Below are 55,176 nucleotides of genomic sequence, written 5' to 3'. Positions count from 1 at the left end.
GTGGTTCCTGGTGGCGGCGGCCGGTTATCTGATGCTGCTGCTCGCTGAGGGCCGGGACCGGCTCGCCCAGTGGGGCCGGGTGTTCGGCGGCCCGGCCCGGACGGGCGGTCCGGGCGGCGCGGCGGCTCCGGTGCGCACCGGGCGGCGGATCGGCGCGGTGGCGCTGGGCCTGGCCCTGGTGGTGCCGCTGGTGCTGCCCGCGATGTCCGGGGGGCTGCTGGACTCGGTGGGCCGTGGCGGGGTCGCGGCGAACCGGGACGGCGACGGGATCTCGGCGGTCAATCCGCTGGTGTCGCTGCGGGACAGTCTGAACGCGCAGACGGACCGTCAGGTGCTGTCGCTGCGGACCAGCGACGACGACCTGTCGGACCTGTATCTGCGGATCGTGTCGCTGGACGACTTCGACGGCACGACCTGGCAGCCGTCCGCGCAGAGCCGGGTGGACGTGCCGGACCGCTTCCCCGACCCGGTGGGCCTCGCCCCGGACGTCCGGCGGGTCACGGTCCGTACGAAGATCGCGGCGGCCCAGTGGTACGCCCAGGACTGGCTGCCGATGCCGTACCCGCCGAGCGGGGTGCGCGTGGACGGGAACTGGCGCTACCAGCCGGGCATCATGACGCTGATCGGCAACCGGGGCCAGACCACGCGGGGCATGTCGTACGAGGTCAGCAGCCTGGACGTGCGGCCGACGGCCCGGCAGCTCGCGGACGCGCCGCCCGCACCGGCGGCGCTGACCCGGGCGTTCACCAAGGTCCCGTCCCGGCTGCCCGCCGTGGTGGCGCGCACCGCCCGCGAGGTCACCGGCGGCGCGACGAACCACTACGAGCAGGCGGTGAAGCTCCAGGACTGGTTCGCGGTGTCGGGCGGCTTCCAGTACGACACCCAGGTGCGGGTCGGGCGCGGCCCGGACGCGATCGCCAACTTCCTCAAGGCGAAGCAGGGTTTCTGTGTCCACTTCGCGTTCTCGATGGCGGCGATGGCGCGGACGCTGGGCATTCCGGCGCGGGTCGCGGTGGGGTTCGCGCCGGGCACCCCGCAGAGCGACGGCACGGTGTCGGTGAGCCTGAAGGACGCGCACGCCTGGCCGGAGCTGTACTTCCAGGGCGTGGGCTGGACGCGGTTCGAGCCGACCCCGACGCGGGGCACCGTCCCGGCGTACACGGTCCCGGACGCGACCGGTTCCAGCCGACCCGACCCGGAGCTGCCGTCGCGGGGCGCGTCGTCGGCGCCGTCGGCGTCGGCCTCGGCGGGCCGGGAGTGCGTGGGGGCACACGACCCGGACGCGTGCGCGAGCACGGCGGCCGCAGTGCCCTCGGCGGGCGGCGGCGGGGGCACGGGTCCGTGGCCCTGGGTGGCGCTGGCGGCGCTCGCCGCGCTGGTCCTGCTGGCGCTGCCGCTGACGCCGATGCTGTGGCGGGCGCGGGCCCGCGGGGCGCGGCTCGGCGGGCACGGGCGGACCGAGGAGGGCATCGCCAGGCATGTGCTGGCGGCCTGGCGGGAGCTGACGGACAGTGCCTGGGACCTCGGTCTGCCGCCGGACGACGCGCTGACGCCGAGGGCGACGGCGGAGCGGCTGGTGGCGTGGGGCCGGCTGGACGCGGCGGCCGGTGCGTGCGTGCACCGGGTGGCGGACGCGGTGGAGCAGGTGCTGTACGCGCCCCGGCCGCGTCCGGCGCCGGGGGTGGCGGAGGACGTGCGCCGGGCGGTCGCGGCGCTGAGCGCCTCGGTGAGCGGCCGGACCCGGTTGCGGGCCCGGTTCCTCCCGCGCTCGGCCGTACGGCTGGTGTGGTCGCTGTCGGTGCGCCGGAGGGGGTTCCGCGAGCGCCTCGCGGCGCTGCGGCCGGTACCGCGCCGGGCGTCCGGCCAGCGGGGCTGAGCGGCGGCGGGCGCACGGGAAGGGGCGGTCACCTCGCGGTGACCGCCCCTTCCGGTGTGCTGCGGTTCGTGTCGCGTCCCGTGGCCCCGCTGGGGACGGGCTGCTGTCAGCGGCCCTGTTCGTCGCGGCGGCGCTGCCAGCGCTGTTCGATGCGGTCCATCATCGAGCGCTTCTGGCGGGGCTGGCGGCGTGCGGGGCCCGCCGCGGGCTGTTCGCCCGGCTTGGGTGCCCTGCGCCAGCCGGTGATGGCGAGAACGGCGCAGCCCAGCATGACGAGGAAGCCGACGACACTGATCCAGATCTGCTGCGCGACCATGCCGGCCATGAGGAGCGCGATACCCACGAGAAATCCCGCGACCGCCTGGTAGACCCGGCGCCGCGTGTACGTCCGCAGGCCGCTGCCCTCCAGCGCGGACGCGAACTTGGGATCTTCGGCGTAGAGCGCTCGCTCCATCTGCTCAAGCATGCGCTGCTCGTGCTCCGAGAGCGGCACGGAGTCCTCCTCATCGTGCAGTCGCCGGGGCGACCCTGGGGGGTCCCTTCAGGATAGGCAGGGAATCGCCCCCGTGAAACCCGCCCCTACGCCGATAGGCCAACCGGAACCCGTCATGACAGGTCCGGCTCGCTTGAGATCTCCATTCCCCTGCGGCTGGCCCGTCATGCCGGACGGTGTCCCTCGATCATACGGCGCAAACCGCCCGTTCGGGGGGCTTGTGGCGTACTCCATGTGCTGCCGTGTGCCTGATCCTTGGCGGCAGCCGGGGTGTGTCAGGCCCCTTCGGCCGCTCGCGCCTCACCCAGCACATGCAGCTGGGTGGCGACGGAGTGGAAGGCGGGCAGTTCGGCCGCCGCCGCCTCCAGCTTGAGAAGGGCGTCCAGCGCGCCGGGCTCGGTGTCCACCAAGACGCCGGGGACGAGGTCCGCGAAGACCCGTACGCCGTGCACGGCACCGACGGTGAGACCCGCGCGCTCGGCCAGCGCGGTGAGCTGCTCGGCGGTGAACCGGCGGGGCATCGGGTCGCCGGTGCCCCAGCGGCCCTCGGGGTCGCCGAGGGCCTGGCGGGCCTCGGTGAAGTGACCGGCGAGGGCGCGGGCGAGGACGGCGCCGCCGAGTCCGGCGGCGAGCAGGCTGAGCACCCCGCCGGGGCGGAGCGCGGCGACCGCGTTGCGGAGGCCCGCTCCGGGGTCGTCCACGTACTCCAGCACGCCGTGGCAGAGCACCGCGTCGTACCCGCCGCGCTCGGCCACGTCGAACAGCCCGAGGGCGTCGCCCTGCACACCCCGGACGCGGTCCGCGACGTCCGCCTCGGCGGCCCGGCGCTCCAGCGCGAACAACGCGTTGGGGCTGGGATCGACGACGGTGACCCGGTGGCCGAGCCGGGCGAGCGGGACGGCGAAGTTGCCGCTGCCGCCGCCGGTGTCGAGCACGTCGAGCGCGTCGCGTCCGGTGGCCTTGACCCGCCGCTCCAGGGCGTCGCTCAGAACGTCCCAGACCACGGCGGTACGCAGGGAGGCGCGGGGGCGCATCGGGTCCGACACGGCAGGTGACTCCTCGGCGGGACGGCAGACTTCCGGCGGGCCCCACCCTATGGCCTGCGCCCCGCCGCAGCTCACCGCGACCCCGCCCCGTCTCACGGCTCGGGACGCGGGCGCCGGACGGGCACGGGACGGGGCGGGGAACGGGCTTACGGCGCCCACCCGGAGGGGGGCGCGGGACGGAGCCACGGCGCACCGCACGGCTGCCGACTCCCGCCCCGCACCCCGATCCCGCACTCCCGTCCTCCTCACCCCGCGTCCGGCAGCCCCCGTCCCTCCCCCGCGCCGGAGTCCCCGCCCGGCCGTTCGCCCTCGCGCTTCTCCTGCCGGGGCGGCGGCAGGACCGGCTGGAGGACCAGCATCCGCTCGACGATGCGGAGGAACATCCCCACGTCGCGTATCAGGTCGTCGGCGTCCCGTCGGCCCGCCGCGCCCCGGATGCCCGCCTCTGCGCGGGCGCGGCGGGCGGCGCCGGAGGCGAACAGGGCGCTCCACTCGGTCAGTTCGGGCGCGATCTCGGGCAGCACTTCCCAGGCGCTGCGGATACGGGCCCGGCGGCGCGGGTTGCTCTCGGGCCGCCCGCGCGCGGCGAGCACGGCGGCGGCGGTGCGCAGCGCGGCCAGATGGGCCGTCGCGTAGCGCTCGTTGGGGGTTTCCAGGCGCTCGGTCTCCTCCAGCCCCGCACGGGCCTGGGCGAGCAGGTCGAGAGCGGCGGGCGGGGCCGTGGTCCTGCGGAGCACGGGGTGCACATCGCTCGCGGGGCCGTTCAGTGAGGGGGCAGGGCCGGTGGCACGGCGCCGGTGGGCGGCCGGGAACGAGTGGGCCATGACGAACCTCCTGTCGTCTGGGTGACGGCACGGGTGCCGTATGTGCTCATCGTGCGGTATGCCACTGACAATCCGATCCGACCTGCGGTTTTGCGTCGGCCGCATGGTCCGGGCATACTTTTGCACTGACCAGTCAGTTCAATACGTCGGTTCGCAACAGGGGGCGGTGTGGACGGTGTGCGCGTCACGGCCGGGGGACTCGGGCTCAAGGGGCCGAGGGGGTACGCGTTCCGGGGGGTGGACCTGGACGCGGAGGCCGGGGAGCTGATCGCGCTCACCGGGCCGTCGGGCTCGGGCCGGACCTCGCTGCTGCTCACGCTCACCGGGCGGATGCGGCCCACCGAGGGGGTCGCCGCGATCGACGGTCTGGAGCTTCCCCGGCGGATGCACCGGGTGCGCGGGCTGGCCTCGGTGGCGAACGTCGCCGGGGTCACCGACCTGGAACCGGCCCTCACCGTCGGCGAGCACCTGCGCGAACAGGCGCTGCTCCTGCGCCGGTTCACCGGGACCCCGCGCGCGCTGCCGCGGCCCCGCGCCGAGCGCGCGCGGGAGACGCGCGAGCGGGTGGACGCCGCGCTGGCCGCGGTCGGTCTGGACCCGGACGCGCTGCCCAAGGGCGCCCGCACGGCCGTACGGGATCTGGAACGGCCGCAGGAGCTGCGGCTGTCGCTCGCGCTGGCCCTGCTCACGCGACCCCGGCTGCTCGGCGTGGACGACGTCGATCTGAAGCTGTCGGCCGGGGAACGGGCCGACCTCTGGGCGCTGTTGGGCGCCCTGGCCCGCTCCGGCGTCACGGTCCTGGCCGTCTGCCGGGACGCTCCGGCGGACATCCGCGCCCTCTCCACGGCCCGCCCGGACACCACGACCCATCCGGACACCCCGGACCACCCGAAGGGAACCGCCCCCGATGCGCACGCCCAGCCTCGCCGCGCTTGAGCTACGGCGTTTCGCGCGGGGCAGGCTGCCGCGCGCCGCCCTCGTCGCGCTGCTGCTGCTCCCGCTGCTCTACGGCGCGCTGTATCTGTGGTCGTTCTGGGACCCGTACGGCCGCCTGGACCGCATCCCCGTGGCCCTGGTGAACGACGACAGGGGTGCCGAGGCGGGCGGACGAAGGCTGAACGCGGGCGACGATCTCGTCGCCGGGCTGCGCGACAGTCACACGTTCGAGTGGCACGAGGTTTCGGCGGCCGATGCCCGCAGAGGTGTCGAGAACGGCAGCTACTACCTCTCCCTCACGATGCCGTCGGACTTCAGCAGCCGTATCGCCTCCAGCGCGGGCGAGAACCCGGAGACCGGCGCGCTCCAGGTGCGGACGAACGACGCGAACAACTACATCGTCGGGCAGATCTCCCGCACGGTGTTCGCCGAGATCCGCTCGGCCGCGTCCACCAGGGCGTCCCGTACGTTCCTGGACCGGATCTACGTCTCCTTCGCCACACTGCACGACCGCACGCTGACGGCCGCCCAGGGCGCCGACCGGCTCCGCGGCGGCATCGGGAAGGCCGAGAACGGCTCGCGGGACCTGGCCGACGGCCTCAAGGACGCCGAGGACGGCAGCGGACGGCTCTCCAAGGGGCTGCGGAAACTCGACACCGGTTCCGGCGACCTGGCCGACGGTTCCCGCCGGGTCGCGGACGGTACCCAGGCGCTGGCGCGGACCGTGGACGGTGTGTACGCCACGGCGGGCCCGTTCCTCAAGGACAACCGGAAGACCATCGGGGACGCCGCACGTCTGGTCTCCGACTCCGCCGGGGCGGTCCGCCGCGACCTGGGCACCCTGGTCCGGCTGGCGCCCACCGCCAGGAAGACCGCGCACACCGCCCTGGACACGCTCAACGGTGTCTACGCGGCCCGCTGCACCGACGCCCCGCTGCCCGACCCGGCCTGCCCGGACCTCGACAAGGCCCGCCGGGCGGCGGCCGACACGGCGGCGGTCGCGGACGACCTCACCACACTGATCGCGGACCAGGGCGGCGACCTGGCCACCCTGCGCGAGAACCTCGGCACGCTCCAGAAGCGGGCCGACGCGCTCGCCGCCCGCGCACCCCGTCTGCACGAGGACGTGGCGGACGCGGTGAAGAAGATCGACGCGCTGAACACCGGCGCCCAGCGGGTCGCCGCCGGGGCGAAGCGGCTGCACACCGGACTGGGCACCGCCTCCGCCGGGGCGACCGCGCTGGACAAGGGCATCGGCACCGCCGCCACCGGCGCCACGACCCTGCACAGCGGGCTGTACAGACTGGCCGACGGCTCCGGGAAGCTCGCGGGCGGCCTGCACGACGGGGCCCGGAAGATCCCCGACTACGACCGTGCCCGGCGCGACGCCCGTACCGGTGTGATGGCCGACCCGGTCCGGCTCGCCTCCCGCGATCTGCACCCGGCGTCCAACTACGGCACCGGTTTCGCCCCGTACTTCATCCCGCTGTCGCTGTGGGTGGGCGCGATGGTGGCGTACATGCTGATCCAGCCGCTGAACCGGCGCGCCCTCGCGGCCGGTGCCCCGGCCCGGCGGATCGCGCTCGCCGGATGGCTGCCGGTGGCCGCCGTGGGCGTGCTCCAGACGGCCGCGCTGATGGCCGTGCTCCACTTCGCCATCGGCCTGGAGATGACGCGTACCGCCGGGACGCTCGGCTTCCTCTGCCTGGTGGCGGCCTGTTTCGCCGCCGTCGTGCAGTGGCTGAACGCCCGCTTCGGCGCGGCCGGGCGCATCCTGGTGCTCGCCCTGCTGATGCTCCAGCTGACCTCGGCGGGCGGCACGTACCCGGTGCGGACGAGCCCCGGCTTCTTCAACGTCCTGCATCCGCTGCTGCCGATGAGCTACGTCGTGGCGGCGCTGCGGCGGCTGATCACGGGCGGCGGGCTCGGCCCGGTGTGGCAGGCGTGCGCGGTGCTGGCGGCGTTCACGGCGGGCGCCCTCGCGCTCACCGCGCTGGCGGCCCGGCGCCGCCAGGTGTGGACCCTGGACCGGCTGCACCCGGAGCTGAGCCTGTGATTCCCGGCGACGCCACCGCGCCCGTACCCCCCGAGGCTCCCCGGCACCCGCGCGCACCTGTGAGAATCGGGGCCATGAAAACGAGCAGGGCCGCGTCCGGAGGCGGCACGCGCCGCGAGGCAACCCGGCAGAAGCTCTACGAGGCGGCGGTGACGCTCATCGCCGAACAGGGCTTCTCCGCCACGACGGTGGACGAGATCGCCGAGCGGGCCGGGGTGGCGAAGGGCACCGTCTACTACAACTTCGCCAGCAAGTCGGTGCTGTTCGAGGAGCTGCTGCGGCACGGCGTGGGTCTGCTCACCGCCTCGCTGCGGGAGGCGGCCGAGCGGACGGCGGCGGCGGGCGGCGGCAAGGTGGACGCGCTCGACGCGATGGTCCGCGCCGGACTGGTCTTCATCGACCGCTATCCGGCCTTCACCCAGCTCTACGTGGCGGAGCTGTGGCGCACCAACCGCGCCTGGCAGTCCACGCTGATGGTGGTGCGCCGTCAGGCCGTCGCCGTCGTGGAGGACGTGCTGCGCGAGGGCGTGGCGGCCGGGGAGTTCAGCGACGAGATCGACATCCCGCTGACGGCGGCGGCTCTGGTCGGCATGGTCCTGGTGGCCGCGCTGGACTGGCAGTCCTTCCAGCCGGAACGCTCCCTGGACGACGTGCACGCGGCGCTGTCCCGGCTGCTCCAGGGCCGGGTCAGCGGGGGCGCCTGACGGCCGTGCGGCCCGGTTCCGCCGCCCCGTGCCGGCGGTACCGGGCCGCACGCCCACTCTCCCGCCCGGGCGGCGGCCCGCCCATCCGTCCGGGTACTCGTTCCGCCCCCTGAGTACGGGTACTCACCGCCACGACGGGGCCCTCCGCCGCCGGGGTTGTCGGTGGTGCTCGGTAAAGTCGCGGTCATGGCACGGATTGCGGTGATCGGCGCGGGAATGGGCGCGATGGCGGCTGCCGCCCGGCTGGCCGTCGCGGGCCACCGGGTGACGGTGTACGAACGCGCGGAGACGTACGGCGGCGCGGTGCGCCGGTTCGAGCGGGACGGGTTCGCCTTCGACACCGGCCCCGGTCTGCTGACCCTGCCCGCCGTGTACCGGGACCTGTTCGTCAAGACCGGCAAGGAGGCGCTGGAGGACGTGGTCGGGCTGGCCCAGGTCGATCCGGCCGCCCGGCACCTGTTCGCGGACGGTACGGCGGTGTCGGTGCCGAACGCCTCGCGCGCGGGCGTGGTCTCCGCGCTGGACGAGGCGTTGGGCGCCGGGGCCGGGCAGCGCTGGGGCGATTTCCTGGTCCGGGCCCGCGAGGCGTGGGACCGCACCCGGCGCCCGCTGCTGGAGGAGCCCCTGTGGCCGAACTGGCGGGTGCTGGCGGACCGGGAGCCGTATCCGGCGGTCCCGCACAAGCGGCTGCTGCGCACCCGCCGGGCCGCCACTCTGGACGAGGTGGGCCGCTGGGAGCTGCGCGACGACCGGCTGCGCGCCCTGCTGTCCGGTCACGCGCTCGCGCACGGCCTCGACCCGCGCACCGCCCCCGCGAGCGCGGCCGTCCTGCCGTACATGGAGCACGCGTTCGGCACCTGGTACGTACGCGGTGGCGTCCGGGAGCTGGCCCGCGCGGTGTACGAGCGGTGCCTCGCGCGGCGGGTGGAGTTCGTGTTCGGCGCCGGGGTCACCCGGATCGTGACGGCCGACGGCCGGGCGGCCGGGGTGGAGCTGGCGGACGGCACGCTCGTGGACGCCGATCACGTGGTGGCGGACGTGCACCCGGCCGTGCTGGGCGCGCTGACGGACCGCCCGCTGGACGGGGACGCCGATGTGCGTGCCGGGGCCGGGCCCGCACCCGCCACCCGGTTCACGCTGCTGCTGGCGCTGCGCGGCGCGCGGGAGCCGGGCGCCGTCCACCGCACGGTGGTCCACGCCCCGGACGGAGAGCGGGAGCTGGACCTGCTGGGCTCTCCCGGCGGGGACCGGCCGGTACGGCCCACGGTGACCGTACTGCGGCCCGGCGACCCGGAGTTGGTGCCGGACCGCGACCACGAGTCGGTGGTGGTCTCCGCCGCGCTCTCCACGGACTGGGAGTGGCAGCGGGAGAGCACGGTCGCGGCGTACACCGAACTGCTGCTGGAGGCGGCGGAGTTCGCCGTTCCGGGGCTGCGCGAGCGGCTGCTGTGGCACGAGGTGCGGGGTCCGGGCGAGGTCGGCCGGGAGACGGGGGCGCCCCTCGGGGCGGTGTCCGCGCCCGCGCTGGCGGCGGGCGGCGGGCGGTTCCTGCACCCGGCCAACTCCACACGGCTGCCCGGTCTTCACCGGGTCGGTGGCTGGGCCCACCCCGGTGGCGGACTCGCGCACACGGGCATGTCGGGAGCGCTGGTGGCCGGACTCGTCGTGGAGGGACCGGAGTTCCGCGGCTCCCAGTGAGGCGTAGGGGGGCAGGGGCGGCGGGCGGCGGGTGTGCGGCCGGGGTGGGGACCCCGGCCGCCGCACGGGAAGGCCGCTCGGGAGCGGTGCTCAGAAACGGGGGCGGCGCTCAGAAACGTGGGCGGCGCTCAGAAACGGTACTGCTGCTCGTCGTACCCGGCGCCGTGCTGCTGCTGTTGCCGACCCTGCTGCGCGTCGTAGCCGTAGCCCTGCTGCTCGGGCGGGAGTTCGCCGCCGTAGTTCTCGTCGCCGCGCTGCTGCGGGACCCAGACGCCCTCGGCCGGGGTCTGGTCGTAGCCGCCGCCCGCGTACGGGTCGTGGGCCTGGCCCTGCTGCTGGCCGTACTGCTGCTGGGGGTAGCCGCCGGTGTCGTAGGACGTGCCGTAGGACTGGGCGCCGATGTACGGGTCGGAGTAGTTGGCGTAGCCCTGCTGCGCGCCGGCGTCGTAGCCGTAGCCCTGCTGCTGGTAGGCCGGGTAGTCGTAGCCGTAGGTCTGCTCGCCGGTCTGGGGCTGCTGCTGGGCCTGCTGGGCGGCGGCGTAGGCGCCGTCGCCGTAGACGCCGTAGGAACCGGTGTCGTCGGGCATCGGCTGGGGCTCGTAGACGGCGGTGGTCTCGGCGGCAGCGGCGGGGCGGGCCGGGGTGAACACGTCGTCCCGGTCGTAGTCGTCGTCCTGGCCGGGGTGACCGGACGGCCCGAAGTCGGCGGAGCGGTCCGGGAGTCCGGCGCCCCCGTCGTCGTGGGCGTCGGGCGACGGCGGGAAGCCGTCCGCCTCGGGGTCCTCGTGGCGGTCGGCGCGGCCCCGGCGGCGCTTCTTGCCGCCGCTGTCGGCGTCGTCCGCGCCCCGCTCGGGCCGCTTGACGGCCCAGCCGGACGCGAAGCCGCGCCGGAAGGACAGGGTGACGTAGGTCTGGCCGAGCGCGAAGGCGACCGCGCCCGCGCCGATCACCAGGACGCTCGCCAGCAGCACGCCCGCCACCACACCGAGGAAGCCGCCGAACGCCAGCAACCGCCAGCGCAGCCGCGCCTTGTACTGGAGCAGCACCTCGCTGAGCAGCCAGAGCGCGACGACTCCGAACGCGATGTAGAGGACCGTCAAGCCCATGTACGCCCCTCTCCCAGTTGCCGCTTCGCAGTGTGTCCCAGAGCGGTACGGCGGGTCTAGGCCCGCGAGGTGTGGTGCAGGCCCAGGTTCTCGTAGATTTCCAGGGTCGCCGTGGAGTTGTTCAGCGTGATGAAGTGCAGACCGGGCACTCCCTCGGCCAGCAGCCGGGCGCAGAACTCCGTGGCGAAGTCGATACCGAGGGAGCGTACCGCCGCCGGATCGTCCTTGGCTGTGAGCATCCGCTCTTTCAGGGCGTCGGGGAAGGCCGCGTTGCTGAGCCTCGGCAGGCGTTCCAGCATCCGCACGCTGGTGACGGGCAGGATCTCGGGGATCACCGGGGTGTCGCACCCGGCGGCGGCGACCTTGTCGCGCAGCCGCAGATAGGACTCCGGGTGGAAGAACATCTGGGTGATGGCGTAGTCGGCGCCCGCGCGGCACTTGTCCACGAAGTGCCGGACGTCGGTGTCCCAGTCGCCGGAGCGCGGATGCATCTCCGGGAACGCGGCGACGCCCACACAGAAGTCGCCCGACTCCTTGATGAGCCGGACCAGTTCGGCCGCGTACGTCAGTCCGGTGGGGTGGGCCACCCAGTCGCCCATCGGGTCGCCGGGCGGGTCGCCGCGCACCGCGAGCATGTTGCGGATGCCCGCGTCGGCGTACTGCCCGATGATGTTGCGCAGTTCGGCGACGGAGTGGTCCACGGCGGTGAGGTGGGCGACCGGGGTGAGGGTGGTGTCCGCGACGATCTGCTCGGTCTCCCTGACCGTGGTGGCGCGGGTGGAGCCGCCCGCGCCGTAGGTGACGGAGACGAAGTCGGGCGCGACGGCCTCGACCCTGCGCAGCGCGTTCCACAGGTTCCGCTCGCCCTGGGCGGTCTTCGGCGCGTAGAACTCGAAGGAGTACGTCGTCTTGCCGGACAGGAGGATGTCCCGCACGGTGCGCGCGCGGTCGGTCCTGGTGGACGGGGTTCCGAGGGCCATAACGGCAGGTTAGCCAGGGGGGCGCGGTCACCCAACCGGACGGCGGGTATTTGCCCGGATTGCCGGACGGGTGTCCATCCCTTGGGACGCCCGCCACGCGGGTGCCGCGTCCCGGCCGTGTTACGCCGTGCGCAGCCGTTCCGCGAACTCGGCCGCCGCCGCGCCGGGGTCGGGGGCCTCGGTGAGGGCGCGGACCACGACGACCCGGCGGGCGCCCGCGTCGAGGACCTCGTCCAGGGTGTCGAGGCCGATGCCGCCGATGGCGAACCAGGGGCGGTCCGTGCCGAGGGCGGCGGTGTGGCGGACCAGGCCGAGTCCGGGGGCCGGGCGGCCGGGCTTGGTGGGGGTGGGCCAGCAGGGGCCGGTGCAGAAGTAGTCCACGCCGTCCTGGACGGCGGCGGCCTCGGCCTCCGCCGCGCTGTGCGTGGAGCGGCCGATCAGGACGTCCCGGCCGAGGATCGCGCGGGCCGCGGGCACCGGGAGGTCGCCCTGGCCGAGGTGGAGGACGGCGGCTCCGGCCGCGTGGGCGACGTCGGCGCGGTCGTTGACGGCGAGCAGCTTGCCGTGCCGGGCGCAGGCGTCGGCGACGACCCGGAGGTGTTCCAGTTCCTCGGCGGCCTCCATGCCCTTGTCCCGGAGCTGGACGATGTCCACGCCCCCGGCGAGGACGGCGTCCAGGAACCCGGCGAGGTCGCCGCGCTCACGGCGGGCGTCCGTGCACAGGTAGAGACGGGCGTCGGCCAGCGCGGAGCGGGCGGCGTCGGACATGCGGGCGGTCCCCCTGGGTGGTCGGTGTGCCGGAGGCGGCCCTCCGGCCGGTGCCGTGGTGGTCACCGGCCGGGTGGGCCGCCCGCTCGGCGGTCGGTCAGACGGCGAGCGCCTGGGCGCGGCGCTTCACCTCCGTGCCGCGATTCTCGCTCAGGGCCTGGGCCGGAGTGCCGGGCAGGGTCGGGTCGGGCGTGAACAGCCACTCCAGCATCTCTTCGTCCGTGAAGCCGTCGTCCCGCAGGAGCGTCAGGGTGCCGGTGAGGCCCTTGACGACCTTGTCGCCGTCGATGAAGGCGGCGGGGACGTGCAGCGCGCGGTTCTCGCCACGGCGTACGGCGATCAGCTGGCCCTCCTTGACCAGCTGCCGCACACGTGTCACCTCGACATCGAGCTGTTCCGCGATGTCGGGGAGGGTGAGCCAGGCAGGGACGAGAGCGTCGGTCTTCGTGTCAATCTCGGTCACGGGAACAAGCCTGCCATCCCGCACCGACAGTCGGAAGCCGGGCACCGCCACCAGGAGTGCTCCGGCCCTCCCCCGGCGAGCACTGCGGGCGTCCCCCGGCGAGGACTCCGGCTGTCCCCCGCGCCCCCGGACACGCCCCTGGGACCCACCCCCGGGGCCCACCCCCGGCCACCCCCGGGGCTCACCCCAGGGCCGCGTCCTTCAGCGGGCGGGACGGGTCCGTGAGGACGCCGTCGTCCACCGGGCGCCCGGACTCGATCAGCCGCCGTCCCTGGGCGAGGTCGCGCGGTCGGCCCACGGCGAGCAGCGCCACCAGCCGGTCCCCGCGCAGCCAGCACACCGACCAGGCGGGCCCGTCCGGCTCGCCCCGCCACACCAGCCGGTCGGCGTCCGCGTGGTGTCCGGCGTACTGCACGAAGCGGCCGAACTGCTCGGACCAGAAGTACGGCACCGGGTCGTAGACCGCCGGGGTCTCGTCCAGGATGTTCGCGGCGACCGTGCGCGGCCCCTGGAGGGCGTTGTCCCAGTGGTGGACGAGCAGCCGGGTGCCGTAGCGGGCGGACGGGAAGGAGACGCAGTCACCGACCGCGTACACGTCCTCGGCGGAGGAGCGCAGCCCCGCGTCGGCCAGCACCTCGCCCTCCGCGCCCAGCTCGATCCCGGACCCGGCCAGCCAGCCGGTCGCGGGGCGGGCGCCGATGCCGACCACGACGGCGTCGGCGGGCAGCCGGGTGCCGTCGTCCAGGACGACCCCGCCGCCCCCTCCGCCCCCTCCGGGCCCGCCGGGCTCGACGCGGGTCACCCGTGCGCCGGTGCGCAGGTCGGCGCCGCTGTCGGCGTACCAGGCGGCCATCGGGGCGGCGACCTCGGCGGGGAGCGCGCCCGCGAGCGGCCGGTCGGCGGCCTCCACGACGGTCACAGCGCAGCCCGCCTCACGGGCGGCGGTGGCGAACTCGGCGCCGATCCAGCCCGCGCCGACCACCACGACGGTGTGCCTGCGGGCCAGCACCGGGCGCAGCCGTTCGGCGTCGTCCAGGGTGCGCAGCAGATGGGTGCCGGGGACGCCCGCGGTGCCGGGCAGCCGCAGCGGCTCGGCGCCGGTGGCCAGCACCAGGGCGTCGTACGGGACCGGTCCGGCCCCGGTGTCGAGGACGTGCTCGGCGGGGCGGACCCCGAGCGCGTCGCAGCCGAGCCGCAGCTCGATGCCGAGGGAGTCGAAGTCCACGTCGAAGGCGGAGCCGTCGGACTTGCCGAGCAGGACGGCCTTGGAGAGCGGGGGCCGGTCGTAGGGCTGGTGGGGTTCGGCGCCGATCAGGGTGATGTCGCCGGTGAAGCCCTGTTCGCGCAGTGCCACCGCCGTCCGCACCCCGGCCATGCCCGCACCGGCGACGACCACCCGCCGCACCCGTCCCGTTCCCGCCGCACCCGCCGGGGCTGTCTGCTCGCTCACCTGATCACCATAGACACCTGACGAAAAGTCAGTCAGGGGGCGTGACCGTGACCTGTTCCACACCACCCCGTACGGGGCCGCCGGGGGCGCTCTTACGGGCCTCCGGCGGCCGGGGCTAGGCTGGCGGGCGTACACGCACTCGCGGGAGCCCGGCGCACCGGGCTGAGAGGGAGGCTGGCGGCCTCCGACCGTACGAACCTGATCCGGGTCATGCCGGCGAAGGGAGGGGCTGGACGCCCATGCCGTCACGTACGTACGACGTCCTCGTGGTCGGAGGCGGGATCATCGGTCTGGTCACGGCCTGGCGGAGCGCGCGGCGCGGGCTCGCCGTGGCCGTGGTGGACCCCGAGCCGGGCGGCGGGGCCGCGCGGGTCGCCGCCGGGATGCTGGCCGCCGTCACCGAACTGCACCACGGCGAGGAACGCCTCCTCGCCCTCAACCTGGAGTCGGCCCGCCGCTACCCGGCCTTCGCCGCCGAGCTGGCCGAGGTCTCCGGGCAGGATCTCGGATACCGCCGCTGCGGCACCCTGGCCGTCGCCCTCGACGCCGACGACCGCGCCGACCTGCGCGAACTGCACGCCCTCCAGCTCCGCTGCGGGCTGGACGCCGACTGGCTGACCGGCCGGGAGTGCCGACGGCTCGAACCGATGCTGGCGCCCGGTGTGCGCGGCGGGCTCCGGGTGGACGGCGACCACCAGATCGACCCCCGGCGGCTGGCCACCGCGCTGCTCACCGCCTGCGAGCGGGCCGGGGTCGCCTTCCACCGGGCGCGCGCCGAGCGCCTCGACGTGCGCGGCGGCCGGGCCACCGGGCTGACCCTCGCGGACGGGTCCGCGCCCGGCGCCGGGCAGGTGGTGCTGGCGGGCGGCGCGTTCAGCGCGCTCCTGGACGGAGTCCCGGAGGAGGTGCGGCCCCCGGTCCGCCCGGTGAAGGGCCAGGTGCTGCGGCTCACCGTGCCCGCCCGGTACGCGCCCTTCCTCAGCCGGACCGTGCGGGCCGTGGTGCGCGGCAGCGGCGTCTATCTGGTGCCGCGCGAGAACGGCGAGCTGGTGATCGGCGCGACCAGCGAGGAGCAGGGCTTCGACACCACGGTCACCGCCGGGGGCGTGTACGAGCTGCTGCGCGACGCCCACGCGCTGCTGCCCGGCATCACCGAGCTGCCGCTCACCGAGACCCGCGCGGGGCTGCGTCCCGGCTCGCCCGACAACGCCCCGCTGCTCGGGCCGTCCGGCCTGGACGGGCTGCTGCTCGCCACCGGCCACCATCGCAACGGGGTGCTGCTGACGCCGGTCACCGGGGACGTGATGGCCGAGACGCTGGCCGGGGGCGCCGTCCCCGCCGTGGCCCGCCCGTTCGCCCCGGAGCGCTTCCGTACCGCACGCCCCGCCGCACGTCAGGAGCAGCACGCATGACCACCACGGGTACCGACTCACCCGGCGCGGCGGTCGCCGTGTCCGTGAACGGGCGGCTCCGGCGGCTCGCGCCGGGCACCGCGCTGGACGCCGTGGTCCGCACCCTGACCGCCGCGCCCTCCGGGGTGGCCGCCGCCGTCAACGAGACCGTCGTACCGCGCTCGCGCTGGGCCGGTACCGCGCTCGCCGACGGCGACCGGGTCGAGGTCCTCACCGCCGTGCAGGGGGGCTGAACCGTGGCCGACGATCCCTTCGTCCTGGGCGGGCTGACGCTGAACTCCCGGCTGATCATGGGCACCGGCGGCGCCCCCAGCCTCGACGTGCTGGAACGCGCTCTTGTCGCCTCCGGCACCGAGCTGACCACGGTGGCCATGCGGCGCATCGACCCCGGTACGCACGGCTCCGTCCTCTCCGTGCTGGAGCGGCTCGGCATCCGGGTCCTGCCCAACACCGCGGGCTGCTTCACGGCGGGCGAGGCGGTGCTCACCGCCCGGCTGGCGCGGGAGGCGCTCGGTACGAGCCTGGTCAAGCTGGAGGTCGTCGCCGACGAGCGGACCCTGCTGCCGGACCCGGTGGAACTCCTCGACGCGGCGGAGATCCTCGTGGACGACGGCTTCACCGTCCTCCCCTACACCAACGACGACCCCGTCCTCGCCCGGCGCCTCGAAGACCTCGGCTGCGCCGCCGTCATGCCCCTCGGCTCCCCCATCGGCTCCGGCCTCGGCATCCGCAACCCGCACAACTTCCAGCTCATCGTCGAGCGCGCGAGCGTCCCGGTCATCCTCGACGCGGGCGCCGGTACGGCCTCCGACGTCGCCCTCGCCCTGGAACTCGGCTGCGCCGCCGTCATGCTGGCCTCCGCCGTCACCCGCGCCCAGCGCCCGGAACAGATGGCCGCGGCGATGCGCCACGCGACGATCGCGGGTCGTCTGGCCCACCGGTCCGGCCGAATCCCCCGCCACCACTACGCCGAACCCTCCTCCCCCGCGTCGGGTCTGGCCGCCCTGAACCCGGAGCACCCGGCCTTCTGACAGCCCGGGGGTGCGTCACAGGTCTGCTGCAAGCGGGACGAGTGGTCCGCGGGCGCTCTTAGACTCGGTGGGTGGACACGACCCTTCAGGACCCCCTCGTCGGAAAGGTGCTCGACGGCAGGTATCGCGTCAAGGCACGGATCGCGATGGGGGGGATGGCGACGGTGTACCGGGCGGTGGACACCCGGCTGGACCGGGTGCTGGCGCTCAAGGTGATGCACCCGGCACTGGCGGCGGACCGCTCCTTCGTGGACCGGTTCATCCGGGAGGCGAAGTCGGTGGCGCGGCTGGCGCACCCGAACGTGGTGCAGGTCTTCGACCAGGGCGCCGACGGGTCGTACGTCTATCTGGCGATGGAGTACATCGCGGGCTGCACCCTGCGGGACGTGCTGCGCGAGCGCGGCGCGCTCCAGCCGAGGGCCGCGCTGGACATCCTGGAACCGGTGCTGGCCGCGCTGGGCGCCGCGCACCGGGCGGGTTTCGTGCACCGGGACATGAAGCCGGAGAACGTGCTGATAGGGGACGACGGCCGGGTGAAGGTCGCCGACTTCGGGCTGGTCCGCTCGGTGGACGCGGCGACCGCCACCACCGGCGCGGTGCTGGGCACCGTGTCGTACCTCGCCCCGGAGCAGATCGAGCGGGGCGGCTCGGACGCGCGGGTGGACGTGTACGCGTGCGGTGTCGTGCTGTACGAGACGCTGACCGGCGGCAAGCCGCACACGGGCGAGTCGGCGGCGCGGATTCTCTTCCAGCACGTGCACGAGGACGTGCCCCCGCCCTCCGCGCTGGTGCCGGGTCTGCCGTACGCGCTGGACGAGCTGGTCGCGGCGGCGACGGCGCGGAACCCGGAGATCCGCCCGGCGGACGCGGCGGCGCTGCTCGGCGCGGTCCTCGCGGCGCGCGCCACGCTCACCCCGGAGCAGCTGGACGCCGTACCCCCGCAGGCGCTGGCCGCCGGGCACGACAACGCGGAGGACCGGACGAGCGTGATCCCGCGCTCGCCGACCGTGCCCCGCCCGCTGCCGGTGAACGAGCCGGGCGGGCCGGACGAGGCACGGACGGGTGTGCTCCACACCAGCCTGCTGGAGAGCGGCCCGGTGCCACCGGCCGCCCGGCGGCGGGCGCCCCGGCGCGGGGTGCTGACGCTGGTGGTGGCGGTGCTGGTGGCGCTCGGTCTCGGGGCGGGCGTCTGGTACATCAACTCGGGCCAGTTCACGAAGGTCCCGCCGGTGCTGGGGCGGTCCGAGGAGCAGGCGCGGGCGCGGCTGGCGGACACCGGGCTCGGGGTGCGGCAGACACGCCGGGAGTTCAGCGACACGGCAGCGCGCGGCACGGTGATCAGCACCGACCCGGCGGCCGGGGCCCGGATTCGGGGCAACGGCTCGGTGACGCTGGTCGTGTCGCGCGGACCGGAGATCGTGAAGGTCCCGGACCTGGGCGGGCTCGCGCTCACCGAGGCACGGCAGCGGCTGAAGGCCGCCGGGTTCGAACCGGGCATGGTGAGCCGGGAGTTCAGCGACGACGTGGACCGGGACCAGGTGATCGGCACCGACCCGGCGGCCGGTACGGAGCGGCACGCGGGCTCGGCCATCGCGCTGAAGGTGAGCAAGGGCGCGCGGGTGGACGTGCCGGACGTGACCGGTGAGGATCTGGCGGACGCCCGGAAGGAGCTGGCGGACGAGGGGCTGAAGGTCGTCGTCGCGCCGGAGCGGGTGAACGCGGACGCCGACGCGGGCCAGGTGGCCCGGCAGAGCCCGGCGGGCGACGCGGAGGCGGCCGAGGGCGACACGGTGACGCTGACCTTGTCGAAGGGTCCGGAGCTGGTGGACGTCCCGGAGGTGACCGGTTCGGACGTGGACGACGCGGAGCGGAAGCTGAAGGACGCGGGCTTCGAGGTCAAGGAGGACCGGGGGCTGTTCGGTCTCTTCGGGGACACCGTGAAGCGGCAGTCCCCGGCCGGGGGCGACCGGGCGCCCAGGGGCTCGGTGATCACGCTCACCATCCGCTGAGGCCGGGGCGGGGTGTCCGGCGTGACACCCTGGACGGGTGAGCATCGAGCGCCCCCGCACCCCGGCCGGCCACCCCGCCGAACGTCCCCGGATCCCGGCCGGGATCTCCCGGAACCCGGTCGGCGGTCACGTCCCGGTGGCCGGTGGTCTGCACTCCGTCGGCCTGTCGTACGCCCGTGAGCTGGACGCGGAGACGGTGCAGGTGTTCGTCGCCAACCCGCGCGGCTGGGCCACCCCGGCGGGCAACCCGCGCCAGGACGAGGCGTTCCGCGCGGAGTGCGCCGAGCGCGCGGTCCCGGCGTACGTGCACGCGCCGTATCTGATCAACTTCGGCTCGCACACCGAGGCGACGGTGGACAGGTCGGTGGAGTCGCTGCGGCACTCGCTGCGGCGCGGCCGGGAGATCGGGGCGCTCGGGGTGGTGGTGCACACCGGCAGCGCGACCGGCGGCCGGGACCGCGAGGTGGCCCTCAAGCAGGTGCGGGCGCGTCTGCTGCCGCTGCTGGAGGAGCTGACCCACGACGACGACCCGTTCCTGCTGCTGGAGTCCACGGCCGGGCAGGGCGCCTCACTGTGCTCGCGGACCTGGGACTTCGGGCCGTACTTCGACGCCCTGGACGCCCACCCGAAGCTGGGCGTCTGCCTGGACACCTGCCACGTGTTCGCCGCCGGGCACGACCTGACCGGGACGCACGGCATGCACCGGACGCTGGATCTGCTGGTGGAGACGGTGGGCGAGGGGCGGCTGAAGCTGATCCACGCCAACGACTCCAAGGACGTGGCGGGCGCGCACAAGGACCGGCACGAGAACATCGGCGCCGGGCACATCGGGGAGGACCCGTTCCGGGCGCTGATGACGCATCCCGCGACCGAGGGCGTCCCGCTGGTCATCGAGACACCGGGCGGCAGGGAGGGGCACGCGGCGGACGTGGCCCGGCTGAAGCGGCTCCGGGACGGCTGAGCGACCGCGCCGCCGACGAGCCCCGCCGCCGGACGGCCCCGGGGTCACGGGTTCAGAGACCCGGCCCGTCCTCCGGTCCCTCCTGGTAGGAGTACCGCTGCTCCCGCCACGGATCGCCCACGTTGTGGTAGCCGCGTTCCTCCCAGAAGCCGCGCCGGTCGGCGGTCATGTACTCCACGCCCCGGACCCACTTGGGCCCCTTCCAGGCGTAGAGGTGCGGGACGACCAGGCGGACCGGGAAGCCGTGTTCGGCGGTGAGGAGTTCGCCGTCCTTGTGGGTGGCGAAGATCGTGCGGTCGGTGGTGAAGTCGGCGAGCCGCAGGTTGGCGCTGAAGCCGTACTCCGCCCAGACCATGACGTGGGTGACGTCGGGCGCGGGCGGGGCGAGGGCGAGGACGGCGCGGGCGGGGACACCGCCCCACTCGGCGCCGGTCATGCTGAACTTGGTCACGCAGTGCAGGTCAGCGACGACCGAGGCGTGCGGGAGTGCGGTGAACTCCTCGTGGGTCCAGGCGTGTTTGCCGCCGTCGGCGGTGGCGCCGAACACCCGGAAGTCCCAGCGTTCGGGACGGAATCTGGGCACCGGGCCGTAGTGGGTGACCGGCCAGCCGCGCTGGAGCCGCTGCCCCGGCGGAAGCTCTGACGTCGCCGCGAATCCCGACTCGCGCTCCACCGGATGCCCCATGTCTCCATCCTGACAGAACTCGGGGCATCTCCCGACCACCCCACGACCAAGCGGACAACTCACCGCAGGACGCACATTGGCGGTAAGTCTTGACTTACTGGACGATCTTCGCGTGCAGTGCAATCATGCGGGCGCCATCGACCGCCATCAGGTGCCCGTAAGGAGCCTTCGCATGCAGGGCGACCCCGAGATCATCGAGATGCTCAACGAGCAGCTCACCGCCGAACTCACCGCCATCAACCAGTACTTCCTGCACGCCAAACTGCAGGACCACAAGGGCTGGACCAAGCTCGCGGCCTACACCCGCGCCGAGTCGTTCGACGAGATGCGGCACGCGGAGATCCTGACCGACCGCATCCTGCTACTGGACGGGCTGCCGAACTACCAGCGCCTGTTCCACGTGTCGGTGGGCCAGACGGTGACGGAGATGTTCCGCGCCGACCGGCAGGTCGAGGTGGAGGCGATCGACCGGCTGCGCCGGGGCATCGAGCTGATGCGCGAGAAGAACGACATCACGTCGGCGAACATCTTCGAGGCGATCCTGGCCGACGAGGAGCACCACATCGACTACCTGGACACGCAGCTCGAACTCGTGGACAAGCTGGGCGAGGCGCTCTACCTCTCGACGGTCATCGACCAGAGCCAGCCGGACGCCTCGGGACCGGGCACGGGCGGTTTCTCCACCCACTAGCGGCCCACCGGGCGGGGGCGCTCAGGCGGCGTCGTCCAGCCGGGCCAGCACGGGCGGGCGGCGCTCGATCAGTTCGCGGCGGGGGCAGGCGCCCCGGCCGAGCAGTGCCTGGATGCGCCGCACGCAGCCGCCGCAGTCGGTACCGGCCTTGCAGGCCGAGGCGATCTGGCGGGGTGTGCAGGCGCCGTCCTCGGCATGCTGCCTGACCTGCGCCTCGGTCACGCCGAAACAACTGCAGACGTACACGCGGGTCACCTCCCGAGGGGGTCGCTCACCCCTCCGTATCTCGGTGAGGCAAACCTAACCTTACCCAGCGGGCGGGGTCCGGAAAAGCGGTACGGGGCGCGGATCGTCTGTGATCCGCACCCCATCCGCGTGCTCGGGGCCCCGGTGCGCCCGGAGCGGCCGGTTCACTGGTCCCGGTACATCTCCGCCACCAGGAACGCCAGGTCCAGGGACTGGCTGCGGTTGAGGCGGGGGTCGCAGGCCGTCTCGTAGCGCTGGTGCAGGTCGTCCACGAAGATCTCGTCGCCGCCGCCCACGCACTCGGTGACGTCGTCGCCGGTCAGCTCGACGTGGATGCCGCCGGGGTGGGTGCCGAGCGCCTTGTGGACCTCGAAGAAGCCCTTGACCTCGTCCAGTACGTCGTCGAAGCGGCGGGTCTTGTGCCCGGAGGCCGCCTCGAAGGTGTTGCCGTGCATCGGGTCGGTCACCCAGGCCACGGTGGCGCCGGACGCGGTGACCTTCTCCACCAGCTCGGGCAGCTTGTCGCGGACCTTGTCGGCGCCCATCCGGACGATGAAGGTCAGCCGCCCCGGCTCCCGCTCGGGGTCGAGCCGGTCGATGTAGGCGAGCGCGTCCTCGACGGTGGTCGTCGGGCCGAGCTTGATGCCGATCGGGTTGCGGATGCGGGAGGCGAACTCGATGTGCGCCCCGTCGAGCTGCCGGGTGCGCTCGCCGATCCACACCATGTGCCCGGAGACGTCGTAGAGCTGTCCGGTGCGGGAGTCCACACGGGTGAGCGCCGACTCGTAGTCGAGCAGCAGCGCCTCGTGCGAGGAGAAGAACTCGACGGTCTTGAACTCCTCCGGGTCGGTGCCGCAGGCCCGCATGAAGTTCAGCGCGCTGTCGATCTCGCGGGCGAGCTGCTCGTAGCGCTGGCCGGAGGGCGAGGAGCGCACGAAGTCCTGGTTCCAGGCGTGCACCTGGCGCAGGTCGGCGTAACCGCCGGTGGTGAAGGCGCGGACCAGGTTCAGCGTGGAGGCGGAGGCGTGGTACATCCGCTTGAGCCGCTCGGGGTCCGGGATGCGGGAGGACTCGGTGAAGTCGAACCCGTTGACCGAGTCGCCCCGGTAGACGGGCAGGGTGACGCCGTCGCGGGTCTCCATCGGCTTGGAGCGGGGCTTGGAGTACTGACCGGCGATCCGGCCGACCTTCACCACCGGCACCGAGGCCGCGTAGGTGAGCACCGCGCCCATCTGGAGCAGGGTCTTGAGCTTGTTGCGGATGTGGTCGGCGGAGACGCCGTCGAACGCCTCGGCGCAGTCGCCGCCCTGGAGGAGGAACGCCTCTCCCCTGGCGACGGCCGCCATCCGGGCGCGCAGCTGGTCGCACTCGCCCGCGAAGACGAGCGGCGGATACGACGCGAGGTCCGCGATCACTGCGCGCAGAGCCTCGGTGTCGGGGTACTCGGGCTGCTGCGCCGCGGGCAGGTCTCGCCAGGTGTTGTCGGCGCCGGGGCCGGTCTTAGCGTTCACGGTCACCTCTCAAACCTTACGGGGTCGCATCGCCGTCTCTTGACCCGGACCGACTGGTGAGACGCGGCGGTCACCCTGTGGACGCGGACTGCGGTAGGGTCGGCCTCATGTACGTGCCGTCGCTCCTGAACTGGTGGTGGACCGCTCCCCCGGCGGCCCGCTGACTGCGCGTATCCACACTCCGCGAAGGCCGCCCGAGAGGCGGCCTTCGGCGTTTTCCGGGGCTGTTCCTCCCGTCCGGTGACTTCCGCGCTCCCACCCCGGCAAACGGAAGAGGACCCCGCCCATGCGACTGGCAGAGCAGCACCCGGCACAACGGCTGGCACGGCTGGCCGACGACGACCGCCCCTTCGCCCTGCTCCACCGGCGCCTGCCGGGCCGGGACGATCACCCGGTGGAGGTACTGACCGGCCCGGTCTCCGTCCGCGAGCGGCTGGCCGAGCTGCCGGACGGCGGGCTCGCGCTGGTGCCGTTCCGGCAGATCCGCGAGCGCGGTTTCGACGTCCGCGACGACGGCACCCCGCTGCTGGTGCTGGAGCCCGAGGAGTCGTACGAGATCCCGGCGGCCACCGCTCTGGCCGCGCTGGAGGACCGGGCGGTGCGGGTCGAGGGCGGCGGCTTCGACGTGGACGACGAGGCGTACGGCGCGATCGTGCGGCGGGTGCTGCGGGACGAGATCGGGCGGGGCGAGGGCGCGAACTTCGTGATCCGGCGGACCTACCGGGGCCGGATCGAGGGGTTCTCCCGACGGGACGCGCTCGCGCTGTTCCGGCGGCTGCTGGCGGGCGAGCGGGGCGCCTACTGGACGTTCGTCGTGCACACCGGGGAACGCACGCTGGTCGGGGCGAGCCCGGAGGCGCACGTCCGGATGTCCGGCGGGACGGTGGTGATGAACCCCATCAGCGGGACGTACCGCTATCCCGAGGGCGGGCCCACCCCGGAACACCTGCTCGGTTTCCTCGCCGACGCCAAGGAGCGCGAGGAGCTGAGCATGGTGGTGGACGAGGAGCTGAAGATGATGTGCACCGCCTGCGACATGGGCGGGGTGGTCGTCGGGCCCCGGCTGAAGGAGATGGCCCACCTCGCGCACACCGAGTACGAGTTGCGCGGCCGGTCCACGCTGGACGCGCGGGAGGTGCTGCGGGACACGATGTTCGCGGCGACGGTGACCGGTTCGCCGGTGCAGAACGCGTGCCGGGTGATCGAGCGGTACGAGCCGGACGGCGGGCGCGGCTACTACGCGGGCGCGCTGGCCCTGCTGGGCCGGGACGCCGGGGGCGCGCAGACGCTGGACTCCCCGATCCTGATCCGCACCGCCGACATCGACGCGGACGGAACGCTCCGGGTGCCGGTCGGGGCGACCCTGGTGCGCGGCTCGGACCCGGCGGGCGAGGTGGCCGAGACGCACGCGAAGGCGGCGGGCGTGCTGGCCGCGCTGGGGGTGCGCCCCGGCCGTCCGGCGGCGGAGCGGGAGCGGCCCCGGCTGGACGGCGACCCCCGGGTGCGGGCCGCGCTGGACGGGCGGCGGGCGGCACTCGCGCCGTTCTGGCTGCGGATGCGGGAGCGGCCGTCGGCGGTGGACGGGCACGCCCTGGTGGTGGACGGCGAGGACACCTTCACCGCGATGCTGGCGCACGTGCTGCGCTCGGGCGGTCTGGAGGTGACGGTACGGCGCTTCGACGCGCCGGGGCTGCGGGAGGCGGTGCGGGCGCACGCGGGCCCGGTGGTGCTGGGGCCGGGTCCGGGTGACCCCTCGGACCCGGCGGACCCGAAGATGCGGTTCCTGCGGGCGCTGGCCGCCGAGGTGATCGCCGGGCACCGGCAGGGGGTGCTCGGGGTGTGCCTGGGGCACGAGCTGATCGCGGCGGAACTGGGCCTGGACGTCGTCCGCAAGCGGGTGCCGTACCAGGGGGCGCAGACGGTGGTGGACCTGTTCGGGCGGCCGGAGACGGTCGGCTTCTACAACAGCTTCACCGCGCGCTGCGACGACGACGCGGCCCGCGAGCTGGCCGCCCACGGCGTGGAGGTGGCCCGCGCGGCGGACGGCGAGGTGCACGCGCTGCGCGGACCGGGGTTCGCGGGGGTGCAGTTCCACCCGGAGTCCGTGCTGACCCTGAACGGCGCGGAGCTGCTGCGGGAGCTGGTCGAGGGGGTGCGGACGGGGGCGCGGGCGCGCGGTTGAGGGGTGCGGCGGCCGTGCCCCGGACACCTCGGGGCACGGCCGCGGTGGCGGGTCAGCCGAAGAAGACGCCCGCCTCCTCGTACAGCGCGGGGTCCACCGTCTTGAGGCGGGCGGTGGCCTCCGTGATGGGGACGCGGACGATGTCGGTGCCGCGCAGGGCGACCATCGCGCCCCAGTCGCCGTCCCGGACGCAGTCGATGGCGTGCAGGCCGAACCGGGTGGCGAGCCAGCGGTCGAAGGCGCTGGGGGTGCCGCCGCGCTGGATGTGGCCGAGCACGGTGGTGCGGGCCTCGCGGCCGGTGCGCCGTTCGATCTCCTTGGCCAGCCACTCCCCGATCCCCGACAGCCGCACATGCCCGAACGAGTCCAGCGTGCCGTCCTTGAGGTGCACGTCCCCGTCCCTGGGCATCGCCCCCTCGGCGACGACCACGATCGGGGCGTACGAGGCCCGGAACCGCGAGGTGACCCAGGCGCACACCTGATCGACGTCGAAGCGCTGCTCGGGGATGAGGATGACGTTCGCGCCGCCCGCGAGCCCGGAGTGCAGGGCGATCCAGCCGGCGTGCCGTCCCATGACCTCGCAGACCAGGACCCGCATGTGGGACTCGGCGGTGGTGTGCAGGCGGTCGATGGCCTCGGTGGCGATGTTGACGGCGGTGTCGAAGCCGAAGGTGTAGTCGGTGGCGGACAGGTCGTTGTCGATGGTCTTGGGCACGCCGACGCAGGGGATGCCGTACTCCTCGTACAGCCGCCCGGCGACGCCGAGGGTGTCCTCGCCGCCGATGGCGATCAGCGCGTCCACGCCCAGTTCGGCCAGGTTCTCCCGGACGCGGCGGGCGCCGTCCTGCTGTTTGAGGGGGTTGGTGCGCGAGGAGCCGAGGATGGTGCCGCCGCGGGGCAGGATGCCCCGTACGGCCGGGATGTCGAGGCGGACGGTGACGCCTTCGAGGGGGCCGCGCCAGCCGTCCCGGAAACCGGTGAAGTCGTAGCCGTACTCCTGGGTGCCCTTGCGGACGACGGCCCGGATGACGGCGTTGAGTCCGGGGCAGTCGCCGCCTCCGGTGAGCACTCCGACCCGCATGGAAACGTCCTTTCGCCGCGGTTGCCTGACGCTCACTCACGGTAAGGGTGATGCGGGTCACACGGCGAGCGGTGCGCGGGGCCGGTTTCGGGGAAATCGGCCGACTTCCCCGGTCGCCCTCCTCCGCCCTCGTCCTCGGTCGTCGTCCTCAGTCGTCGTCGAGGCCGCGCTCGATGGCGTAGCGGACCAGTTCCACCCGGTTGTGCAGCTGGAGCTTGCCGAGGGTGTTCTGCACGTGGTTCTGGACCGTGCGGTGCGAGATGACCAGGCGTTCGGCGATCTGCTTGTAGCCGAGGCCCTTGGCGACCAGGCGGAGCACCTCGGTCTCCCGGTCGGTCAGCCGGGGCGCGCCGGGCTCCCCGGCGTCCGGGGCGGGGGCGGGCTCGGCGGCCAGCCGCCGGTACTCCCCCAGGACCAGCCCGGCGAGGCCGGGGGTGAACACCGGGTCCCCGGCCGCCGTACGGCGCACCGCGTCCAGCAGCTCGGCGGTCGAGGCGGACTTCACCAGGTAGCCGGTGGCCCCGGACTTCACCGCCTCCAGCACGTCCGCGTGCTCACCGCTCGCGGACAGCACCAGGACCCGCAGGGACGGGTCGTGGGCGATCACCTCGCGGCACACCTGGACGCCGGGCTTGGCGGGCAGGTTGAGGTCGAGCACCATGACCTGCGGGGCGACGGCCCGGGCCCGGCGGACCGCCTGCTCACCGTCGCCCGCCGTGGCGACCACGTCGAACCCGGCCTCGTCCAGGTCGCGGGAGACCGCGTCCCGCCACATCGGGTGGTCGTCCACCACCATCACCCGGACCGGCTCCGCCGCCGTGCCGTCCGTGCCGTTCGTGCCCTCGCCGCCCGTGCTCATCGCCGTTCCCTCCCGCCCGGCGCCGGGGCGCCCCTGGGTACCTTCAGTTCCACTTCGGTGCCCTGGCCGGGCACCGAGATCAGCTCGGCGGTGCCGCCGAGGTCGCGCAGCCGCCCCCGGATGGACTGGGCCACGCCGAGGCGGCCCTCGCTCTCCGCGTGGGCGAGCCGCCCCTCGGGGATGCCGGGGCCGTCGTCCCGTACGGTCACGACCACCGCGTCCGGCTCGTCCTCCACGAGAATCCAGGCCCGCGCCTCCGGCCCGGCGTGCCCGCGTACGTTGTCCAGCGCGGCGCCGACGGCGGCGGCCAGCTCACGGGCGACCGGCGCGGGCAGCGGCACCGGGGCGCCCGGCTCGGCCAGGCTCACCCGCGCCCCGACCCGTGGCGCGAGCAGCGTCCGCAGGTCAACCGGCCCGTCGCCGGGCTCCTCGTCGGGCTCGTCCAGCTCCCGTACGAAGGCGCCCGCCTCGGCGTCCTCGGAGAGGCGGGACACCGGGAGCAGCCCGCCGGAGACCAGGGTGCGCAGCGCGGCCTCCTGCTCCCCCGCCATCCGGCCCAGCTCGGCCGCCTCACCGCCGATGACCGCGCCGCGCCGCTGCACCATCGCCAGCACCTGGAGGACGCTGTCGTGGATGTCCCGCGCCAGGCGCTCGCGTTCGCGGGTCGCGGCCTCGATCTCCAGGGCGCGGGCGAGGGTGCGCTCGGAGGCGCGGGCGACCTGGACGACGTAGCCGATGGCGAGGGTGGCGACCCAGACGAGGGCCACGTTGTGCAGGGTGTCCAGGGCGGGGGCGCCGCGCTCGACGAGGTTGGCGGCGGCGACGGCCGTGGAGCCCACGGCGGCCCAGCGCCAGCCGCCCTTGATGGCGAAGGCCAGCACCGAGCCCGCCGTCCAGATCGACGGCAGCGTCGGCCCCCCGGACGCGATCCGCTCGGGGGCGTCCACCAGCGGGGTCAGCAGGATGCCGCCGACGGCGACGGTCAGGTCGGCGGCCAGGAACCGCCGGGTGCAGCTCGCGGCGCTGGAGACGCGGGGCAGGGTGGCGAGCGTCCACACCACCAGGACGGCGTAGTAGGCGGCGGCGATCCACGGGCGGTGCAGCCGGTCCCAGACGACGGCGCTCAGCCCGATGGCGTAGAGCATGGTGAGCACGCGGTATCCGGCGAGCGCCCGCCACAGCGGCAGCTCCACGGACATGCGCATGACGCGTACGCGCTTGGGCACGGCCCCCGCCTCCCCCTGCTCCCCCGGCCCCCCGGCCGCTACTCCGGCCGGTCGGCCCGCTCCGCCTGCTCCGCCTGCTCCGCCTGGGCCCTGTCGGCCTTCTGCGCTTCCTTCTCGGCCTTCGCCGCGTCCGCGATCTGGCGCTTGGCGGCGGTGGCGTAGATGTCCACGTACTCCTGGCCGGAGAGCTTCATGATCTCGTACATGACCTCGTCGGTCACCGCCCGCAGGACGAAGCGGTCGTGCTCCATGCCCTGGTAGCGGGAGAAGTCCAGCGGCTCGCCGATCCGGATGCCGGGCCGCATCAGCTTGGGCATCACCTTGCCGGGCGGCTGGATCTTCTCGGTGTCGATCATCGCCACCGGGATCACCGGGGCGCCGGTGGCCAGCGCGACGCGGGCCAGGCCGCCGGGCTTGCCCCGGTAGAGACGGCCGTCGGGCGAACGGGTGCCCTCGGGGTAGATGCCGAACAGCTCGCCGCGCTCCAGCACCTCTATGCCCGACCTGATGGCCGCCTCGCCCGCGCCGCGCGCGCCGGAGCGGTCCACCGGGAGCTGGCCCACGCCCTTGAAGAAGGCGGCCGTCAGCCTGCCCTTGACTCCGGGGGTGGTGAAGTATTCGGCCTTGGCGATGAACGTGACCTTGCGGTCCAGGACGATCGGCAGGAAGAACGAGTCCGAGAAGGACAGGTGATTGCTCGCCAGGATCGCGGGCCCCTCGGCCGGAATGTGCTCCAGACCCTCGACCCAGGGCCGGAAGGCGACCCGCAGCGGAGCCCCGATGGCGACCTTCATCGTGCCGTACAACACCCGTGTGCCTCTCGTTCGCGTCGGTCAGACCTTAACCCGGAGTGCCCCCAATGAGCCCGACGACCCTGGTCGGTGTCAGTGCGGTCGCGTACGGTGAACCACATCCGCCCGTACGTCCGCCGTACGTCCGCCCGCAGCGCACGCCTCCTCGGCGCCGGGCGACGGGGCGACCCCGACAGGAACAGGAGCCCGCAAGGTGCCGGTTGTCCCCGGAGCCGAGCCGTACCGCCACGAGGGCGGTGAGGTGGGGGTGCTCCTCTGCCACGGTTTCACCGGCTCGCCCCAGTCGCTGCGCCCCTGGGCGGAGCACCTCGCGGCGCACGGCCTCACCGTGTCCCTGCCGCTGCTGCCGGGCCACGGCACCCGCTGGCGGGACCTCCAGCGCACCGGCTGGCAGGACTGGTACGCCGCGGTGGACCGCGAGCTGCGGCAGCTCGCCGACCGCTGTTCCACCGTGTTCGTCGCCGGGCTGTCGATGGGCGGCGCGCTGGCGCTGCGGCTGGCCGCGCTGCACGGCGACCGGGTCGCCGGGGTGATCGTCGTCAACCCGGCGAACAAGGTGCACGGTCTCGCCGCGCACGCCCTGCCGGTGGCCCGGCACCTGATCCCGTCCACCAGGGGCATCGCCAGCGACATCGCCAGGGGCGGCGGCGAGGAGCTGGGGTACGACAGGGTGCCGCTGCACGCGGCGCACTCGCTGCGGCGGTTCCTGAGCCGGGTGGACACCGAGCTGCCGGGCGTCACCCAGCCGCTGCTGCTGCTGCGCAGCGCGGTGGACCACGTGGTCCCGGCCGCCGATTCGGCCCGGGTGCTGAGCCGGGTGTCGTCGGCGGACGTGTCGGAGATCGTGCTGGAACAGAGTTACCACGTGGCGACGTTGGACCACGACGCGGACCGGATCTTCGAGGAGAGCCTCGCCTTCATCGGCCGGCTCGCACCCCGTGTCGGCAAGGAAGGGACGGCCGCAGTTGGCTGAGCACGACTCCGACCGCGAGGACCGCGAGCCGGAAGAGCAGGGTGTGCCCTTCGACGAGAAGGCCGCCTGGCAGGCGATCGTCGCGGGGTACGGCGAGGAACCGCCGGACCCGCCGGGCGCCCGCCCGTTCCGTCCGGTGACCGATCTCGCGCTGCCCGAGCGGGATCTGCCCGCGAGCGGCTCCGACGCGCCGGGCGCGCCCGGTGCTCCGGGCTCCCCCGGCGCCTCGGACGACGCTGACGAACCGCCCCGTACGGCACGGCCGCTGGGCAGCTCGGTCGCGTTCGCACCCGGTGTCGGGCCGCGCGACCACAGCGCGCCGGAACCCTCGGACGACGACTTCGACGAGGACGACGAGGGCCACTTCGAGCCGCCCGAGCCGCCGCCGCTGCCCGAGGCCGACACCACCGCCAAGTTCGCCTGGCTCGGTGTCGTCGGCGGGCCCGTGCTGCTGCTCCTCGCGGTGGTGCTCGGCTGGGACATGACGTGGTGGCTGGCGCTCGCCGGGGTCGGCGGCTTCCTCGGCGGCTTCGTCACGCTGGTGACGCGGATGCGGACCGACGAGGACGAGGACGACGATCCGGGGCGCGGCGCGGTGGTCTGACCGCCCGCGCCCGCGCGGGACGCGTGCTACACGGGGATTCTGAGGGCGGCCAGGACCGGGAGATGGTCCGTGGCCGCCCTCAGGTCGTCCCCGGTGACGCCGGGCAGGTCCAGGGGGACGCCCGCGCCGAGGACCTCGATGCCCTTGCTGGCGAAGACCGCGTCGATGCGCTGCCGGGGCGCGTGCGCGGGCGAGGTGAGGTCGCCGCCCCAGGGGGCCGTCGTACGGCAGTCCTGGAGGCGGGTGGCGAGCTGCCGGAACACCGGGCCCTCGGGGCGTTCGTTGAGGTCGCCGCCGACGATCACGTGCTCGGTGCCGAGGGCGGTGACACGGTCCATCAGCAGCTCGCCGTGGGTGCGGCGTTCGGCCGCGTTCAGGCTGAGGTGGGTGCTGACCACGCCCACGCGGGCCGCCCCGAAGCGGACCACCGCCGTGGCCAGGCCCCTGCGGTGCAGGCCGGGGGTGAGCGGCAGGAGGACGTCCTCCGTCCGCTCCACCGTGGCGCGCAGACCGCACAGGATCGCGGGGCCCGCCGCGGTCCCGCCGCCCGTGAGGATCACCTGGCCGGTCTCCGCGGCCAGCCGCGCGAGCTTCTTGCGCCACCGGAAGAAGCGGGGGGCCTCCTGGATCAGCACCAGGTCCGGTGCGCACGCGGTGACGATCCTCGCCAGTGCCGTCGTGTCGTCGCGCATCGAGCGGATGTTGTACGTCAGCACCCGGACCGTGGGGGAACCGTCCGGTTCCGTCCGGGAGTTGGTAAGCGGAGGGGTTGCCATACGGTCAATGTACGGTGCCCCGGGCTTCGGCGGGCAGAGAGAAGAAGGGGGGCGCGGCGAACACCGCGCCCCCCTTCTCGGTGAGCCGAGCTACATGACCGGGTCCGGTTCGCGGGCCAGGTCCGCCGCGCCGACCATGCCCGCCTTGTTGCCGAGCTGGGCGGCGATGACGTCGGCGACGGGGCGCCAGTTGCCGCCGACCAGCCAGCGCTTGTAGGACTTGCGGATGGGGTCGAGGACGAGTTCGCCCTCGTCGGAGAGGCCGCCGCCGACGATGAAGGCGGAGGGGTCGAAGAGGGAGGCGAGGTCGGCGAGACCGGCCCCGGCCCAGCGGGCCAGCTCACGGTAGGAGTCCACCGCGACCGGGTCGCCCTGCCGGGCGGCCATCGAGATGTGCTTGCCCTCGATGCCGTCGGGCGTGCCGTCACCGAGCGCGAGCAGCACCTCGGCGTGCTCGGGCGTCGCGTTGGCCCGCTGCTTGGCGTAGCGGACGAGGGCGCGCCCGGAGGCGTACTGCTCCCAGCAGCCCTGGCTGCCGCAGCCGCACATCAGCCCGTCCGGCACCATCCGGATGTGCCCGAACTCGGCGGCGACGCCGAAGTGCCCCCGACGCAGCTTGTTGCCGATGATGATGCCGCCGCCGAGCCCGGTGCCGAGCGTGATGCAGATGACGTTGCGATGCCCCTTGCCCGCACCGAACTTGTACTCGCCCCAGGCGGCGGCGTTGGCGTCGTTCTCCACGACGACCGGCAGCCCCGTACGGGCCTCGACCTTCTCCTTGAGCGGTTCCTGGCGCCAGTCGATGTTCGGCGCGAAGTACACCGTGGAGCGCTGCCGGTTGACGTAACCGGCGGCGCCGATGCCGACGCCGACGATCTCGTGCCCGGCGCGCGCGCCCTCCACCGAGGAGGCGATGGCGTCCACGATGGCCTCGGGCGTGGTGGGGGTGGGCACCGTGAAGGTGGAGAGGATGGCGCCTTCCTCGTCCACCACTCCGGCCGCGATCTTGGTGCCGCCGATATCGACGCCGATGGTGAGTCCCATGAATCCCTCAGTTCCGGTCGAGCCCCGCTACGGCCAACCGTACCCGAGGCCCCGCGCCGGAAAGGCGTCAGTCCAGGTCGATGCGCTCGCCGGGGCCGCCGGCGGGGTCGGGTCCGTCGTCGGGGCCGGGGCCGGTCCCCGGGGTGTTCCCGGTGTCCCCGGCGGTCCAGCGGCGCTCCTGTCCCTGGACGGCCGTGCGGTAGGCGGCGAGGAGTTCGGAACCCGCCGCGGCGAGGTGGTCGAAGATCTCGGGGTTGCGTTCGACCACCGGTTCGACGGCGGCCCTGGCCTGCCGCACGGCCTGCCGGACCGCCTGCTGGGCGGCGGGTCCGGCGACGGCCTGGAGGAACGGGGACTGGAGCCCGGCGAGCCGGTCGGCCACGCCGTCCATCAGGCGGCGCAGCTCGTCGGCGGCGGTGCCGGGCGGCGGGGTGTGCCGGGCCCGGCGGCGGGCCTTCTCGGCGGCGAGGTCCTCGGCGCAGGCGGTGGCCCAGGCGTCGGCGTCGGCCGCGTGCGGGGCGTCCTCGGAGGGACCGGGTGCGGGACGCTCATCGCTCATGGCGGACTCCTCAACTACGCGGAGCCCCGTACTGCGCGGGCTCCCCGGACACGGTTCGCCCCTACGACGTTACCCGAACGGGGGTACGCCGTTCAGCGTCCGCCGCCCGGCCACAGCTCCGGGTCCGGGGCGAACCTGATCCGGAGTCCGCCGTCGCGCAGCCCGGCGCCCGCCACCGTGCAGCGGCGCAGCGCGGAGGGCAGGGGGACGATCCGGCGGAACGGGCCCACGCCGACGACGAGTTCGTCGCCGCGCCGGATCAGGTCGAGTTCGTCCCGTATCGCGCCGGGCAGCGGAATGTGCCAGACGAGGACGCCGTCCTCGGCGAGCGCGTCGGTGACGGGCCACTCGACCGGGTCGGGCGCGGGGTTGACGGCGGGCACGGCGAGCGCGGCCAGGTCGTCGGGGCCCTGCGGGTCGCGCCCGAGGTGCGCCACGGTCCGTACCCGGTACGGCTCCTGCCACTCGGCGAGCGTCTTGCGCTGCTGGGCGGCGAGTCCGGCGAGCCAGGGATCGGCGGTGGTGTCGGGCAGCACCCGGTTGGCGATCACGTCGTCCACCGGCAGCCCGCGCAGGGCGAGGCCGAGGGCGGCGGTGCGCACGGCGTCGGCGCCCGCCGGGCCGGGTTCCGCGACGAGCCGTACGGAGGTGCCGCGGTCGGCGAGGACGGCGGCCACGGCGGCGAGTTCGACGTCCCAGCGGGCCGCCGTCTCGTAGAGCCACTCGGCGGGCATGGGGACGCCCGCGAGGCGGCCGAGGACCGGGCGCAGCGCGCGGGCGGCCTGCCGTTCGGGCGGCAGCAGGCGGCGCAGATAACGGCGGAGTTCGTCGGGGAGCGCGAGCAGCGCGAGCGCGTCGGGCAGCGGGGGCAGGTCCACCACGAGCAGGTCGTACCGCTCGGAGAGGGCCGCGTCCCGCAGGGCGCGCAGCAGGGTCAGTTCGGCGGCGCCGGGCAGCGGGGTGATCTCCTCGCCGTCCAGGCGGGCGGCGCCGAGCAGGTCGAGGACGGTGCCCGCGCGGTCCTGGAAGGCGGCGAGGTCGGACCGGAACTCCTCGGCGGGGTCGGGGCGCCGGACGGTGAGGTTCGCGGCGGGCCCGGCCGGTGTGTCCGCGCGGTCGGCACTCAGCAGCAGGGTGCGGGTGCCGTCGGCCGCGGCACGCAGGGCGGTCGCGGCGGCGACCGTGCTGCGGCCACCGCCGCCGGGCCCCGCGATCAGGAGGGTGCGCATGAGGGTGAACGGTAACGGAGCGGACCCGCCGCGCGGGCGGGCCGGGATGCTCCGGAGGTCAGCCGCCGGTCTCGACGCGCTTCTTCAGGCCCGCCAGCGCGCGGTCGATGATGACCTTCTCCGCCTTGCGCTTGATCATGCCGAGCATGGGGATCTTGACGTCCACGGTGAGCCGGTACGTGACCTCGGTCGCCCCGGTGCCGGTGGGGGTGAGGAGGTACGAGCCGTCGAGTGAGCGGAGCATCTGGGACTTGACGAGGGTCCAGGACACCTCGTGCTCACCGGACCAGGTGTAGGCGAGGGTCTGGTCGTCCTTGATGGCACCGGCGTCCATGACGAGGCGGACCTGCTCCGCGCGGCCCCGGTCGTCGGCGGCCAGCACCTCGGCCTCCTTGACCTCGCCGGTCCAGTCCGGGTAGCGGGTGAAGTCGGCGATGACCGCCATGACGTCGGCCGGTGCCGCTTCGATCGTGATGCTCGAACTGGTGTGTTCCGCCATCGCGGTGGCTCCTCCAGAAGCGGGCCGGTGGGTCTGCGACATGCGCGGGCCGCGCACGTCCGTGCAGCGTGAAGGCTACCGCGCCGCCGGACGCCCGCCTCCACCCCGTCCCCGCGGAACCGGGCGGGCCGGGGTGCTCACCACTCCAGCGCCCAGGGCGTGCCGGTGGCGGCGAAGTGGCCGACGTTGACGCACTCGGTGGCGCCGATCCGCATCCGGCGGGCGAGCGGCTGGTGGACGTGGCCGAAGAGGGAGTAGCGGGGCCGGGTGCGGCGGATGGCGTCCAGCAGGGCGCGGCTGCCGCGTTCGAAGCGGCGCGCGACGGTGTCGTAGACCAGCTCGGGGACCTCGGGCGGGATGTGGGTGCAGAGCACGTCCACCTCGCCGAGGGCCTCGATCTTCGCCGCGTACTCCTCGTCGGTGACCTCGTAGGGGGTGCGCATGGCGGTGGTGAGGCCGCCGCCGACGAAGCCGAAGACGAGGCCGCCGATCTCGGCGCGCTGTCCGTCGAGGACGGTGGTGCCGGGGCGGACGTACTCGGGCCACAGGTCGGGCATGTCCACGTTGCCGTAGGTGGCGTACGTGGGGGTGGGGAAGGCGGCGAAGAGTTCGGCGTACTGCCTCCGCACCCCGCGCCGGATCGCGTTGCCGTGGTCCTCGCCGAGGTCGGCCCAGAGCCGGGCACCGAAGGCGCGGGCCTCGTCGAAGCGGCGGGCGGTGCGGAATTCCACGAGACGGTCGGCGTTCTCCTTGCCGAACAGGTCGGGGAAGATGCCGCGCGCGTGGTCGTGGTAGTCCAGGAACAGGACGAGGTCGCCGAGGCAGATCAGCGCGTCCGCGCCCTCACCGGCCCGCGCGAGGTCGCGTGCGTTGCCGTGCACGTCGCTGACCACGTGGACCCGGTGCCGACGGCCGACGGGGCGTGAGGGTGACATGGCGATCAAGGGTAGGCGTGTGCGGTCCGCGTGAACAGTCGGGGTCGTGGCCTGCGGTTACTCGCCGGTCGGAGGGGGTGTGGACTACTGTCTGCGAAGGAGAGTCATCCTGTGTGACGCGGCGAACATCTCGACCGGCCCCCCTGTCGTAGACGCCATACCGGCGGGTAACGTCCGGCCCGTCCAGTCGTGCTCCGGCACGTCGGTGTCCGTCAGCGGAACCCGGCGTACGGAGCACTGCCCGAGCCTTGGACCACACCGTCGCATCACACAGTGTCGTGGCGCCGGCGCCCTATGAGGAGCAGCAGTCTTGCGCGAGTTCAGCCTTCCGGCTTTGTACGAGGTCCCCGCGGACGGCAACCTGACCGACATCGTCCGGAGAAACGCCGCGCAGCATCCCGATGTCGCCGTCATCGCCCGCAAGGTGGGCGGTGCCTGGCAGGACGTCACCGCGCGGCGGTTCCTCGCGGAGGTGCACACCGCCGCCAAGGGGATCGTCGCCGCCGGGGTGCAGCCGGGCGACCGGGTCGGGCTGATGTCCCGGACGCGCTACGAGTGGACCCTGCTGGACTTCGCCATCTGGAGCGCGGGCGCGGTGACCGTGCCGGTGTACGAGACGAGTTCGCCGGAGCAGGTGCGCTGGATTCTCTCCGACTCGGGCGCGACCGCCTGTTTCGTGGAGCTGGACGCGCACGCCGCCGCCGTGGACTCCGTACGGGAGTCGCTGCCCGCGCTGAAGCACGTGTGGCAGATCGAGGCGGGCGGCCTCGACGAGCTGGCCCGGCTCGGACAGGACGTCTCGGACGCGACGGTCGAGGAGCGCGGCTCGCTGGCCCGCGCGGACGACCCCGCGACCATCGTCTACACCAGCGGGACGACCGGACGCCCCAAGGGGTGCGTCCTCACCCACCGTGCGTTCTTCGCGGAGTGCGGGAACGTGGTGGAGCGGCTGCGTCCGCTGTTCCGCACCGGCGAGTGCTCGGTGCTGCTGTTCCTGCCGCTCGCGCATGTCTTCGGGCGGCTGGTGCAGGTCGCGCCGATGATGGCGCCGATCAAACTGGGCACCGTCCCCGACATCAAGAACCTCACCGACGAGCTGGCCTCGTTCCGGCCGACGCTGATCCTCGGTGTCCCGCGGGTCTTCGAGAAGGTCTACAACTCCGCGCGCGCCAAGGCGCAGGCCGACGGCAAGGGTGCCGTCTTCGACAAGGCCGCCGACACCGCGATCGCCTACAGCAGGGCGCTGGACACCCCGGCGGGGCCCTCGCTGAAGCTGCGCCTCAAGCACAAGGTCTTCGACAAGGTCGTCTACAGCAGGTTGCGCGCGGTGCTCGGCGGGCGGGGCGAGTACGCCATCTCCGGCGGGGCTCCGCTGGGCGAGCGGCTCGGACACTTCTTCCGGGGCATCGGGTTCACGGTGCTGGAGGGGTACGGGCTCACCGAGTCCTGTGCCGCGACCGCGTTCAACCCCTGGGATCGGCAGAAGATCGGCACGGTGGGGCAGCCGCTGCCCGGTTCCGTCATCCGGATAGCGGACGACGGGGAGGTGCTGCTGCACGGGGAGCACCTGTTCAAGGAGTACTGGAACAACCCCGGCGCCACCGCCGAGGCGCTGGCCGACGGGTGGTTCCACACCGGGGACATCGGGACGCTGGACGAGGACGGGTATCTGCGGATCACCGGGCGCAAGAAGGAGATCATCGTCACGGCGGGCGGCAAGAACGTCGCCCCGGCGGTGATCGAGGACCGCATCCGCGCCCACGCCCTCGTCGCCGAGTGCATGGTCGTCGGTGACGGGCGGCCCTTCGTCGGTGCCCTCGTCACCATCGACGAGGAGTTCCTCGGGCGGTGGGCCGCCGAGCACGGCAAGCCCGCCGGGTCCACGGCCGCGTCCCTCCGCGACGATCCCGATCTGCACGCCGCGATCCAGTCCGCCGTGGACGACGGCAACTCCGCGGTCTCCAAGGCGGAGTCCGTCCGGAAGTTCCGTATCCTCCCCGCCCAGTTCACCGAGGAGTCCGGTCACCTGACCCCGTCCCTCAAACTCAAGCGGAACGTGGTGACCAAGGACTACGCCCCCGAGATCGAGGCGCTCTACACCAAGTAGCCCCCCGGAACGGGCGCTGCCCCCAGTCGCGCAGTTCCCCGCGCCCCTGGCTGAGCTGCGGGCAGGCGTGCCGCCAGGGGCGGCACGGGTGGGCGCGGCGGCCACCTCCCAGCGAGCAGCGCCTGTTGCCCCGCCCGGCCCGCAACAACGCCGCTCACGTGCACGTCGTACGTGGCTGGTCGCGCAGTTCCCCGCGCCCCTGGGGAGTCGGTCTGCGCCCCGGCTTCATCGGCACCCCGTACCGGAGTTGCTCGCGCAGTTCCCCGCGCCCCTCAAGGGGCTACAGCAACCCCTCCAGGCGCCCCGCGAGCAGATCCCAGCGCCAGCGTTCCTCGACCCAGGCGCGTCCCCGTGCGCCCATGCGGCGGCGCAGCTCGGCGTCGTCCAGGAGGGTCACGATGCGGTCGGCGGAGTCGGAGGGGGAGGAACCGCGGACGATCCAGCCGGTCTCACCGTCGAGGACCGCGTCCGGGGCGCCGCCGGAGTCACCGGCGATGACGGGGAGGCCGGTGGCGGAGGCTTCCAGGTAGACGATGCCGAGACCCTCGACGTCGAGACCGCGCCGCCGGGTGCGGCAGGGCATGGCGAAGACGTCACCGGCACCGTAGTGGGCGGGCAGGTCGGCCCAGGGGACGGCACCGGTGAAGCGGACGGAGGCGGAGACACCGGTGTCGTGGGCGAGGCGGCGCAGATCCGCCTCGTAGGGCCCGCCGCCGACGATCAGCAGCACCGCGTCCGGCACGGACGCGAGGACCGCGGGCATGGCCCGGATCAGGGTGTCCTGCCCCTTGCGCGGCACGAGCCGCGAGACGCACACCACGACGGGCCGGTCGGTGAGCCCGAGCCGCGCCCGGACCTCGGCGCCACCGGAACCGGGATGGAAGGTCTTCTCATCGACACCGGGCGGCAGTTGGACCATCCGACCGGCGGCGGCGGGAGTCAGCGCGCCCGCGATCCGGGACCGGGTGTACTCCCCGAGGTAGGTCATCGTGTCCGTGGACTCCCCGATGCGCCGCAGCAGTTGGCGGGCGGCGGGCAGTTGCGCCCACCCCGCCTCGTGGCCGTGGGTCGTGGCGACCAGCCGCTCCGCCCCGGCCGCCCGCAGCGCGGGTGCCATCAGGCCGAGCGGCGCGGCGGCCCCGAACCACACGGAGGTGCACCCGTGTTCGCGGAGCAGCCCGACGGCCCGCCGGGTCACGGCGGGAGTGGGCAGTAGCATCGTCGTACGATCGCGGACGACGGTGAAGGGCTGCTCGGCGTCGAACGCGGCCGTGGCCCCGGTGCGCGGCTCGTCCCGCTTCCAGGTCGAGGCGTAGACGACCAGCCGCGCGGGGTCCAGGCGCAGCGCCATGTTGTGCAGGAACGCCTGGATGCCGCCCGGCCGGGGCGGGAAGTCGTTGGTCACGATCAAGGTCTTGTGCATCGCGGCCGACCCTACCGGGCAGCCCTTCGGCCCCGCCTCCGCGCCCGCGCGCGGCGGCGCGGGCACCATGACGCTCGGGACACGGGACGGACGGTACGCACGGGTGGACACGACGGCAGGGGTGGACGCCACGGCCGGAGCACCGCGGGGCACGGCACCCGGCGCGCCGGGGACGGCGGGCGGCGCGGCCGGGACCGGGACCCCGGTGCGGCCCCGCGTCGTCCCGGCCGCGCTCGCCTGGTGCGCGACGCGCGTCCTCGTCGTCCTGATGGTCCTGCGCGTTCTGCCGGTCCCCGGCGTGGACGTCACCTCGGACGTCTCGGTGATCTACCGGGGCTGGTACGACGTGCTCCGGCACGGCACCTTCCCGCTGGCGGACGTGACCTGGCAGTACCCGCCCGCCGCCGCGCTCCCCGTCCTCTCCCCCGGCCTGCTGCCGTTCCTGTCGTACCTGCACGCCTTCGTCGTCCTGGTGGCCCTCGCGGACCTGGCCGTGCTGGTGATGCTGCTGCGCGCGGGCCGCGCCCCGGACCGCTCCGGGCGCGGGGTGTGGTTCTGGATCGCGGGCGTGCCGCTGCTCGGCCCGACCGGCTACGCCCGCTACGACCTGATGGTGACGGCGGTCGCGGTGGCCGCTCTCCTCGCGGGCGTCCGGCACCCCAGGCTGCTGGGCGCGCTGGCCGCGTTCGGCGCGCTGCTGAAGGTGTGGCCGGTGCTGCTGCTGCTCGGCTCGGACAAGCCGCGCGCCTGGGCGTCGGCGGCGGTGACGGCGGCCGGGACGGCGCTGGTGTTCACGCTGGCCATGCCGGGCGCGTTCGCGTTCCTCACCTTCCAGCGGGACCGGGGCACGGAGGTGGAGTCGCTGGGCGGCCTGGTCTTCCATGTGGCCCGGTGGTTCGGCTGGTCCGGTCAGGTGCTGCTGAACTACGGCTCGATCGAGTTCGTCGGCCCGTACGTGGACGTGGTGAGCACGCTGGCGCTGGCGCTGACCGGGGCGGTGTTCGGCTGGCTGCTGCTGTGGCGGCTGCGGGCCCGCCGGTTCACCCCGCGGGTGCTGGCGGACGCGGCGTTCACCGCCGTTCTGCTGTCCACGGTGACCAGCCGGGTGATCAGCCCGCAGTATCTGCTGTGGCTGCTGGGGCTGGCCGCCGTCTGCCTGTGCTTCACCGGGAGCGCGATGGGCGGCCCGGCCCTGCTGGTGCTGGCCGCGACCGCGCTGACCGCGCTGGAGTTCCCCTCCGGGTTCGGGCACGTGGTGGCGAGCGACGCGTACGGGCTGACCCTGCTGTTCCTGCGGAACGGGCTGCTGGTCGCGGCGGGCCTGTGGTCGGCCCGCGTGCTGTGGCGGGCGACGGTGCCGGTGGCGGGTCCGGCGGTCGCCCCGGCCGTCTGAGGTGGGGCGCGGGAGCACGTCCCGTACCGCTCAGCCCAGTTGCTCCCGCACGTAGGCCCGCCACTGTGCGGTGAACGCCCGCTGGTCGGTGTCCAGCACGGAGTGCAGCGCGTCCTCGACGGCACCGGTGCGCCGCGGGTGGGTGCCGACCGCGCGGTAGAAGGCGCCGAGCCGGTCGGCGCCCCAGCGGTCGGCGATCATCCGGCAGGCCAGCCAGCCGCTCTCGTACGCCTGGGCGAGCTTCACGGGGTCGCTGCTGAACCTGAAGTCCCGGTCGGCGGGCAGGGTTTCGGGCTCGCGGTCGTCGTGGACGGCGCGGGCGAGTTCGGGGGCGACCTCGGTGGGGGTGCGGCCGGTGGCGAGGTAGCCGGTCCAGTCGGCGTAGCCCTCGGAGAGCCAGAGCGGGGTGGCGGGGCCGGTGTCGGCGCGGGTGGCGACATGGGTGGTCTCGTGGGTGAGCACGACCTGCTTGCCGACGTCGCCGAGGAGCGCGTACGCCTCGGGGTTGACGACCACCCGGTCCGCCGGGGTGCGCCCGGAGCCGCCCGCCTCGCCGGTGGTGACGGCGGCGATGCCCCGGTAGTCGGAGGCGGGCGCGCCGAGCAGCCGGGCCATGTCCTGAAGGGTCGCGGGGACCAGGACGACGACCCGGCGGGGCCAGCGCGAGCCCCACTCGCGGGAGACGGCCGGGACGGCGCGGTCGGCGAGCCGGGCGTAGGCGCGCAGCTCGGCGGCGGGCCGCCCGGCGCCCAGGACCAGGCTGTGGCTGCCGCGCACGGCGGTGACGGTGCCCTGGTCCCACAGCTGCTGTCCGGCGCCGGAGGCGGGCCGGTCGGCGGTGACGTACCAGCCGCCGTTCGCGGTGCGGGCCAGGGTGAGGGTGCGGCGGGCGTCGATGGGGGCGCTGTCGTAGCCGGAGATCCGGTAGCCGAGGTCGGCGTCGGCGGTGGCGTCGGAGCCGTCCAGGCGCAGCGCGGTGATCCGGTACGTCCAGGAGACCAGCGGCAGGGCGTGGAGCCTGGCGTACCCGGTGCGGGTGCCGGTGTCGCCGTAGGCGTGCTCGTCGTGCCGGAGCAGGGCGGCGGAGCGGCGGTCCAGGAGCCGCTGCACCTCGCCGCGCGCGGGGTCGGCCGCCGCGCGCCCGCCGCACCCGGCGAGGACGGGCGCGAGCAGGGCGCAGAGGGCCGCGGCGGTCGCGGCCCGTCGCGCACCTCGGCTGCCGGCCATTCGACGATCGTACGGGCCGGGTGCGGGTCAGGGACGGGTGACCGAGGAGATCGGCATCATGCCGACCGGGTCGTAGCGCACCGGGGCGCCCGGATAGGGGGCGTGGATGACCTGGCCGTGGCCGACGTACATGCCGACGTGGCTGGCGTCGGAGCGGTAGACGACGAGGTCGCCGGGGCGGGCCTCGGAGAGCGGGACGCGGCGGCCCGCGGAGCGCTGCTCCTGGGAGGTGCGGGGCAGCTGGACCCCGGCGTGGGCGTACGACCACTGCATGAGGCCGGAACAGTCGAAGCCGGTGGGCCCGTTGGCGCCCCAGACGTAGGGGCGGCCGAGGGCGGTGCGGGCGGCGGCCACCGCGGCGGCGGCGCGGGCGTCGGGGGCGCCGTCGCCGCTGGGCGCGGGGAGCGCGTCCCGGCCGGAGCGGGAGGCGCGGCCCCAGGCGTCGCGTTCGGCGGCGGGCAGTGCGGCGAGCAGCCGCTGGGCCCGGGCGAGTTTGCCCTCGACGGTGCGTTTGTGGGCGGCCACCTGCTTGCGGCTGCGCTCCAGGTCGGTGAGCCGGTCCTCGGCCTCGGCGCGGTCCTGGGCGAGTCCGCGCAGTGCGGAGCGGAGTTCGCGGAGCCGTCCGGCCTGCCGCTGCCCGACCCGGTCGAGGGCGGTGGCCCTGTCGAGGTAGTCGTCGGGGTGCGCGGAGAAGAACAGCGCGACGGCCGGGTCCACCCCGCCGGAGCGGTACTCGGCCCCGGCGAGTGAACCGAGCGATTCCCGCAGGTCGTTGACGCGCTGCTGCTGCCGGGCGATGCGGTCCTGGTCCTGCCGGATCTCGCGGCGCAGGACTCCGGCGCGTTCGTCGGCCCGGTCGTAGTCCTGGGTGGCGCTCTCGGCCTCGGCGTAGAGCCGGTCCACCTCGGCGCGTCCGCCGCCGGGAGCGGCGTCGGCCGGTACGGCGCCCAGGGCCGCGGCGGCGGCCGACAGCGCGCAGAGGGCGGCACCGGTGCCCCGGTCGAGACCGGACGGTGCGGAACGGCGATGGGACCCCACGGATGTCCTTCCGCTGGCGGACTGCGGCCGTTTCCCCGGCGCCGGGGAAACGCGGCAGACAGTAGCGCCGCGGAGGGGGGCGGGCCAACGACCCGGTGGCGGGGGCAAACCGGACGCCCCGTCGCTGACGCAGGTCACCGGCGGGGCGTGGAGTCGGTTCGGGTCACCGTGATTCGCCCGTTCGGGCGCTCGCCGACGTGTCGCGGCGACGGATTTCCGGGGTACGGCGGGTCAGACGCGGACGCCGAACTGGAACGGCATGTTGCCGATCGCCTCGTAGCGGACGACGGCGCCGGTGTGCGGGGCGTGCAGCACCTGGCCGTTGCCCGCGTAGAGGCCGACGTGGTGCAGGTCGCCGTAGAAGAACACCAGGTCGCCGACCTGGAGTTGGCTCATGGAGAGGTGCGGGCCGATGGTGGCCTGGGCCTCGGAGGTGCGCGGGATGGAGACACCGGCCTGGGCGTACGCCCAGGAGGTCAGGCCCGAGCAGTCGAACGAGGAGGGGCCGGAGGCGCCGTAGACGTACGGGGAGCCGATGCGGCCCTGGGCGGCGGCGAACGCGGCGGCGGCGCGGCCGGAGGCGGGCGGGGTGTCACCGAGGTCGACGCGCTCGGTGGAGGACCGGCTGGCCCGCTCCTGCTGGGCGGCCAGGTCGGCCTTCTCCTTGGCGGTCATGCTGTTGAGCAGCCGCTGCGCGTCGGCGAGCTTGCCCTGGACCGTCTTCTTCTGCTTGCCCAGCTCGGTGCGGGTGGCGTCGAGGTCCTTGAGTTTCTCGGTGGCCTCGGCGCGTTCCTGGGCGAGTTCGCGCTGCTTGTCCTGGATCTTCTTCAGCGCCTCGACCTGCTGGCTGCTCAACTGGTCGAGCGTGGACGCCTTGTCGAGGTAGTCGTCCGGGTCGGCCGACAGGAACAGCTGGACCGAGGGGTCGATGCCGCCGGAGCGGTACTGCGCGCTGGCGAGCGAACCCAGGCCGTCGCGCAGCTTGTTGAGGTCCTGCTGACCCCGCGCGACGTTGTCCTGGATCGTGGAGATCTCCTTCTGCAGCTTCTGCTGCTTCTCCTTGGCGCCGTTGTACTTCTCGGTGGCCTGCTCGGCCTGCTCGTACAGGTTGTCGATCTTCGCCTTGACCTCGTCCTTCCCCGGCTTGGCGCTCGGGGCGGCGTTGGCCGCGTTCGCGCTGAGTACGACGGCGGCGGCTGCCGCTGTGGTCAGCACGGTCACGCGTGTGCGGCTCGGCTGCTTGGATCGACGATGGGACGCCACGGAGTACGAACTCCTTCTTGTGAGTGATCACCCGCTCGGAGGTTCGAACCCAGACCCTAGTGACCTGGTTGTGATCAGTTCAAATCCCGGCGGCGAAAAATCCGCTCACGCAATGCATTCTTTGCACATAACTCACGTGTGGTGATGTCCGATTGACGCTACGTCGCGTGAAGGTTCGGGCAATTCGGACCATGCGCGGTCGAGTCGCGCCTTCAGGGACGGAATCCGGACAGGAATCCCGTATTCAGGACAAGCACGGGAGAGGCGCCGCTTCCGGTCGGGCGCCCGCTTCAGGACAGGCGCCCGCTTCAGGTCAGGCGCTTGAGAAGGACCGCGGAGGCCACCGGGCGGGCCCCGGCGCGCGCGACGCCGTCCGCGACCTCGCGGTCGGTGGAGGCGACGATCACCGGTCGGCCCGGCGGTTCGGCGCGCACCAGCTGGCGGATCAGCTCGTCGGCGGTGACACCGGGCTTGGAGAACAGCACCCGCACCCCGCGCGGCGGCGCCAGCAGCACCGGGGCGGCCAGTTCGGCGCCGTCGAAGACGCACGTCACCTCGGCGCGGGTGCGCCCGGCGAGCGCGGAGAGCTGCCCGAGGAGCCGGAGGCGCTGCTTCTCCAGCGGCATCTGCGGATAGCCCGTCTTGGTGACGTTGTAGCCGTCCACCACCAGGTGCGCCTGCGGGAGTTCGAGCAACTGGTCCAGGATCGCCGGGTCGTGCTCGGACAGCGCGCGGGCGGCGATGTCCTTCGGGGTCATCCGGCCCGGCTCGACGGCGTCCACGGTCTCGGCGGGGCGCACGGAGACCGGCGGCAGCGCCAGCTCGCGGCGCAGCCCCTGGGTGGCGTCCAGCAGGGTGTCCAGCAGCAGCCGTACGCGCATGTCCTCCACGCTGCGGCCCTCGCGGGCGGCGCGCCGGGCGGCCTCCAGCGCGGCCTCGGACTCCCCGAGGCGGGCCTTGAGCCGCCGGGACTCGCTCTCGGCGGCGGAGAGCTGCGCCTGCCCCTCGGTCCGCGCGGTCTCGGCGTCGGCGTGCGCCTTGCGCAGCGCGGCCTCACCGCGCCGTACGTCGCTGAGCGCGGCCCGCAGTTTGCGGTGCAGCGCCTCGCCCTCCCGTTTTGCCGCGTCCAGTTCGGCGCGCAGCCGCTCGGCCTCGGCGCGGGTGTGCTCGCGGGCGCGGGCCACCTCCTCGCGGAGCCGGTCCAGTTCGGCGCGGCTCTCCTCGTCGGCGCGCTCGGCGTCGGCCCGCTGCACCTCCTCACCGGCGGCGGTGACCAGCTTGACCCAGCCCGCCGGGCGCAGCACGTAGGCAGCCGCCGCGACGTCCAGCGGGTCGGCGGCGGGCGGCGGCGCGCCGGAGTCGAGCGCCCCGGCGAGTTCGGGCTGTGCCTCGCGGAACTTCTCCCCGATGCGCTGCCGGAAGAGCGTGTCGGTCTCCAGCGCCGCCGCCATCGCGTTGCCCGCGAACTTGGCGCGCCGGGTGGGGGTGAACCGGGCGTACTGCCGCAGCTGGGCCGGGAGTTCGGTGACGGTGAGGGTGCCGAAGCCGTCCGAGACGATCTGCACCACCCGGCGCCGCACGCCGTCGGGCAGCGGACGGTCGAGCACCTCGGCGGTGCCGTCGCCCGGCCCGCTCGCGGTCTGAGCCATCCGTCACACCCCACTAGTCCGCGGGGGCCGCTCCGCTCAGGAGTCGGCGCCCGGCCTGTCCACCAGTTCCACCTGATCCACCGCGTTGCACCAGCGGCAGCGGACCGATTCGATGGTCTCACTGACCACCTCGCGCTCCTCCACACCGGGCTCCCCGGCGAGGTCGAGGTGAACGTACTCCACGACACGGGAGGAACGGGTCACGTCGAACCGGGTCAGGTTGCCGCAGAGGGTGCAGCGCCAGCGCGTCGTGGCGGTCGGCAGGGGAACCGTCATCGTGCTCCTTCGCTTCCTTCTCGGAGATCCTCGTCCGCGCCGCGCGGGCGACGCGTATGGCTCGTAACCCTACGGCCTGCGGGGGTGCCGCCGCCCGTCCGTCCACGGCGGCGAGGCAGTCTGTGCGGTTGCGCCCCTTACGTCATGCTCTGTAGTCATGATCACCACTTGGCGGACGGCGGCCGTCCGCACCGTAGGCGCGGTCCGGGACGGCCGGGCGCCGATGACGTGCGTGCTGATGGGGCTGTGCGTCCTGATCTTCGCGCTCGGCCCCGCCTCCGGGCTGGTCCCCGGCTACGGCACCGGGACCGCGCTGGAGTCGGCGCAGCGGGCGTACTTCCGGCACTGGGGGGTGGTCCCGGCCGAGCTGTTCGCCGGGTCGCCGCGCGCCGCGCTGACCCCGTTCACCGCGCTGTTCGTGCACGGGAGCTGGGTGCATCTGCTGGGCAACATGCTGTTCCTCTTCGTCTTCGGTCCGATGACCGAGGAACGCATGGGCCGCGTCGAGTACACCCTGTTCTACGTCGGCTGCGGCTATCTGGCGCTGGTCGGGTACGCCGCCGCGAACCTGCACTCCGGGCAGTCCCTGGTGGGCGCGTCCGGGGCGATCGCGGCGGTGCTCGGCGCGTTCCTCCCCCTCTTCCCGCGCGCCCGGGTGACCAGCCTGCTGCCGTTCCTCTTCTTCGTCCCGGTGCGCTTCCCGGCCTGGGTGGTGCTGCCGTTCTGGGTGACCCTCCAGTGGCTCTCGGCGGGCCGCGCCGACGAGGGGCCGGGCGTCGCCTACCTCGCCCACCTGATCGGCTTCGGTCTCGGGCTCGGCTACGCGTGGGCCCGCTTCGGCCGCCCGGCTAGAGTGAGGGCCGCCACCGTGGCCCCGGCAGCCGAGGGAGAGAACCCGTCGTGATCACCGCGATCGTCCTGATCAAGACCAGCGTGGACCGCATCCCCGAGATCGCGGAGCGGATCGCCGCGCTGGACTCGGTGAGCGAGGTCTTCTCCGTCACGGGCACCTACGACCTGATCGCGATGGTCCGCGTCGCCCGCCACGAGGACCTCGCCGAGGTCATCCCCGGCAGCATCAGCAAGATCCCCGGCGTCCTCGGCACGGACACCCACGTCGCGTTCCGGACGTACTCCCAGCACGACCTGGAAGCCGCCTTCGCCATCGGGCTCGACTCCTGACGCCGGGCCCCGCCTCCCGCTGAGACCGGGCCCGGAGCACGGACCGGGCGTCAGACCGCCGGGACGCACCGCCCGCCCTCGGTCCGGTACGTCCACCGCGCGCCCCGCGTGACCAGTTCCCGCACGGCGTTGACGAACCGCTCGACGTGCTCGTCCGGGGTGCCCGCGCCGAAGCTGACCCGGATCGCGTTCAGCGACCGCTCACCGGGCGCCCCCTCCGGCGCCCCGCACTCCCCCGCCTCACCGGGGTCGCCGCCGAGCAGCGTCCGCACCAGCGGGTGGGCGCAGAACAGCCCGTCCCGCACCCCGATGCCGTACTCGGCGGAGAGCGCGGCGGCGAAGTGCGAGCTGTTCCAGCCCTCGACCACGAAGGACAGCACCCCCACACGCGGGGCGTCCTCCCCGAACAGCGACAGCACCCGCACCTCGGGCACCTCCGCGAGCCCCGCCCGCAGCCGGGCGACCAGCTCCCCCTCACGGGCGGCCAGCGCGGCGAAGCCCGCCTCGGTGAGCGCGGTGCAGGCGGAGGCGATGGCGTAGGCGCCGATGACGTTCGGGGACCCGGCCTCGTGCCGGGCGGTGCTCTCGTGCCACTCCACGTCCACGCCCCCGTCCGCGCGCCGGGCGACCGTACGGCTGGCGCCGCCGCCCGCGAGGTACGGCTCGGCCGCCGTCAGCCAGTCGGCGCGCCCGGCGAGCACCCCGGAGCCGAACGGCGCGTACAGCTTGTGCCCGGAGAAGGCGACCCAGTCCACGTCCAGACCGGTCACGGAGACCGGGTGGTGCGGGGCGAGCTGGGCGGCGTCCAGCACGATCCGGGCGCCGTGCGCGTGGGCGGTGGCGGCCAGTTCGCGCACCGGCCACAGCTCGCCGGTGACATTGGAGGCACCGGTGACGCAGACCAGTGCCGGGCCGTGCGGGTCCCGTGCGGCGAGGGCCCGCTCCAGCGTCTCGACCGCCTGCCCGGGGGTGCGGGGCGCGTCGAGGAAGGTGACCCGCGCCCCGCGCCAGGACAGCAGGGCGGCGTGGTGCTCGGTCTCGAAGACGAACACCTCGCACCCGACGGGCAGCGCGTGGGCCAGCAGGTTCAGCGAGTCGGTGGTGGACCGGGTGAAGACGACGTGGTCGGTGTCCCGGCAGCCGAGGAAGTCCGCGACCGTCCGGCGGGCGTTCTCGAACAGGTCGGTGGAGAGCTGCGAGAGGTACCCGGCACCCCGGTGCACGCTGCCGTAGTACGGCGCGTAGGCGGCCACGTCGTCCCAGACCCGCTGGAGCGCGGGCGCGCTGGCCGCGTAGTCGAGCGCCGCGTACCCGACCTCGCCGCCGGTGACGAGCGGCACGCTGACGTCCCGCCCGAGCACGGGCAGCGGGGCGACGGCGGCGGACGAGGCAGCGGGGGCGGTGAGCGGCTGGGCGGTGGCGACGGACATGGCGAACTCCCTTGTGGAAACGGCGAATCCACCCGCGAGCAGACAGGGCTCAAGCAGGGGTGGAGTGCGGAAGGACGGAAGAAAAAGGGTGTGCGGAGGCGGGGCGCTACCGGCCCTAGATCATTCGCTTCGTCACGGAAGAACTCTCCCTCGTACGACCAAGACCCCTGGCCCCGCGCTTCGCCACGAAGCGCGCGAGGGGTCCGCGCTTGCCGTAGACCTCGCTGCCTACGACCTGGTCCTCACCCGGAGCACCCCGCCACGGACGGAGGGTTGCCGGACAGCCGGCCGGGGCCTGATGGCTGTCACTCATGACCTGGCTCGTATCCTGCCACACCGCCCCACGCGCGCAAGGCGCGGTCCGGATGCTGGGACCGCGCCTCGCGCGCGTGGAGAAGCCGCGGAGCGACGGAGGCGTCAGGCGTTGCTGGCCGCCACCCACCGCTCCAGGGACCGTCCGGCCGCGCCGGAATCGATGGACTCGGCCGCGCGGTCCATCCCGGCCCGCAGCCGCTCGGCCAGCGGGGCGGTGCCCGTGGCGTCGAGGGCGACCAGCGCGGCGGCGGCGTTGAGCAGCACCGCGTCCCGGACCGGGCCGCGCTCGCCGTCGAGGACCCGGCGGGCCACCTCCGCGTTGTGCGCGGCGTCACCGCCCCGGAGCGCCTCCACGGGGACCAGGTCGAGACCGACCCGGCGCGGGTCGAAGTGCTCCTCGACCGCCTTGCCGTCCCGCACCACCCAGACCCGTGACGTGGCCGTGGTGGTCAGCTCGTCCAGTCCGTCGTCGCCCCGGAACACCAGCGAGGAGTTGCCCCGTTCCGCGAGCACCCCGGCGACGATCGGCGCCATCCGGGGGTCCGCGACGCCGACCGCCTGGGAGCGGACCTGCGCCGGGTTGGTCAGCGGGCCCAGCACGTTGAAGGTCGTACGGATGCCCAACTGGCCGCGTGCGGCGGCCACATGACGCAGCGAGGGGTGGAATCTGACGGCGAAGCAGATGGTGATGCCCGCCTCCTCGGCGACCTCGGCGACCCGCCGCGGGGTGAGCCCGAGGTTGATGCCCAGCTTCTCCAGCACGTCGGAGGAGCCGGAGGCGGAGGACGCGGCCCGGTTGCCGTGCTTGACGACCTTGGTGCCGGTCCCGGCGACCACGATCGCGGACATGGTGGAGATGTTGACGGTCCTGGCCCCGTCGCCGCCGGTGCCGACGATGTCCACGGCCGGGCCGGGCACCTCGATGGTGTTGGCGTGCGCGTACATGGTGCGGACCAGACCGGTGATCTCCTGCACCGTCTCGCCCTTGGCGCGCAGCGCGACCATGAACCCGGCGATCTGCGCGTCGGTGGCCTCGCCGCTCATGATGAGGTCCATCGCCCAGGCGGTGTCGTCGGCGGACAGGTCGCGCCCGTCCAGCAGACCGTTCAGCAGCACGGGCCAGGAGCGGCCCGCCGCGGTGTCGCCGCCGCCGGGGGTCACAGCGCTCATGGTCGCTCCTGGGTGTCGTGGGACCTGACGCCGGTCCCGTGTGCTCCCCACCCTATCCAGCGCCCCGGCCCGCCCCGGACACGGCGAAGGGCCCCGCCCGCTGGTGCGGACGGGGCCCTTCGGCGTGGTGTGGCGACGCGGAGGATCAGTGGTGGCCGTGGCCGCTCGTGATCTCCTTGTACTCCTCGACGGTCGGCTTGGGGATCTGGTTGTCCTCGCCGTAGTACGCGTTGCTGAGCTTGGCGCGCAGCTTCTCGCCCGCCGGGACCTTGCGCTCGACACCGTTCTCGTCCACCGTCGCGCCGATCTCGGCGGGCTCGTACTGGTGGTGGGCGGTCAGGGTGTGCAGCTGCTCCTGGCTGAGTCCCTCGTGGATCTCGATGAACTCACCGTGCGGCAGGCGCTTGATGATGCCGGTCTCGCGGCCGTGCAGCACCTTGTCGCGGTCGCGGCGCTGGAGCGCGAGGCAGATCCGCTTGGTGACGATGAAGCCGATGACCGGTCCGGCGAAGAAGAAGATCCGGACGAACCAGGTCACGTCGTTGATCGACAGGTGGAAGTGGGTGGCGATGATGTCGTTGCCACCGCCGACCAGTCCGATCATGTAGACCGTCACCCAGGCGACACCGAAGGCCGTACGGGTCGGGGCGTTGCGCGGGCGGTCCAGGATGTGGTGCTCGTCCTTGTCGCCGGTGACCCAGGACTCGATGAACGGGTACAGCGCGATCACGCCGAGCACCAGGCCGAAGAGGACCAGCGGGATGAACACGCCCAGGACGAGGGTGTGGCCCCAGAAGTTGATCTCCCAGCCGGGCATGTAGCGGACCAGACCCTCGGCGAAGCCCATGTACCAGTCGGGCTGGGCGCCGGTGGAGACCTGGTCGGGCCGGTAGGGGCCCATCGCCCAGATCGGGTTGATCTGCGTGATCGCCGCGATGACCGCGATGACACCGAAGACCAGGAAGAAGAAGCCTCCGGCCTTGGCCATGTAGACCGGCAGCAGCGGCATGCCGACGACGTTCTTCTCGGTCTTGCCCGGACCCGCGAACTGCGTGTGCTTGTGGTAGAAGACCAGGATCAGGTGGCCCACCATCAGGCCGAGCATGATGCCCGGCAGCAGCAGGATGTGGATCGAGTAGAACCGGGCCACGAAGTCGTGGCCGGGGAACTGCCCGCCGAAGAGGAAGAACGAGATGTACGTGCCGACGATCGGCATGGACAGGATCGCGCCCTCGGTGAAGCGCACACCGGTGCCGGAGAGCAGGTCGTCCGGGAGCGAGTAACCGGTGAAGCCGGTGAACATGCCCAGGACGAACAGCAGGAAGCCGAACAGCCAGTTGATCTCACGCGGCTTGCGGAACGCACCGGTGAAGAACACGCGCATCATGTGCACGAACATGCCCGCGAGGAAGATCAGCGCGGCCCAGTGGTGGATCTGCCGGATGAGCAGGCCACCGCGCACGTCGAACGAGATGTGCAGGGTCGAGTTGAACGCCTCGGACATCAGCTGTCCCTGGAGCGGGACGTAACTGCCGTGGTACTCCACCTCGTTCATCGACGGGTGGAAGAACAGCGTCAGATAGACACCGGTCAGGATGATGATGAGGAAGCTGTACATGCAGACTTCGCCCAGCATGAACGACCAGTGGTCGGGGAAGATCTTCCGCATGTTGGCCTTGGCCAGGGAGTAGATCCCGAGCCGGCCGTCGGCCCAGTCGGCGATCCGCTCGCCGGCCGGTGCCTTCCCGCGTGCGCGGGACTCGTCGTTGGTCGCAGTGCTCATCCGCGCTCCCAGAATGCAGGACCGACGGGCTCGTCGAAGTCGCCGAGCGCTTCGAGATAGCCCTCGTCGTTCACACCGATGCGGAGCTGCGGCAGGGCGTGACCGGCCGGGCCGAAGATCACTCGGGCACCGTCGGAAAGGTCGAAGGTGGACTGGTGGCACGGGCAGAGCACGTGGTGCGTCTGCTGCTCGTACAGCGAGATCGGGCAGCCGACGTGGGTGCAGATCTTGGAGAACGCCACGATCCCGTCGTGCGCCCAGTCCAGTTCGCGCTTGTCCTTGATGTCCTTCGGCTGGAGCCGGATGATCATCAGGGCGGACTTGGCGATCTCGTTCTGGAAGTCCTCGCTGGCCTCCTCAAGCCCCTCGGGCTTGGCGAAGGTGAGCGAACCGACGACGACGTCCTCGGGACGCAGCGGCTGGTTCGTGTTCATGTTGACCAGGAGCTTGCCCTTGGCCCACAGGGTGTGGCGCAGCGAGGTGCCGGGCAGCGGACCGAGGTCGCGCAGCAGCATCACACCGGAGAGCGGCACCAGGGTGAGCGCGCCGAACATCGTGTTCCGGATCAGCTTGCGGCGGCCGAGCGCCGACTCCTTGGCACCCTGCTTGAAGTCCGCGTGGACCTGCGCGCGGACCTCGGCCGGGGCCGAGATCGCGTGGCGCTCGGAGGCGACCTCCTCGTCCGACATCAGCGTGCGGGCCCAGTGGACCGCGCCCGCGCCGATGCAGAACAGCGCCGCGCCGAGGGTCAGACCGAGCGCGAAGTTCAGCGCGCTGATGTGACCGATCGGGAAGACGAAGATCGACTTGTCGTGCGGGATCGTCACGTACGACACGATGAAGCCGACGGTGGCCAGCATCGAGATCGTGAACAGCAGGGCCACGACGCGCTCGGACCGCTTGGCGGCGCGCTCGTCGATGTCCTGGATGCGGTGCTCGTGGGGCGGGAGTCCGGGGTCCGAGAAGGGGTGCTCCTCGTCCGCGACGCTCACGGCACCGTGCGGGTGGTCCTGCGCGGCGGGCAGGTTCTCTTCTGGCATGTCTTGGCTACTCATGACTTCTTGGCCTTTGCGGTCCGAGCGGCGACCCAGACGGCTACCGCGATCAGCGCGCCGAGACCGAAGATCCAGGCGAACAGACCCTCGGTGACCGGCCCGAGGCCGCCCAGGTCCATACCGCCGGGCTGCGTGGTCTCCGGGCTGTCGATCGCGTGCAGGTACGCGATGATGTCCTGCTTGTTCTTCTGCGTCAGCGTGGTGTCCGGGAAGGACGGCATGTTCTGCGGGCCGGTCTGCATGGCCTCGTAGATGTGCTGGGGTGCGACGCCTTCGAGGGTCGGCGCGAACTTGCCCTTGGTGAGGGCGCCGCCCTTGCCGGTGAAGTTGTGGCACTGGGCGCAGTTGGTGCGGAACAGTTCGCCGCCCTTGGCGATGTCGCCGCCGGCCGGGTCGTAGTCCTGCTTCGTCGGCACGCTCGGGCCGGCGCCCAGCGACGCGATGTACGCGGCGAGCTGGTCGATCTGGTCCTGCGTGTAGATGTTCTTCTTGGCGACGACCTGCGGTCCCTCGGTGGTCGCGGCGGGCATCCGGCCGGTGCCGACCTGGAAGTCCACCGCCGCGGCGCCCACGCCCACCAGGCTCGGGCCGTTGGAGGAGCCCTGGCCACCGGTGCCGTGGCAGCTGGCGCAGCCGACCTCGTAGAGCTTCTTGCCCTGCTCGATCTTCAGGGACTGGGAGGTTTCGTCGGCCTGCGCGGCGCCCGCGGGCGCGAACGCGGCGTACAGCCCCCCGGTGGCCGCCAGCGCGAGGAGTAGGACGACGAGCGCCGCCAGCGGATGGCGTCGTCGTGCGGAGAGCTTTTTCACGGATTACCCCGGTGTCAGGATCTTCTGCGTCGGTGCTTCTGGATGTGCGGGCGGTGCCCGCTACTTGATCAGGTAGATCGTGGCGAAGAGGCCGATCCAGACCACATCGACGAAGTGCCAGTAATAGGACACGACGATGGCGGCGGTCGCCTGCTCGTGGGTGAACCTCTTCGCCGCGTAGGTGCGGCCGAGGACCAGCAGGAAGGCGATGAGACCGCCCGTCACGTGCAGGCCGTGGAAGCCGGTGGTCAGGTAGAACACCGAGCCGTACGGACCGGAGGACAGCGAGATGCCGTCCTTCTTCACCAGCTCCGTGTACTCGTAGATCTGACCGCCGATGAAGATGGCACCCATGATGAAGGTGACGCTGAACCAGGCCCGGAGCTTCTTCACGTCACCGCGCTCGGCGGCGAAGACGCCGAGCTGGCAGGTGAGCGAGGAGAGCACCAGGATCGTGGTGTTCGTCGCGGAGAAGGGCACGTTGAGCGCGTGCGCCGTCTCCTTCCAGTACGCCTGACCGGTCACCGACCGGAGCGTGAAGTACATCGCGAAGAGGGCCGCGAAGAACATCAGCTCGGAACTCAGCCAGATGATGGTTCCGACGCTGGTGAGGTTCGGCCGGTTGACCGACGGGTGCGCGTGCCCGGTTTCTACTGTCGTTGCTGTCGCCACGACCGACATTATGTCGGTCGCTTATCCCGCCCTCACTCCGGGGGGTGCCGTTCGGAGTGTTGCCGGTGGTCGAACCGGTGTTGACGTGGTGTTCGGAGGAGTAGCATCCGCTGCGAACGACCCTGGTCCGTACGACGCCGACGTCCCGGAGGAAGCATGCAGCCGACCGCCACTGTCCTGGTCTACAGCGACGACGCGGGGACGCGGGAACAGGTGCGGCTGGCCGCGGGCCGCAGGCCCGCCCCGGACGTGCCGCAGGTGGAGTTCGTGGAGTGCGCGACCCCGGCGGCGGCCGTGGCCGAGCTGGACAAGGGCGGCATCGACGTCTGCGTCTTCGACGGGGAGTCCGCGCCGATGGGCGGCATGGGACTGTGCCGCCAGGTCAAGGACGAGGTGTTCAACTGCCCGCCGGTGCTGCTGCTGATGGGCCGCCCGCAGGACGCGTGGCTGGCCACCTGGAGCCGGGCGGACGCGGCGGTGACGCTGCCGGTGGACCCGGTGGAGTTCGCCGGGTCGCTGGCCTCGCTGCTGCGCCGCAAGAGGCTGCTGAGCGCCTGAGCGGCCACTGAACGACGCCGGGAGGGACGGGCGGTGGCGGCCGGGGGGGTTTTCCCCGCCCCCACCGCCCGCGTCCCGCCGGACCTCACACGGCCGTCGGC

At 73.5% G+C, this 55,176-nt stretch carries 53 protein-coding genes and 2 riboswitches (1 of these 55 only partly in view); of the genes, 20 read left to right on the top strand and 33 right to left on the bottom strand.

Going from position 1 to position 55,176, the window contains the following annotated elements:
- On the top strand, positions 1-1,876 hold the 3' portion of the coding sequence (locus KUM39_RS14760; RefSeq protein WP_217786075.1) for a transglutaminase TgpA family protein. The gene continues 503 nt to the left of window position 1, outside the view; the window shows 1,876 of its 2,379 coding nt (coding positions 504-2,379); the start codon falls outside the window, past its left edge; its stop codon occupies positions 1,874-1,876.
- 106 nt (positions 1,877-1,982) lie between these two features.
- Here KUM39_RS14760 and KUM39_RS14755 read toward each other — a convergent pair whose 3' ends face one another.
- The 3 genes from KUM39_RS14755 to KUM39_RS14745 all read right to left on the bottom strand — a co-directional run bounded on the left by KUM39_RS14755 (position 1,983) and on the right by KUM39_RS14745 (position 4,239).
- Positions 1,983-2,369, bottom strand: a complete 387-nt coding sequence (locus tag KUM39_RS14755) for an SCO2097 family morphological protein (RefSeq protein ID WP_217786074.1) — start codon at positions 2,367-2,369, stop codon at positions 1,983-1,985.
- Positions 2,370-2,644: 275 nt separating this feature from the next.
- The gene (locus KUM39_RS14750; RefSeq protein WP_217786073.1) at positions 2,645-3,415 is read right to left on the bottom strand and encodes a methyltransferase; all 771 of its coding nucleotides are present in this window, start codon (positions 3,413-3,415) and stop codon (positions 2,645-2,647) included.
- A 245-nt stretch (positions 3,416-3,660) separates the two neighbouring features.
- The gene (locus tag KUM39_RS14745; RefSeq protein WP_217786072.1) at positions 3,661-4,239 is read right to left on the bottom strand and encodes an SAV_6107 family HEPN domain-containing protein; all 579 of its coding nucleotides are present in this window, start codon (positions 4,237-4,239) and stop codon (positions 3,661-3,663) included.
- A 168-nt stretch (positions 4,240-4,407) separates the two neighbouring features.
- On the opposite strand from KUM39_RS14745, the gene KUM39_RS14740 reads away from it, so the two are divergent.
- From KUM39_RS14740 to KUM39_RS14725, 4 genes are all read left to right on the top strand, one after another.
- Positions 4,408-5,175: an ATP-binding cassette domain-containing protein gene (locus tag KUM39_RS14740; protein ID WP_217786071.1), complete on the top strand. Its 768-nt coding sequence runs from the start codon at positions 4,408-4,410 to the stop codon at positions 5,173-5,175.
- Complete coding sequence (locus tag KUM39_RS14735) at positions 5,147-7,231, top strand: YhgE/Pip family protein (RefSeq protein WP_217786070.1); 2,085 nt, start codon at positions 5,147-5,149, stop codon at positions 7,229-7,231. Before KUM39_RS14740 ends, KUM39_RS14735 begins: the two co-directional genes overlap by 29 nt.
- A gap of 74 nt (positions 7,232-7,305) precedes the next feature.
- Positions 7,306-7,935, top strand: coding sequence for a TetR/AcrR family transcriptional regulator (locus KUM39_RS14730; RefSeq protein WP_217786069.1), 630 nt, complete (start codon positions 7,306-7,308; stop codon positions 7,933-7,935).
- 186 nt (positions 7,936-8,121) lie between these two features.
- Positions 8,122-9,633, top strand: a complete 1,512-nt coding sequence (locus KUM39_RS14725) for a phytoene desaturase family protein (protein WP_217786068.1) — start codon at positions 8,122-8,124, stop codon at positions 9,631-9,633.
- A gap of 128 nt (positions 9,634-9,761) precedes the next feature.
- Here the strand turns inward: KUM39_RS14725 and KUM39_RS14720 are convergent, their stop codons facing one another.
- From KUM39_RS14720 to KUM39_RS14700, 5 genes are all read right to left on the bottom strand, one after another.
- Positions 9,762-10,739: an SCO2102 family sporulation regulator gene (locus KUM39_RS14720; RefSeq protein WP_217786067.1), complete on the bottom strand. Its 978-nt coding sequence runs from the start codon at positions 10,737-10,739 to the stop codon at positions 9,762-9,764.
- 56 nt (positions 10,740-10,795) lie between these two features.
- A complete protein-coding gene (metF, locus tag KUM39_RS14715) occupies positions 10,796-11,719 on the bottom strand; it encodes a methylenetetrahydrofolate reductase [NAD(P)H] (RefSeq protein ID WP_217786066.1) in 924 nt (307 codons plus the stop codon).
- 120 nt (positions 11,720-11,839) lie between these two features.
- Positions 11,840-12,487 (bottom strand): thiamine phosphate synthase, encoded by a 648-nt coding sequence (thiE, locus tag KUM39_RS14710; protein WP_217786065.1) that lies wholly within the window; start codon positions 12,485-12,487, stop codon positions 11,840-11,842.
- Between the two features lie 97 nt (positions 12,488-12,584).
- The gene (locus tag KUM39_RS14705) at positions 12,585-12,950 is read right to left on the bottom strand and encodes an Rv2175c family DNA-binding protein (RefSeq protein WP_217786064.1); all 366 of its coding nucleotides are present in this window, start codon (positions 12,948-12,950) and stop codon (positions 12,585-12,587) included.
- A 181-nt stretch (positions 12,951-13,131) separates the two neighbouring features.
- On the bottom strand, positions 13,132-14,400 hold the full coding sequence (locus KUM39_RS14700) for an NAD(P)/FAD-dependent oxidoreductase (RefSeq protein ID WP_308288135.1): 1,269 nt from the start codon (positions 14,398-14,400) through the stop codon (positions 13,132-13,134).
- 131 nt (positions 14,401-14,531) lie between these two features.
- A riboswitch (TPP riboswitch) is annotated at positions 14,532-14,642 on the top strand.
- Between KUM39_RS14700 and thiO the strand changes: the two genes are divergently transcribed.
- The 5 genes from thiO to KUM39_RS14675 all read left to right on the top strand — a co-directional run bounded on the left by thiO (position 14,640) and on the right by KUM39_RS14675 (position 19,813).
- Positions 14,640-15,812: a glycine oxidase ThiO gene (gene thiO / locus KUM39_RS14695; RefSeq protein WP_217786063.1), complete on the top strand. Its 1,173-nt coding sequence runs from the start codon at positions 14,640-14,642 to the stop codon at positions 15,810-15,812. It overlaps the preceding riboswitch by 3 nt.
- On the top strand, positions 15,809-16,045 hold the full coding sequence (gene thiS / locus KUM39_RS14690; protein WP_217786062.1) for a sulfur carrier protein ThiS: 237 nt from the start codon (positions 15,809-15,811) through the stop codon (positions 16,043-16,045). The genes thiO and thiS overlap by 4 nt, the downstream gene beginning before the upstream one ends.
- Positions 16,046-16,048: 3 nt before the next feature.
- On the top strand, positions 16,049-16,843 hold the full coding sequence (locus KUM39_RS14685) for a thiazole synthase (RefSeq protein ID WP_217786061.1): 795 nt from the start codon (positions 16,049-16,051) through the stop codon (positions 16,841-16,843).
- A gap of 71 nt (positions 16,844-16,914) precedes the next feature.
- On the top strand, positions 16,915-18,852 hold the full coding sequence (gene pknB, locus KUM39_RS14680; protein ID WP_217786060.1) for a Stk1 family PASTA domain-containing Ser/Thr kinase: 1,938 nt from the start codon (positions 16,915-16,917) through the stop codon (positions 18,850-18,852).
- Between the two features lie 91 nt (positions 18,853-18,943).
- The gene (locus KUM39_RS14675) at positions 18,944-19,813 is read left to right on the top strand and encodes a deoxyribonuclease IV (protein ID WP_308288137.1); all 870 of its coding nucleotides are present in this window, start codon (positions 18,944-18,946) and stop codon (positions 19,811-19,813) included.
- 52 nt (positions 19,814-19,865) lie between these two features.
- On the opposite strand, the gene KUM39_RS14670 is transcribed toward KUM39_RS14675, so the two are convergent.
- Entirely contained in the window at positions 19,866-20,498 is a 633-nt protein-coding gene (locus KUM39_RS14670) for a sulfite oxidase-like oxidoreductase (protein WP_217786059.1), read from the bottom strand.
- Between the two features lie 172 nt (positions 20,499-20,670).
- On the opposite strand from KUM39_RS14670, the gene bfr reads away from it, so the two are divergent.
- Positions 20,671-21,189, top strand: coding sequence for a bacterioferritin (gene bfr / locus KUM39_RS14665; RefSeq protein WP_217786058.1), 519 nt, complete (start codon positions 20,671-20,673; stop codon positions 21,187-21,189).
- Positions 21,190-21,210: 21 nt separating this feature from the next.
- On the opposite strand, the gene KUM39_RS14660 is transcribed toward bfr, so the two are convergent.
- Together KUM39_RS14660 and KUM39_RS14655 are read right to left on the bottom strand one after the other, a co-directional pair.
- Complete coding sequence (locus tag KUM39_RS14660; RefSeq protein ID WP_217786057.1) at positions 21,211-21,435, bottom strand: (2Fe-2S)-binding protein; 225 nt, start codon at positions 21,433-21,435, stop codon at positions 21,211-21,213.
- 164 nt (positions 21,436-21,599) lie between these two features.
- The gene (locus KUM39_RS14655) at positions 21,600-22,952 is read right to left on the bottom strand and encodes a class II 3-deoxy-7-phosphoheptulonate synthase (RefSeq protein WP_217786056.1); all 1,353 of its coding nucleotides are present in this window, start codon (positions 22,950-22,952) and stop codon (positions 21,600-21,602) included.
- Between the two features lie 101 nt (positions 22,953-23,053).
- On the opposite strand from KUM39_RS14655, the gene KUM39_RS28790 reads away from it, so the two are divergent.
- Together KUM39_RS28790 and KUM39_RS14645 are read left to right on the top strand one after the other, a co-directional pair.
- On the top strand, positions 23,054-23,110 hold the full coding sequence (locus KUM39_RS28790) for a trp operon leader peptide (RefSeq protein WP_372455761.1): 57 nt from the start codon (positions 23,054-23,056) through the stop codon (positions 23,108-23,110).
- Positions 23,111-23,232: 122 nt separating this feature from the next.
- Positions 23,233-25,128, top strand: coding sequence for an anthranilate synthase family protein (locus KUM39_RS14645; protein WP_217786054.1), 1,896 nt, complete (start codon positions 23,233-23,235; stop codon positions 25,126-25,128).
- A 52-nt stretch (positions 25,129-25,180) separates the two neighbouring features.
- On the opposite strand, the gene KUM39_RS14640 is transcribed toward KUM39_RS14645, so the two are convergent.
- The 4 genes from KUM39_RS14640 to KUM39_RS14625 all read right to left on the bottom strand — a co-directional run bounded on the left by KUM39_RS14640 (position 25,181) and on the right by KUM39_RS14625 (position 29,103).
- Entirely contained in the window at positions 25,181-26,209 is a 1,029-nt protein-coding gene (locus tag KUM39_RS14640; protein ID WP_217786053.1) for a 6-phosphofructokinase, read from the bottom strand.
- A 148-nt stretch (positions 26,210-26,357) separates the two neighbouring features.
- Positions 26,358-27,068, bottom strand: a complete 711-nt coding sequence (locus KUM39_RS14635) for a response regulator (RefSeq protein ID WP_217786052.1) — start codon at positions 27,066-27,068, stop codon at positions 26,358-26,360.
- The gene (macS, locus tag KUM39_RS14630; RefSeq protein WP_217786051.1) at positions 27,065-28,294 is read right to left on the bottom strand and encodes a MacS family sensor histidine kinase; all 1,230 of its coding nucleotides are present in this window, start codon (positions 28,292-28,294) and stop codon (positions 27,065-27,067) included. Before macS ends, KUM39_RS14635 begins: the two co-directional genes overlap by 4 nt.
- Before the next feature lie 38 nt (positions 28,295-28,332).
- Positions 28,333-29,103, bottom strand: a complete 771-nt coding sequence (locus KUM39_RS14625) for a lysophospholipid acyltransferase family protein (RefSeq protein WP_308288134.1) — start codon at positions 29,101-29,103, stop codon at positions 28,333-28,335.
- Positions 29,104-29,299: 196 nt separating this feature from the next.
- On the opposite strand from KUM39_RS14625, the gene KUM39_RS14620 reads away from it, so the two are divergent.
- Positions 29,300-30,079 carry an alpha/beta hydrolase gene (locus KUM39_RS14620; RefSeq protein WP_217786050.1) on the top strand — a complete coding sequence of 260 codons (780 nt, stop codon included), beginning with the start codon at positions 29,300-29,302 and terminating at the stop codon, positions 30,077-30,079.
- Positions 30,072-30,683, top strand: a complete 612-nt coding sequence (locus tag KUM39_RS14615; RefSeq protein ID WP_217786049.1) for a hypothetical protein — start codon at positions 30,072-30,074, stop codon at positions 30,681-30,683. The genes KUM39_RS14620 and KUM39_RS14615 overlap by 8 nt, the downstream gene beginning before the upstream one ends.
- A gap of 26 nt (positions 30,684-30,709) precedes the next feature.
- On the opposite strand, the gene KUM39_RS14610 is transcribed toward KUM39_RS14615, so the two are convergent.
- From KUM39_RS14610 to KUM39_RS14585, 6 genes are all read right to left on the bottom strand, one after another.
- Positions 30,710-31,459, bottom strand: coding sequence for an endonuclease/exonuclease/phosphatase family protein (locus KUM39_RS14610; RefSeq protein WP_217786048.1), 750 nt, complete (start codon positions 31,457-31,459; stop codon positions 30,710-30,712).
- Positions 31,460-31,549: 90 nt separating this feature from the next.
- On the bottom strand, positions 31,550-32,503 hold the full coding sequence (locus KUM39_RS14605; protein WP_217786047.1) for an ROK family glucokinase: 954 nt from the start codon (positions 32,501-32,503) through the stop codon (positions 31,550-31,552).
- A 67-nt stretch (positions 32,504-32,570) separates the two neighbouring features.
- Complete coding sequence (locus tag KUM39_RS14600) at positions 32,571-33,062, bottom strand: DUF5304 domain-containing protein (RefSeq protein WP_217786046.1); 492 nt, start codon at positions 33,060-33,062, stop codon at positions 32,571-32,573.
- 92 nt (positions 33,063-33,154) lie between these two features.
- On the bottom strand, positions 33,155-34,291 hold the full coding sequence (locus KUM39_RS14595; RefSeq protein WP_217786045.1) for an ArsA family ATPase: 1,137 nt from the start codon (positions 34,289-34,291) through the stop codon (positions 33,155-33,157).
- Between the two features lie 58 nt (positions 34,292-34,349).
- Entirely contained in the window at positions 34,350-34,790 is a 441-nt protein-coding gene (locus tag KUM39_RS14590; protein WP_217786044.1) for an SRPBCC family protein, read from the bottom strand.
- 137 nt (positions 34,791-34,927) lie between these two features.
- Positions 34,928-35,725, bottom strand: coding sequence for a metallophosphoesterase family protein (locus KUM39_RS14585; RefSeq protein WP_217786043.1), 798 nt, complete (start codon positions 35,723-35,725; stop codon positions 34,928-34,930).
- Positions 35,726-36,035: 310 nt separating this feature from the next.
- Between KUM39_RS14585 and KUM39_RS14580 the strand changes: the two genes are divergently transcribed.
- A complete protein-coding gene (locus tag KUM39_RS14580) occupies positions 36,036-37,832 on the top strand; it encodes an AMP-dependent synthetase/ligase (RefSeq protein WP_217786042.1) in 1,797 nt (598 codons plus the stop codon).
- A gap of 280 nt (positions 37,833-38,112) precedes the next feature.
- Here KUM39_RS14580 and KUM39_RS14575 read toward each other — a convergent pair whose 3' ends face one another.
- Entirely contained in the window at positions 38,113-39,255 is a 1,143-nt protein-coding gene (locus KUM39_RS14575; protein ID WP_217786041.1) for a glycosyltransferase family 4 protein, read from the bottom strand.
- Between the two features lie 67 nt (positions 39,256-39,322).
- Here KUM39_RS14575 and KUM39_RS14570 point away from each other — a divergent pair, with 67 nt between their 5' ends.
- Positions 39,323-40,648: a glycosyltransferase 87 family protein gene (locus KUM39_RS14570; RefSeq protein WP_217786114.1), complete on the top strand. Its 1,326-nt coding sequence runs from the start codon at positions 39,323-39,325 to the stop codon at positions 40,646-40,648.
- 30 nt (positions 40,649-40,678) lie between these two features.
- Here the strand turns inward: KUM39_RS14570 and KUM39_RS14565 are convergent, their stop codons facing one another.
- The 5 genes from KUM39_RS14565 to KUM39_RS14545 all read right to left on the bottom strand — a co-directional run bounded on the left by KUM39_RS14565 (position 40,679) and on the right by KUM39_RS14545 (position 46,101).
- On the bottom strand, positions 40,679-41,875 hold the full coding sequence (locus KUM39_RS14565; protein ID WP_217786040.1) for a hypothetical protein: 1,197 nt from the start codon (positions 41,873-41,875) through the stop codon (positions 40,679-40,681).
- A 27-nt stretch (positions 41,876-41,902) separates the two neighbouring features.
- Positions 41,903-42,913, bottom strand: coding sequence for a C40 family peptidase (locus tag KUM39_RS14560; protein ID WP_217786039.1), 1,011 nt, complete (start codon positions 42,911-42,913; stop codon positions 41,903-41,905).
- Positions 42,914-43,144: 231 nt separating this feature from the next.
- Entirely contained in the window at positions 43,145-44,176 is a 1,032-nt protein-coding gene (locus tag KUM39_RS14555) for a C40 family peptidase (protein WP_217786038.1), read from the bottom strand.
- Positions 44,177-44,484: 308 nt separating this feature from the next.
- A complete protein-coding gene (locus KUM39_RS14550; protein WP_217786037.1) occupies positions 44,485-45,825 on the bottom strand; it encodes an NYN domain-containing protein in 1,341 nt (446 codons plus the stop codon).
- A 36-nt stretch (positions 45,826-45,861) separates the two neighbouring features.
- Positions 45,862-46,101 (bottom strand): hypothetical protein, encoded by a 240-nt coding sequence (locus tag KUM39_RS14545; RefSeq protein ID WP_217786036.1) that lies wholly within the window; start codon positions 46,099-46,101, stop codon positions 45,862-45,864.
- Between the two features lie 157 nt (positions 46,102-46,258).
- On the opposite strand from KUM39_RS14545, the gene KUM39_RS14540 reads away from it, so the two are divergent.
- The gene (locus KUM39_RS14540) at positions 46,259-47,005 is read left to right on the top strand and encodes a rhomboid family intramembrane serine protease (RefSeq protein WP_217786035.1); all 747 of its coding nucleotides are present in this window, start codon (positions 46,259-46,261) and stop codon (positions 47,003-47,005) included.
- Entirely contained in the window at positions 47,002-47,283 is a 282-nt protein-coding gene (locus KUM39_RS14535) for an Lrp/AsnC family transcriptional regulator (protein WP_217786034.1), read from the top strand. Before KUM39_RS14540 ends, KUM39_RS14535 begins: the two co-directional genes overlap by 4 nt.
- A gap of 50 nt (positions 47,284-47,333) precedes the next feature.
- On the opposite strand, the gene KUM39_RS14530 is transcribed toward KUM39_RS14535, so the two are convergent.
- The 6 genes from KUM39_RS14530 to ctaE all read right to left on the bottom strand — a co-directional run bounded on the left by KUM39_RS14530 (position 47,334) and on the right by ctaE (position 54,526).
- Positions 47,334-48,713: an aminotransferase class V-fold PLP-dependent enzyme gene (locus KUM39_RS14530; protein WP_217786033.1), complete on the bottom strand. Its 1,380-nt coding sequence runs from the start codon at positions 48,711-48,713 to the stop codon at positions 47,334-47,336.
- 200 nt (positions 48,714-48,913) lie between these two features.
- A riboswitch (SAM riboswitch) is annotated at positions 48,914-49,030 on the bottom strand.
- Between the two features lie 100 nt (positions 49,031-49,130).
- Complete coding sequence (gene trpD, locus KUM39_RS14525; RefSeq protein WP_217786032.1) at positions 49,131-50,198, bottom strand: anthranilate phosphoribosyltransferase; 1,068 nt, start codon at positions 50,196-50,198, stop codon at positions 49,131-49,133.
- A gap of 145 nt (positions 50,199-50,343) precedes the next feature.
- Complete coding sequence (gene qcrB, locus KUM39_RS14520) at positions 50,344-51,981, bottom strand: cytochrome bc1 complex cytochrome b subunit (RefSeq protein WP_217786031.1); 1,638 nt, start codon at positions 51,979-51,981, stop codon at positions 50,344-50,346.
- Entirely contained in the window at positions 51,978-53,036 is a 1,059-nt protein-coding gene (gene qcrA, locus KUM39_RS14515; RefSeq protein ID WP_217786030.1) for a cytochrome bc1 complex Rieske iron-sulfur subunit, read from the bottom strand. Before qcrA ends, qcrB begins: the two co-directional genes overlap by 4 nt.
- A complete protein-coding gene (qcrC, locus tag KUM39_RS14510; protein ID WP_217786029.1) occupies positions 53,033-53,845 on the bottom strand; it encodes a cytochrome bc1 complex diheme cytochrome c subunit in 813 nt (270 codons plus the stop codon). The genes qcrA and qcrC overlap by 4 nt, the downstream gene beginning before the upstream one ends.
- 60 nt (positions 53,846-53,905) lie before the next feature.
- On the bottom strand, positions 53,906-54,526 hold the full coding sequence (gene ctaE, locus KUM39_RS14505) for an aa3-type cytochrome oxidase subunit III (protein ID WP_217786028.1): 621 nt from the start codon (positions 54,524-54,526) through the stop codon (positions 53,906-53,908).
- A 147-nt stretch (positions 54,527-54,673) separates the two neighbouring features.
- On the opposite strand from ctaE, the gene KUM39_RS14500 reads away from it, so the two are divergent.
- The gene (locus KUM39_RS14500; protein WP_217786027.1) at positions 54,674-55,075 is read left to right on the top strand and encodes a response regulator; all 402 of its coding nucleotides are present in this window, start codon (positions 54,674-54,676) and stop codon (positions 55,073-55,075) included.
- Positions 55,076-55,176 lie beyond the last annotated feature (101 nt).

This window comes from Streptomyces corallincola (assembly GCF_019104725.1).
Classification (GTDB): domain Bacteria; phylum Actinomycetota; class Actinomycetes; order Streptomycetales; family Streptomycetaceae; genus Streptomyces; species Streptomyces corallincola.
The sequence above is the reverse complement of the archived record's forward strand: the minus strand, read 5'-3'. Positions and strand labels throughout refer to the sequence as shown.

What these genes read in the sequence shown, in the direction of transcription:
- KUM39_RS14605 (WP_217786047.1), bottom strand. Translation starts at nt 32,503, where the DNA reads ATGGGACTCACCATCGGCGTCGATATCGGCGGCACCAAGATCGCGGCC.
- KUM39_RS14600 (WP_217786046.1), bottom strand. Translation starts at nt 33,062, where the DNA reads ATGAGCGATGAGCGTCCCGCACCCGGTCCCTCCGAGGACGCCCCGCAC.
- thiE (WP_217786065.1), bottom strand. Translation starts at nt 12,487, where the DNA reads ATGTCCGACGCCGCCCGCTCCGCGCTGGCCGACGCCCGTCTCTACCTG.
- thiO (WP_217786063.1), top strand. Translation starts at nt 14,640, where the DNA reads ATGCCGTCACGTACGTACGACGTCCTCGTGGTCGGAGGCGGGATCATC.
- KUM39_RS14645 (WP_217786054.1), top strand. Translation starts at nt 23,233, where the DNA reads ATGCGACTGGCAGAGCAGCACCCGGCACAACGGCTGGCACGGCTGGCC.
- KUM39_RS14610 (WP_217786048.1), bottom strand. Translation starts at nt 31,459, where the DNA reads ATGGCAACCCCTCCGCTTACCAACTCCCGGACGGAACCGGACGGTTCC.
- KUM39_RS14595 (WP_217786045.1), bottom strand. Translation starts at nt 34,291, where the DNA reads ATGCGCACCCTCCTGATCGCGGGGCCCGGCGGCGGTGGCCGCAGCACG.
- metF (WP_217786066.1), bottom strand. Translation starts at nt 11,719, where the DNA reads ATGGCCCTCGGAACCCCGTCCACCAGGACCGACCGCGCGCGCACCGTG.
- KUM39_RS14575 (WP_217786041.1), bottom strand. Translation starts at nt 39,255, where the DNA reads ATGCACAAGACCTTGATCGTGACCAACGACTTCCCGCCCCGGCCGGGC.
- KUM39_RS14670 (WP_217786059.1), bottom strand. Translation starts at nt 20,498, where the DNA reads ATGGGGCATCCGGTGGAGCGCGAGTCGGGATTCGCGGCGACGTCAGAG.
- ctaE (WP_217786028.1), bottom strand. Translation starts at nt 54,526, where the DNA reads ATGTCGGTCGTGGCGACAGCAACGACAGTAGAAACCGGGCACGCGCAC.
- qcrA (WP_217786030.1), bottom strand. Translation starts at nt 53,036, where the DNA reads ATGAGTAGCCAAGACATGCCAGAAGAGAACCTGCCCGCCGCGCAGGAC.
- KUM39_RS14585 (WP_217786043.1), bottom strand. Translation starts at nt 35,725, where the DNA reads ATGTCACCCTCACGCCCCGTCGGCCGTCGGCACCGGGTCCACGTGGTC.
- KUM39_RS14530 (WP_217786033.1), bottom strand. Translation starts at nt 48,713, where the DNA reads ATGTCCGTCGCCACCGCCCAGCCGCTCACCGCCCCCGCTGCCTCGTCC.
- KUM39_RS14540 (WP_217786035.1), top strand. Translation starts at nt 46,259, where the DNA reads ATGATCACCACTTGGCGGACGGCGGCCGTCCGCACCGTAGGCGCGGTC.
- KUM39_RS14725 (WP_217786068.1), top strand. Translation starts at nt 8,122, where the DNA reads ATGGCACGGATTGCGGTGATCGGCGCGGGAATGGGCGCGATGGCGGCT.
- KUM39_RS14545 (WP_217786036.1), bottom strand. Translation starts at nt 46,101, where the DNA reads ATGACGGTTCCCCTGCCGACCGCCACGACGCGCTGGCGCTGCACCCTC.
- KUM39_RS14730 (WP_217786069.1), top strand. Translation starts at nt 7,306, where the DNA reads ATGAAAACGAGCAGGGCCGCGTCCGGAGGCGGCACGCGCCGCGAGGCA.
- KUM39_RS14640 (WP_217786053.1), bottom strand. Translation starts at nt 26,209, where the DNA reads ATGCGGGTCGGAGTGCTCACCGGAGGCGGCGACTGCCCCGGACTCAAC.
- KUM39_RS14720 (WP_217786067.1), bottom strand. Translation starts at nt 10,739, where the DNA reads ATGGGCTTGACGGTCCTCTACATCGCGTTCGGAGTCGTCGCGCTCTGG.
- thiS (WP_217786062.1), top strand. Translation starts at nt 15,809, where the DNA reads ATGACCACCACGGGTACCGACTCACCCGGCGCGGCGGTCGCCGTGTCC.
- qcrB (WP_217786031.1), bottom strand. Translation starts at nt 51,981, where the DNA reads ATGAGCACTGCGACCAACGACGAGTCCCGCGCACGCGGGAAGGCACCG.
- KUM39_RS14565 (WP_217786040.1), bottom strand. Translation starts at nt 41,875, where the DNA reads ATGGCCGGCAGCCGAGGTGCGCGACGGGCCGCGACCGCCGCGGCCCTC.
- trpD (WP_217786032.1), bottom strand. Translation starts at nt 50,198, where the DNA reads ATGAGCGCTGTGACCCCCGGCGGCGGCGACACCGCGGCGGGCCGCTCC.
- KUM39_RS14735 (WP_217786070.1), top strand. Translation starts at nt 5,147, where the DNA reads ATGCGCACGCCCAGCCTCGCCGCGCTTGAGCTACGGCGTTTCGCGCGG.
- KUM39_RS14745 (WP_217786072.1), bottom strand. Translation starts at nt 4,239, where the DNA reads ATGGCCCACTCGTTCCCGGCCGCCCACCGGCGCCGTGCCACCGGCCCT.
- bfr (WP_217786058.1), top strand. Translation starts at nt 20,671, where the DNA reads ATGCAGGGCGACCCCGAGATCATCGAGATGCTCAACGAGCAGCTCACC.
- KUM39_RS14550 (WP_217786037.1), bottom strand. Translation starts at nt 45,825, where the DNA reads ATGGCTCAGACCGCGAGCGGGCCGGGCGACGGCACCGCCGAGGTGCTC.
- KUM39_RS14635 (WP_217786052.1), bottom strand. Translation starts at nt 27,068, where the DNA reads ATGAGCACGGGCGGCGAGGGCACGAACGGCACGGACGGCACGGCGGCG.
- KUM39_RS14500 (WP_217786027.1), top strand. Translation starts at nt 54,674, where the DNA reads ATGCAGCCGACCGCCACTGTCCTGGTCTACAGCGACGACGCGGGGACG.
- KUM39_RS14590 (WP_217786044.1), bottom strand. Translation starts at nt 34,790, where the DNA reads ATGGCGGAACACACCAGTTCGAGCATCACGATCGAAGCGGCACCGGCC.
- KUM39_RS14570 (WP_217786114.1), top strand. Translation starts at nt 39,323, where the DNA reads ATGACGCTCGGGACACGGGACGGACGGTACGCACGGGTGGACACGACG.